This window comes from Nonomuraea sp. NPDC050022, assembly GCF_044460705.1.
GTDB lineage: Bacteria > Actinomycetota > Actinomycetes > Streptosporangiales > Streptosporangiaceae > Nonomuraea.
On record NZ_JBITKE010000002.1, the window covers coordinates 173014 to 230684 of the forward strand.

General features: G+C 70.7%; 53 protein-coding genes, 1 tRNA gene and 1 riboswitch. Of the genes, 15 read left to right on the top strand and 39 right to left on the bottom strand.

Annotated elements, in window-relative coordinates; genetic code table 11:
• Nucleotides 1-75: 75 nt before the first annotated feature.
• Both ACIBO2_RS07275 and ACIBO2_RS07280 read right to left on the bottom strand, forming a co-directional pair.
• A tRNA-Met gene (locus tag ACIBO2_RS07275) sits at nt 76-152 on the bottom strand.
• Between the two features lie 53 nt (nt 153-205).
• On the bottom strand, nt 206-1246 hold the full coding sequence (locus ACIBO2_RS07280) for an LLM class F420-dependent oxidoreductase (protein ID WP_397295841.1): 1041 nt from the start codon (nt 1244-1246) through the stop codon (nt 206-208).
• Nucleotides 1247-1338: 92 nt separating this feature from the next.
• On the opposite strand from ACIBO2_RS07280, the gene ACIBO2_RS07285 reads away from it, so the two are divergent.
• The gene (locus tag ACIBO2_RS07285) at nt 1339-2226 is read left to right on the top strand and encodes an endonuclease/exonuclease/phosphatase family protein (protein ID WP_358538267.1); all 888 of its coding nucleotides are present in this window, start codon (nt 1339-1341) and stop codon (nt 2224-2226) included.
• 193 nt (nt 2227-2419) lie between these two features.
• On the opposite strand, the gene ACIBO2_RS07290 is transcribed toward ACIBO2_RS07285, so the two are convergent.
• The 11 genes from ACIBO2_RS07290 to ACIBO2_RS07340 form a co-directional block, all read right to left on the bottom strand.
• Nucleotides 2420-2983, bottom strand: coding sequence for an NTP transferase domain-containing protein (locus ACIBO2_RS07290; protein WP_397295843.1), 564 nt, complete (start codon nt 2981-2983; stop codon nt 2420-2422).
• Nucleotides 2980-4071 carry an XdhC/CoxI family protein gene (locus tag ACIBO2_RS07295; RefSeq protein ID WP_358538271.1) on the bottom strand — a complete coding sequence of 364 codons (1092 nt, stop codon included), beginning with the start codon at nt 4069-4071 and terminating at the stop codon, nt 2980-2982. The genes ACIBO2_RS07290 and ACIBO2_RS07295 overlap by 4 nt, the downstream gene beginning before the upstream one ends.
• A complete protein-coding gene (locus tag ACIBO2_RS07300) occupies nt 4064-5134 on the bottom strand; it encodes a VWA domain-containing protein (protein ID WP_397295845.1) in 1071 nt (356 codons plus the stop codon). The genes ACIBO2_RS07295 and ACIBO2_RS07300 overlap by 8 nt, the downstream gene beginning before the upstream one ends.
• Nucleotides 5127-5990: a MoxR family ATPase gene (locus ACIBO2_RS07305; RefSeq protein WP_358538275.1), complete on the bottom strand. Its 864-nt coding sequence runs from the start codon at nt 5988-5990 to the stop codon at nt 5127-5129. Before ACIBO2_RS07305 ends, ACIBO2_RS07300 begins: the two co-directional genes overlap by 8 nt.
• A 68-nt stretch (nt 5991-6058) precedes the next feature.
• Nucleotides 6059-6529 carry a PH domain-containing protein gene (locus ACIBO2_RS07310; protein WP_397295847.1) on the bottom strand — a complete coding sequence of 157 codons (471 nt, stop codon included), beginning with the start codon at nt 6527-6529 and terminating at the stop codon, nt 6059-6061.
• 20 nt (nt 6530-6549) lie between these two features.
• On the bottom strand, nt 6550-7020 hold the full coding sequence (gene ribH, locus ACIBO2_RS07315) for a 6,7-dimethyl-8-ribityllumazine synthase (protein WP_358444964.1): 471 nt from the start codon (nt 7018-7020) through the stop codon (nt 6550-6552).
• On the bottom strand, nt 7017-8243 hold the full coding sequence (locus tag ACIBO2_RS07320) for a bifunctional 3,4-dihydroxy-2-butanone-4-phosphate synthase/GTP cyclohydrolase II (RefSeq protein ID WP_358538281.1): 1227 nt from the start codon (nt 8241-8243) through the stop codon (nt 7017-7019). Before ACIBO2_RS07320 ends, ribH begins: the two co-directional genes overlap by 4 nt.
• On the bottom strand, nt 8240-8899 hold the full coding sequence (gene pnuC / locus ACIBO2_RS07325; protein WP_358538283.1) for a nicotinamide riboside transporter PnuC: 660 nt from the start codon (nt 8897-8899) through the stop codon (nt 8240-8242). The genes ACIBO2_RS07320 and pnuC overlap by 4 nt, the downstream gene beginning before the upstream one ends.
• Nucleotides 8896-9486, bottom strand: coding sequence for a riboflavin synthase (locus tag ACIBO2_RS07330; RefSeq protein WP_397295850.1), 591 nt, complete (start codon nt 9484-9486; stop codon nt 8896-8898). The genes pnuC and ACIBO2_RS07330 overlap by 4 nt, the downstream gene beginning before the upstream one ends.
• Entirely contained in the window at nt 9486-10703 is a 1218-nt protein-coding gene (gene ribD / locus ACIBO2_RS07335; protein WP_397295853.1) for a bifunctional diaminohydroxyphosphoribosylaminopyrimidine deaminase/5-amino-6-(5-phosphoribosylamino)uracil reductase RibD, read from the bottom strand. The genes ACIBO2_RS07330 and ribD overlap by 1 nt, the downstream gene beginning before the upstream one ends.
• A 102-nt stretch (nt 10704-10805) precedes the next feature.
• Nucleotides 10806-10936: riboswitch (FMN riboswitch) on the bottom strand.
• A gap of 224 nt (nt 10937-11160) precedes the next feature.
• Nucleotides 11161-11970: an oxygenase MpaB family protein gene (locus tag ACIBO2_RS07340; RefSeq protein ID WP_358538290.1), complete on the bottom strand. Its 810-nt coding sequence runs from the start codon at nt 11968-11970 to the stop codon at nt 11161-11163.
• Nucleotides 11971-12239: 269 nt separating this feature from the next.
• Here ACIBO2_RS07340 and ACIBO2_RS07345 point away from each other — a divergent pair, with 269 nt between their 5' ends.
• From ACIBO2_RS07345 to ACIBO2_RS07365, 5 genes are read left to right on the top strand one after another with little or no spacing between them, the layout of a single operon-like run.
• Nucleotides 12240-13241, top strand: a complete 1002-nt coding sequence (locus ACIBO2_RS07345) for an ABC transporter permease (protein WP_363989122.1) — start codon at nt 12240-12242, stop codon at nt 13239-13241.
• Nucleotides 13242-13248: 7 nt separating this feature from the next.
• Nucleotides 13249-15033 (top strand): ABC transporter substrate-binding protein, encoded by a 1785-nt coding sequence (locus ACIBO2_RS07350; RefSeq protein ID WP_358538293.1) that lies wholly within the window; start codon nt 13249-13251, stop codon nt 15031-15033.
• 53 nt (nt 15034-15086) lie between these two features.
• Nucleotides 15087-16067, top strand: coding sequence for an ABC transporter permease (locus ACIBO2_RS07355; protein ID WP_358538295.1), 981 nt, complete (start codon nt 15087-15089; stop codon nt 16065-16067).
• The gene (locus ACIBO2_RS07360; protein WP_358538297.1) at nt 16067-17080 is read left to right on the top strand and encodes an ABC transporter ATP-binding protein; all 1014 of its coding nucleotides are present in this window, start codon (nt 16067-16069) and stop codon (nt 17078-17080) included. Before ACIBO2_RS07355 ends, ACIBO2_RS07360 begins: the two co-directional genes overlap by 1 nt.
• Nucleotides 17077-18108, top strand: coding sequence for a dipeptide ABC transporter ATP-binding protein (locus ACIBO2_RS07365; RefSeq protein ID WP_357945315.1), 1032 nt, complete (start codon nt 17077-17079; stop codon nt 18106-18108). Before ACIBO2_RS07360 ends, ACIBO2_RS07365 begins: the two co-directional genes overlap by 4 nt.
• 60 nt (nt 18109-18168) lie before the next feature.
• Here ACIBO2_RS07365 and rpe read toward each other — a convergent pair whose 3' ends face one another.
• Entirely contained in the window at nt 18169-18849 is a 681-nt protein-coding gene (gene rpe, locus ACIBO2_RS07370; RefSeq protein ID WP_358538299.1) for a ribulose-phosphate 3-epimerase, read from the bottom strand.
• 5 nt (nt 18850-18854) lie between these two features.
• Complete coding sequence (locus ACIBO2_RS07375; RefSeq protein WP_358538301.1) at nt 18855-19415, bottom strand: hypothetical protein; 561 nt, start codon at nt 19413-19415, stop codon at nt 18855-18857.
• 154 nt (nt 19416-19569) lie between these two features.
• Between ACIBO2_RS07375 and ACIBO2_RS07380 the strand changes: the two genes are divergently transcribed.
• Nucleotides 19570-19896, top strand: a complete 327-nt coding sequence (locus ACIBO2_RS07380; protein WP_358538303.1) for a hypothetical protein — start codon at nt 19570-19572, stop codon at nt 19894-19896.
• Nucleotides 19897-19920: 24 nt separating this feature from the next.
• Here the strand turns inward: ACIBO2_RS07380 and ACIBO2_RS07385 are convergent, their stop codons facing one another.
• On the bottom strand, nt 19921-21381 hold the full coding sequence (locus ACIBO2_RS07385) for an MFS transporter (protein ID WP_397295857.1): 1461 nt from the start codon (nt 21379-21381) through the stop codon (nt 19921-19923).
• A gap of 130 nt (nt 21382-21511) precedes the next feature.
• Nucleotides 21512-22450, bottom strand: a complete 939-nt coding sequence (locus ACIBO2_RS07390) for an aldo/keto reductase (RefSeq protein ID WP_358538308.1) — start codon at nt 22448-22450, stop codon at nt 21512-21514.
• Between the two features lie 91 nt (nt 22451-22541).
• Here ACIBO2_RS07390 and ACIBO2_RS07395 point away from each other — a divergent pair, with 91 nt between their 5' ends.
• Both ACIBO2_RS07395 and ACIBO2_RS07400 read left to right on the top strand, forming a co-directional pair.
• Entirely contained in the window at nt 22542-23198 is a 657-nt protein-coding gene (locus ACIBO2_RS07395) for a TetR/AcrR family transcriptional regulator (protein WP_397295859.1), read from the top strand.
• Between the two features lie 34 nt (nt 23199-23232).
• Nucleotides 23233-24195 (top strand): serine hydrolase domain-containing protein, encoded by a 963-nt coding sequence (locus ACIBO2_RS07400; RefSeq protein WP_358538314.1) that lies wholly within the window; start codon nt 23233-23235, stop codon nt 24193-24195.
• Nucleotides 24196-24252: 57 nt separating this feature from the next.
• On the opposite strand, the gene ACIBO2_RS07405 is transcribed toward ACIBO2_RS07400, so the two are convergent.
• The 22 genes from ACIBO2_RS07405 to pyrR form a co-directional block, all read right to left on the bottom strand.
• Nucleotides 24253-25662 (bottom strand): transcription antitermination factor NusB, encoded by a 1410-nt coding sequence (locus ACIBO2_RS07405; protein ID WP_358538316.1) that lies wholly within the window; start codon nt 25660-25662, stop codon nt 24253-24255.
• Nucleotides 25620-25859: a hypothetical protein gene (locus ACIBO2_RS07410; protein ID WP_358538319.1), complete on the bottom strand. Its 240-nt coding sequence runs from the start codon at nt 25857-25859 to the stop codon at nt 25620-25622. Before ACIBO2_RS07410 ends, ACIBO2_RS07405 begins: the two co-directional genes overlap by 43 nt.
• 127 nt (nt 25860-25986) lie before the next feature.
• On the bottom strand, nt 25987-26916 hold the full coding sequence (gene fmt, locus ACIBO2_RS07415) for a methionyl-tRNA formyltransferase (RefSeq protein ID WP_358538322.1): 930 nt from the start codon (nt 26914-26916) through the stop codon (nt 25987-25989).
• Between the two features lie 2 nt (nt 26917-26918).
• Nucleotides 26919-27467, bottom strand: coding sequence for a peptide deformylase (gene def, locus ACIBO2_RS07420; protein ID WP_358538324.1), 549 nt, complete (start codon nt 27465-27467; stop codon nt 26919-26921).
• A gap of 25 nt (nt 27468-27492) precedes the next feature.
• Entirely contained in the window at nt 27493-28827 is a 1335-nt protein-coding gene (locus tag ACIBO2_RS07425) for a hypothetical protein (protein WP_358538327.1), read from the bottom strand.
• A gap of 38 nt (nt 28828-28865) precedes the next feature.
• Nucleotides 28866-30368: a hypothetical protein gene (locus ACIBO2_RS07430; protein WP_358538330.1), complete on the bottom strand. Its 1503-nt coding sequence runs from the start codon at nt 30366-30368 to the stop codon at nt 28866-28868.
• Between the two features lie 49 nt (nt 30369-30417).
• Nucleotides 30418-32790 carry a primosomal protein N' gene (locus ACIBO2_RS07435; RefSeq protein ID WP_397295863.1) on the bottom strand — a complete coding sequence of 791 codons (2373 nt, stop codon included), beginning with the start codon at nt 32788-32790 and terminating at the stop codon, nt 30418-30420.
• A gap of 189 nt (nt 32791-32979) precedes the next feature.
• On the bottom strand, nt 32980-35574 hold the full coding sequence (locus ACIBO2_RS07440) for a LuxR C-terminal-related transcriptional regulator (protein ID WP_358538336.1): 2595 nt from the start codon (nt 35572-35574) through the stop codon (nt 32980-32982).
• 143 nt (nt 35575-35717) lie between these two features.
• Nucleotides 35718-36905 (bottom strand): methionine adenosyltransferase, encoded by a 1188-nt coding sequence (gene metK, locus ACIBO2_RS07445; protein WP_219532887.1) that lies wholly within the window; start codon nt 36903-36905, stop codon nt 35718-35720.
• A 119-nt stretch (nt 36906-37024) separates the two neighbouring features.
• Entirely contained in the window at nt 37025-37393 is a 369-nt protein-coding gene (locus ACIBO2_RS07450) for a hypothetical protein (RefSeq protein ID WP_358538338.1), read from the bottom strand.
• A gap of 27 nt (nt 37394-37420) precedes the next feature.
• The gene (coaBC, locus tag ACIBO2_RS07455) at nt 37421-38713 is read right to left on the bottom strand and encodes a bifunctional phosphopantothenoylcysteine decarboxylase/phosphopantothenate--cysteine ligase CoaBC (RefSeq protein ID WP_358538341.1); all 1293 of its coding nucleotides are present in this window, start codon (nt 38711-38713) and stop codon (nt 37421-37423) included.
• Between the two features lie 8 nt (nt 38714-38721).
• Entirely contained in the window at nt 38722-38991 is a 270-nt protein-coding gene (gene rpoZ, locus ACIBO2_RS07460; protein WP_214637710.1) for a DNA-directed RNA polymerase subunit omega, read from the bottom strand.
• 5 nt (nt 38992-38996) lie between these two features.
• Nucleotides 38997-39569: a guanylate kinase gene (gene gmk, locus ACIBO2_RS07465; protein WP_358538851.1), complete on the bottom strand. Its 573-nt coding sequence runs from the start codon at nt 39567-39569 to the stop codon at nt 38997-38999.
• 139 nt (nt 39570-39708) lie between these two features.
• Nucleotides 39709-40032 carry an integration host factor, actinobacterial type gene (mihF, locus tag ACIBO2_RS07470; protein WP_214637712.1) on the bottom strand — a complete coding sequence of 108 codons (324 nt, stop codon included), beginning with the start codon at nt 40030-40032 and terminating at the stop codon, nt 39709-39711.
• Nucleotides 40033-41003: 971 nt separating this feature from the next.
• Nucleotides 41004-41702 (bottom strand): orotidine-5'-phosphate decarboxylase, encoded by a 699-nt coding sequence (gene pyrF / locus ACIBO2_RS07475; RefSeq protein WP_357945259.1) that lies wholly within the window; start codon nt 41700-41702, stop codon nt 41004-41006.
• On the bottom strand, nt 41699-42664 hold the full coding sequence (locus tag ACIBO2_RS07480; RefSeq protein WP_358444884.1) for a dihydroorotate dehydrogenase: 966 nt from the start codon (nt 42662-42664) through the stop codon (nt 41699-41701). Before ACIBO2_RS07480 ends, pyrF begins: the two co-directional genes overlap by 4 nt.
• Before the next feature lie 140 nt (nt 42665-42804).
• Complete coding sequence (locus ACIBO2_RS07485) at nt 42805-43677, bottom strand: dihydroorotate dehydrogenase electron transfer subunit (protein WP_397296618.1); 873 nt, start codon at nt 43675-43677, stop codon at nt 42805-42807.
• A 40-nt stretch (nt 43678-43717) separates the two neighbouring features.
• Nucleotides 43718-47014 carry a carbamoyl-phosphate synthase large subunit gene (gene carB / locus ACIBO2_RS07490; RefSeq protein WP_358538346.1) on the bottom strand — a complete coding sequence of 1099 codons (3297 nt, stop codon included), beginning with the start codon at nt 47012-47014 and terminating at the stop codon, nt 43718-43720.
• Nucleotides 47001-48107 carry a glutamine-hydrolyzing carbamoyl-phosphate synthase small subunit gene (carA, locus tag ACIBO2_RS07495; protein WP_358538349.1) on the bottom strand — a complete coding sequence of 369 codons (1107 nt, stop codon included), beginning with the start codon at nt 48105-48107 and terminating at the stop codon, nt 47001-47003. The genes carB and carA overlap by 14 nt, the downstream gene beginning before the upstream one ends.
• Nucleotides 48104-49390 carry a dihydroorotase gene (locus ACIBO2_RS07500; protein WP_358538351.1) on the bottom strand — a complete coding sequence of 429 codons (1287 nt, stop codon included), beginning with the start codon at nt 49388-49390 and terminating at the stop codon, nt 48104-48106. The genes carA and ACIBO2_RS07500 overlap by 4 nt, the downstream gene beginning before the upstream one ends.
• Nucleotides 49387-50304, bottom strand: a complete 918-nt coding sequence (locus ACIBO2_RS07505) for an aspartate carbamoyltransferase catalytic subunit (protein ID WP_225298664.1) — start codon at nt 50302-50304, stop codon at nt 49387-49389. The genes ACIBO2_RS07500 and ACIBO2_RS07505 overlap by 4 nt, the downstream gene beginning before the upstream one ends.
• On the bottom strand, nt 50301-50873 hold the full coding sequence (pyrR, locus tag ACIBO2_RS07510) for a bifunctional pyr operon transcriptional regulator/uracil phosphoribosyltransferase PyrR (protein WP_358538354.1): 573 nt from the start codon (nt 50871-50873) through the stop codon (nt 50301-50303). Before pyrR ends, ACIBO2_RS07505 begins: the two co-directional genes overlap by 4 nt.
• A gap of 238 nt (nt 50874-51111) precedes the next feature.
• Here pyrR and ACIBO2_RS07515 point away from each other — a divergent pair, with 238 nt between their 5' ends.
• The 6 genes from ACIBO2_RS07515 (at nt 51112) to ACIBO2_RS07540 (ending at nt 57556) form a co-directional block, all read left to right on the top strand.
• Entirely contained in the window at nt 51112-52356 is a 1245-nt protein-coding gene (locus tag ACIBO2_RS07515; RefSeq protein ID WP_358538356.1) for an arginine deiminase, read from the top strand.
• 3 nt (nt 52357-52359) lie between these two features.
• Nucleotides 52360-53295: a carbamate kinase gene (gene arcC, locus ACIBO2_RS07520; protein WP_358538359.1), complete on the top strand. Its 936-nt coding sequence runs from the start codon at nt 52360-52362 to the stop codon at nt 53293-53295.
• Nucleotides 53296-53312: 17 nt separating this feature from the next.
• Complete coding sequence (locus ACIBO2_RS07525) at nt 53313-54737, top strand: amino acid permease (RefSeq protein WP_358538362.1); 1425 nt, start codon at nt 53313-53315, stop codon at nt 54735-54737.
• Nucleotides 54734-55600, top strand: a complete 867-nt coding sequence (locus tag ACIBO2_RS07530) for a universal stress protein (RefSeq protein WP_358538364.1) — start codon at nt 54734-54736, stop codon at nt 55598-55600. Before ACIBO2_RS07525 ends, ACIBO2_RS07530 begins: the two co-directional genes overlap by 4 nt.
• Nucleotides 55601-56038: 438 nt before the next feature.
• On the top strand, nt 56039-56533 hold the full coding sequence (locus tag ACIBO2_RS07535) for a transcriptional regulator (RefSeq protein ID WP_026214021.1): 495 nt from the start codon (nt 56039-56041) through the stop codon (nt 56531-56533).
• Between the two features lie 738 nt (nt 56534-57271).
• Nucleotides 57272-57556: a hypothetical protein gene (locus ACIBO2_RS07540; protein ID WP_358538367.1), complete on the top strand. Its 285-nt coding sequence runs from the start codon at nt 57272-57274 to the stop codon at nt 57554-57556.
• Nucleotides 57557-57671 lie beyond the last annotated feature (115 nt).

Sequence of the window (57671 nt, forward strand, 5' to 3'; positions counted from 1 at the left end):
GAGCGAAGCGAGGCCCATTGTGGCTGGACGCGCAAAAAGGGCCCTCCAGGATGATCCTGAAGGGCCTTTTCACCTTGGTAGCGGGGGCAGGATTTGAACCTACGACCTCTGGGTTATGAGCCCAGCGAGCTACCGAACTGCTCCACCCCGCGTCGCAAGAGAAAGACTATCGGATCCTGGGAGTGCTTCGGCCGCCCGCAAGGAATCAGGAGGCGATTTCCTTGATCCGCTCGATCAGCTTCACCCGGTCCTCGTGCGTCGCCCCGAACGGCGCGATGTTGAGCGTCGTCACCCCGGACTCCTTCATCGCCGCCACCCGGTCACGGACGAACCCGTCGCTCCCGATGAGCGACATGCTCTCCAGCAGCTCGTGCGGCACCAGCGCCGCCGCCTCCTCCTTCTTCCCGTCGAGGTACAGCTCCTGGATCGCCTCGGCCTCCTTCTCGTAGCCGTAGCGCCGCGCGAGGTCGTTGTAGAAGTTGCGGCCCTTGGCGCCCATGCCGCCGATGTACAGCGCCGCCATCGGCCGCCCGAACTCCAGCAGCCCCGCCACGTCGTCGCCGATCGCCAGCGACGCCTGCGCGATCACGTCCAGCTCACCCAGCTCGTCCTGGCGCTTGGCCCGCCCGGCGGCCAGCGACGGGCCCCACACGTCCGCTGCCTTCTCGGGTACGTAGAAGATCGGCTCCCAGCCTTCGGCGAGCTCGGCGGCCAGCTCGACGTTCTTGGGGCCGATGGCCGCGATCACGATGGGGATGCGGGGGCGTACCGGATGGTTGATGATCTTCAACGGCTTGCCGAGACCGGTCCCCTGGCCGGGCGGCAGCGGCAGCGTGTAGTGCTTGCCCTCGTACTCCAGCCGCTCGCGCCGCCACACCTGGCGGCAGATTTCGATGATCTCCCTCGTACGGGCCAGCGGCGCGGTGTACGGCACGCCGTGGAAGCCCTCGATCACCTGCGGCCCCGAGGCGCCGAGACCCAGCGTGAAGCGCCCGTCGGAGACGTAGTCCAGACCCGCGGCGGTCATCGCCAGCAGTGCCGGGGTGCGCGAGTAGATCGGCAGGATCCCGGAGGCGATCTCCAGCCGCTCGGTCCTGGCCGCGATATAGCCCATCTGGCTGACGGCGTCGAAGCTGTAGGCCTCGGCGACGAAGACGATGTCGAGACCCGCCTTCTCGTAGTCGGCCAACTCGGCGACCGACTCCTTGAAGCCGCCCGAGTAGTTCAGTGCCATACCGATGCGCATGCCGGGCTCCCGATGAACCGAATGTTGTTCCGTTGCGACGGCAACAGGTTAGCGCGCCGCGTCACCGGCGGCGAGCGGCTAGCCTGGGTCGAATGCTGAAGCGCGTCGTCATCGCCGTGTCCGCCGTGCTCGCCGTGGGACTGGCGGGGCATCAGCTGATCCCGGTGCTCGGCGGGTTCACCCCGGTGATGGAGAGCCTGCTGCCCTGGTTCGGCCTGATCGTACCGATGCTGCTGGTGGCGGCCGTCGTGGCACGCTCCAAGCTGGCCACGGCCGCGGCGCTCGTGCCCGGCGTGGTGTGGGCGTCCATGTTCGGCTCCACGCTGATGCGCACCCCGCCCGGTGGCCAGAGCGACCTGGCGGTCGGCACGGTCAACGTGGGCGTCACCAACAGCGCCTCGGGCGAGGCGGTGCGCCGCATCGCCGAAGACCTCGACCTGCTGGCGGCCCAGGAGCTGACCAGCGGCGGCCCGGCCGCCAAGCAGCTCAACAAGATGTTCAAGTACCACTATCCGGTGAGCACGGTCGGCCTGTGGAGCCGCTACCCGATCACCGAAACCAAGCCGCTCGACGTCGGCATGGGCTGGCCGCGCGCGCTGCGGGCCGTGGTGGCCACGCCCAAGGGCAAGGTCACCGTGTACGTCATGCACCTGGCCTCCGCCCGCCCCGGCCACACCGCCTCGCGCGATGAGTCCCTGGCCCACGCCCGCGAGCTCATCGACGCCGACCCGAGCAAGCGGATCCTGCTGCTCGGCGACCTCAACACCGCCACCACCGACCGGGGCATGCAGGGACTCACCCCGCCGCTGACGGACGCGCAGCTCACGGCGGGCGACGGCTTCGGGTTCACCTGGCCGTCGGAGTTCCCGATCACCAGGCCGGACCACATCCTGTTCAAGGGGATGACGGCGACCAAGGCGGGGGTGGCCCCGGCGACGGGCAGCGACCACCGCGCCGCGATCGCGTCACTGCGCCTCTAGCGCGCCGGGCGCCCGTCCCCCAGGTGGTTCGTCACACAACCGTCTCGATGCCGGTGACGGTCCCATCGTGGCTGGGGTCCTTCCATGGGATACCCCCTTCGGGGGAGAGGAAGAACGGATGCCAGGCGAACGTGCGCGGTCAGGTCTCTCCTTTTGGCGGGCTACCCCTTCGGGGAGGGGAAGACGTGCGCGGTCAGGTCTCCAGCAGCGACAGGTCCTCAGGGGTGTCGATGTCGGCCGGGTCGCCCAGGCCGTCGCACGGCACCTCCGTGACCAGCTCGGGATGCGCCTTCAGGAAGGGCCTGGCCCCCACATCCCCCATGGCCAGCGCGGCGACGGCGGCGAAGTGGCGGCGGGCGATCAGCACGGGGTTGCGGCGCCGGCCGCCATAGGTCGCCACGGCCACCTCGGCACCCGCGTCCACGAGGGCGCGTACCGCCGCGGGCCCGATGAACGGCTGGTCCACCAGCGCGATGACCACCGACTCGGCCTCCTCGGGCAGCGCGGCCAGCCCTACCCTCAGGGACGAGCCCATGCCCGTCGCCCAGTCCGGATTGCGCACGGTCACCGCCCGGCGCACCTGTACGGTCGCCGCCCCGAGCACGACCACCACCGGATGGCAGCCGCCATCCTCCAGCAGCCGCACCCCCCGGTCCACGAGCCGTTCGCCCTCGTACTCGACCAGCGCCTTCGGCGTGCCCAGCCGGGCGCCCTGCCCGGCGGCGAGCAGCAGCCCGGCCACTCGGGAGCCTTTCATGGCGTCTCCTGGTGGATGCGCCCCTCGGTGTGGGTCAGCGGCCGTCCCGAACCGCCCCAGCGCAGCTGGATCAGCTCGGCGGCGATCGACACCGCCGTCTCCTCAGGGGTCCGGGCGCCCAGGTCGAGGCCGATGGGCGATCTCAGCCGGGCCAGCTCGTCCTCCGTCAGGCCCGCCTCGCGCAGCCGGGCCAGCCGGTCGTCGTGGGTGCGGCGCGAGCCCATGGCGCCGACGTAGCCCGCGCCGGTGCGCAGCGCCACCTCCAGCAGTGGCACGTCGAACTTGGGGTCGTGGGTGAGCACGCAGATGACCGTGCGCTCGTCCACCTGTACCGAGGCCAGGTAGTCGTGCGGCCACTTGACCACCACCTCGTCGGCGTCCGGGAAGCGCTTGGGGGTGGCGAAGACGGGCCGCGCGTCGCAGACGGTCACGTGGTAGCCCAGGAACTTGCCCACCCGCGCCACCGCCGCGGCGAAGTCGATCGCGCCGAACACCAGCATCCGCGGCGGCGGCGCGAACGACTGCACGAACACCGCCAGGTCGTCCAGCCGCCGCTCGCCCTGCCCGCCGTAGTGCCTGATGCCCGTCGCGCCCTGGGCCAGCATGCCGCGGGCGTCGTCGTCGACGGCCTCGTCGAGCCGGTCCAGGCCGAGCGTGCCCGAGGAGCGGTCCGGCCAGATGACGCGCCGGGCGCCCATCCGCCCGGGGCCGGAGACGATCGTGGCGACCGCCACGGGCTCGTGCGCGTTCACGGACTCCGCGATGTCGCCGAGCTGGGGAAAGGTGTCGGCCGAGATGGGTTCGACGAGGATGTCGATGATGCCGCCGCAGGTCAGCCCGACGGCGAACGCGTCGTCGTCGCTCACGCCGTACCTCTGCAGGATGGGCGTGTCGATCTCGGTGGCCAGCTCGAACACCGCGCCCTCGACGCACCCGCCGGACACGCTGCCGACCACCTCGTCGCCGCGCACCGCCATGGCCGCGCCCGGCGCGCGGGGCGCGCTGCTGAACGTGCTCACCACTGTGGCGAGCCCGAACTGGTGCCCCGATCTCCACCAGCGCATGATCTCCGGCAGCACGTCACGCATGGGCGAGCCTCTCACTGAGTTCTTCGAAGGCGGCCAGGCTGTGCCCGGCCACCAGATCGTCCAGGTACGGCAGAGCGGCCCGCATGCCGCCGGTCAACGGCTGGTAGTCCGCGTACCCCTTGTGCGGGTTGACCCAGATGACCCGGTGCGCCTGCCGGGCCAGCCGGGCCATCTGCGTGCCGAGGAGTTCCGGGTCGCCCCGTTCCCAGCCGTCCGAGGCGATCACCACGATCGCCCCTCGCGCGCTGGCGCGGGTGAGGTATTGCCTCAGCTCCTCGCCCAGCCTGGTCCCGCCGCTCCAGTCGGGCACGGCCTTGGACACCTCGTTCAGCGCCGTGCCGGGGTCGCGGTGGCGCAGCTCGGCGGTGATCGGGGTGAGTCTGGTGCCGATGGAGTAGACCCTGGTGGCCCGCGGCTCGCTCCTGACCAGGGCGTGCGCGAAGCGCAGCAGCGTCTCGGCGTAGGGGGCCATGGAGCCGCTGACGTCCACGAGCAGCACGACGCGGCGCGGCCTGGTGGTGTGCCGCCGGCGGCGCAACCGCGCGACCTCGCCCTTCCTGAGCGCGTCACGGATCGTCCGCCGCTGGTCCAGAACGCCCCGGTGCGCGGCCTCGAACCGCCGCGAGCGCCGCTGCGCCCGCCGGCCACGCAGCATCGACAGCATCCGGTGCACCTCCGCCCGTTCGGCCTCGGTCAGCCGGGCCACGTCCCGGTTGCGCAGGATCTCGGTACGGCTGGCGGTGCCGGGCACGGCCTCGGCCTCGCCCTCCTGCGCGTCCTGTTCGGTGGCGGCGGTGTGGCGGGTGACGGTCGTGGTGCTGGTACGGCTGACCTTGGCGCTGCGGCCGCCGAAGTAGGCGGCGAAGCAGCGGTCGTACCGGGGCAGGTCATCGGGTGTGGCGCAGAGCGTGAAGCGGCCGGCCCAGTAGACGTCGGCCGGAGCTGCCACGTCGAGGTGGTCGAGGGCCAGCAGCAGGTTGCGGGTGCGCTCGTGGTCGGCGGCGACGCCCGCGGCGCGCAGTGTCCTGGCGAAGCCCGTCATGGTCGCGGCCAGCTCACGCATGGAGGAGCCCGTTGCCCAGGACGTTCTCGACGTCCTCGCGGTATTTCAGCGCGGCGCCCAGCGTGGCCGCGGCGCGGGCGGGGTCGAGCTCCTTGGCGCCCAGGGTGAGCAGCGCCTCGGTCCAGTCGAGCGTCTCGGCGACGCCCGGCGGCTTGACCAGCCCGGCCTGCCGCAGCCGCGCCGCCGCCTGGGCCACCTGGACGGCCAGGGTTTCGGTGCAGTCGGGCAGGCGGCGCAGCAGGATCGCCACCTCCCTGTCGAAGTCCGGGTGCTCCAGCCAGTGGTAGAGACAGCGGCGCTTGAGCGCGTCGTGCACCTCACGGGTCCGGTTGGAGGTGACGACCACGACCGGCGGCGTCTTGGCGCTGACCGTGCCCAGTTCGGGGATGGAGATGGTGAAGTCCGACAGCACTTCCAGCAGGAACGCCTCGAACTCGTCGTCGGCCCGGTCGATCTCGTCCACGAGCAGCACGCTGGGCTGCGTCTCGACGGCCTTGAGCAGCGGCCTGGCGATCAGGAACCGGCGGTCGTAGATCTCGCCTTCGAGACGGCCCACGTCGGTGATCCCGGCGGCCTCGGCGGCCTTGAGGTGGAGCAGCTGGCGGGCGAAGTCCCAGTCGTACAGCGCCTGGGCGGCGTCGAGCCCCTCGTAGCACTGCAGCCGGATCAGCGGCGCCTCCAGCAGCGCGGCCAGGGTCTTGGCCAGCTCGGTCTTGCCCACCCCCGCCTCCCCTTCGAGGAAGAGCGGCCGGCCCATCCTGAGCGCCAGGAACGCGGCCGTGGCCAGTCCCTCGTCGGCCAGGTAGGCGTGCCGGTCGAGCAGCTCGATGAGCTTGTCCGGAGACTGGATGTCCATTGCCGTGATTGTCCGCCGCAGCACGCCTTCAGGCTACGCGCCACTTGGTCCACGCGAGAATCCCGCGCCTAGCGCTCCTCCGCGTCCTGTCCGCCCTTCGCCTCTCCGCGCTCGTGGATCAGGGCGGCCAGCTCGGCCGTGGCGCGGTGGGCGCGGGCCTTCTCCGAGCCCTGGATGCCCATCGCGCCGATGGTGCGGCCGTCGGAGAAGTCCAGCTTGGGCCAGGGCTCGCCGACCAGCAGGGTCACGTCCAGGACCTCCGGCCAGCTGTAGCGGTGGGTACGGATGGCGTTGACGATCGTCAGCCCCGTCTCGTCGGCCTCGACCCGCACCCGGCCCAGCAGGTGCAGGACGAAGGCCACCAGGCAGCCGAACAGCACCAGCCCGATCCGGTCCACCAGCTGGAACGGCTCGGCGATGAGGACGGCCATCACCACCGAGCCGAGGACGATCACCGTCGCGGAGCCGTACGCGACGAATCTCCCCCGGCGGGGACGCCAGGTGATGGGCAGCGGCGGGGGAGTCATCGGCTCGGACACGAACGGAAACCTATCGCAGGTCAGTGGAGGGTCTTCAGGAGGAGGGCGGTCTCCAGCGCGGCGATGGCCGACTCATAGCCCTTGTCCTCCTTGCTGCCCGGCAGGCCCGAGCGGTCGAGTGCCTGGTCGAGCGTCTCGCAGGTGAGCACGCCGTTGCCGACCGGGGTCTCCTCGTCGAGCGAGATCCGGGTCAGGCCGGCGGTCACCGAGTCGCAGACGTACTCGAAATGCGCGGTCTCGCCCTTGATGACCGCGCCCAGCGCCACCACCGCGTCGCAGCGGCGGGCCAGCGCCTGGGCGATGACCGGGATCTCCAGCGACCCCGGCACCCGTACGACGGTGGCCGTGGCGCCGCTGTCCTCGCACGCCTGCAGGGCGCGGGCGAGGAGCTGGTCGGTGATCTTGGCGTGCCAGCCGGCGGCGACCACGCCGACCGTCAATCCCGCGGCGTCCGGTGCCGCGGCCGCCGCAGGACGTCCTTCCCCGCTCATGAAGCCTCCGAGATGTCGTGGCCGAGGCGGTCGCGCTTGGCCTTGAGGTAGCGCTCGTTGTAGGGGTTCATCGCCACCGGCATGGGCTCGCGGCCGAGCACCTTGATGCCGTAGCCGTCCATGCCCTTGAGCTTGGCCGGGTTGTTGGTGAGCAGCCGCACGGACTTGACGCCGAGGTCGGCCAGGATCTGCGCGGCGTTGGAGAACTCGCGGGCGTCGACCGGCAGGCCCAGCTCGATGTTGGCGTCGACGGTGTCGCTGCCGGCGTCCTGCAGGCTGTAGGCCCGGAGCTTGGCCAGCAGGCCGATGCCCCGGCCCTCATGGCCGCGCAGGTAGACCACGACGCCGCGGCCCTCCTGCGCGATGGCGGACATGGCGTGCTCGAGCTGCACGCCGCAGTCGCAGCGCAGCGAGCCGAACACGTCGCCGGTCAGGCATTCGGAGTGGGCACGGACCAGGATGTTCTCGCCCGGCTCGGCGCCGGACAGGTCGCCGTAGACGAGGGCGATGTGCTCGCCGCCGTCGAGCGCGCTGGCGTAGCCGTAGGCCCGCCACATCCCGTAAGCGTTGGGCACGTTCGTCTCGGCGACCCTGGTGACCATGCTCTCGGTCCTGCGCCGGTAGTCGACCAGCTGCTCGATGGAGATGAGCGCCAGATCGTGCTCGTCGGCGAAGACCCGCAGCTCGGGCAGCCGGGCCATGGTGCCGTCGTCGTTGACGATCTCGGCCAGGACGCCCGCGGGGCTGAGCCCGGCGAGCCTGGCCAGGTCGACGGCCGCCTCGGTGTGGCCGCGCCGGCTCAGCACGCCGCCCTCGTGGTAGCGCAGCGGGAAGATGTGGCCCGGCCGGACCAGCTCGTAGGGCTCGGTGGCGGAGTCGGCGAGCGTACGGATCGTCCTGGCGCGGTCGGCGGCGGAGATGCCGGTGGTCACGCCGTCGCGGGCGTCGACGCTGATCGTGTACGCGGTGCGCAGCCGCTCCCGGTTCTGGAACACCATGAGGGGCAGGCCCAACCGGTCCAGCTCCTTGCCCTCCATGGGCACGCAGATGACGCCGCTGGTGTGCCGGATGGTGAACGTGAGCAGCTCGGGAGTGGCCTTCGAGGCGGCGAAGATGATGTCGCCCTCGTTCTCCCGGTTCTCGTCGTCGACGACCAGGACGGGCTTGCCGTTACGGATGTCGTCGATCGCCCGTTCGACCGGGTCGAGAATGGTCTCGGTCATGATGCCACCGCCAAGTCCGCGGGAGCGCTCTGGTACTCCCTGAGCCATTTCACGAAGCCGTACAGCACGAGCACGAAGAACACCCCGTAGACGGCGCCGGAGACGACCAGCCCCGAGCTGAACGCCAGCGGCACGCCGACCAGGTCGACGGCCACCCAGATGATCCAGAAGTCAACCAGCGCCCGGCCCTGCGCCCAGGTGGCGACCGCACTGCCGACGAAGATGTAGGCGTCGGCGGCCACCAGGAACGCGCCCTTCGGCAGCGGCACGCTGGCCCCCCACGACAGGTGGGTGAAGAAGAACAGCAGGCCGACGAGGACTGTGCCCAGCACCATCACGCCGATGTAGGCGGTCCGCTCACGCGAAGTGGCCGGGCGTACGGTCAGCTGCTTGCCGCCTTCCGTGCCGCGCCGCCACGCCCACCAGCCGTAGACGGCCAGCGCCCCGAACATCACCTGCTTGAGGGCGTTGCCGGTGATGCCCGCGTTGATCGAGGCGACGAACAGCAGCACCGAGCCGGTGAGCTGCACCGGCCACGTCCACACCGACTTGCGTATCGCCAGCAGGACGGTGCTCAGCGCGGCGATGTTGCCGACCAGGTCCGTCCAGAGGACGTGCGTGCCGAATACCTCGAATCCGGCGTTGGCCCAGTTCACTGCTTGCCCACCAGCCTTTCCACGTACTTCGCGATCACGTCGACCTCGATGTTCACCATGTCGCCCACTTCGCGCTCGCCCATCGTGGTCAGCTTCAACGTGGTGGGGATGAGACTCACGCCGAAGCCGTCGTCGTCAACCGTGGTGACCGTCAGGCTGATTCCGTCGATGGCGATCGAACCCTTCTCCGCCACGTAACGGGCGAGGGAGTCGGGGAGGGAGAAGCGGAGGTTGTCCCAGTTCGCCCCGGGTTCCCGGGATCGCAGCACGGCCGTGCCATCGACATGGCCCTGCACGATGTGGCCGCCGAGACGCTGGTCGGCCCGTACGGCCCGCTCCAGGTTCACCGCGGAGCCCACGTCCAGGGCGCCGAGCGAACTGCGGTCGAGCGACTCCTTGATCACGTCCACGGTGAACATGTCGTCCTGGACGTCCACGACCGTCAGGCAGACGCCGTTGACGGCGATCGAGTCACCGTGGCGCGCGTCGGAGGTGACGATCGGGCCGCGGACGGACAGCCGCGCCGAGTCGCCCACCGCCTCGACGGCCACGACGTCACCCTTTTCCTCGATGATTCCGGTGAACATCAACTCTCCTTGCGTGGTGGTGCCAGCACCGGCCGCGCGGTCAGCCGCAGGTCCGGTCCGATGGGGGAAACGTCGTCGAAGGCCAGCCGGTGGGTGGCGGCGATGGTCGCCACGCCCGCCTCGCCGAGCGCGGCCGGCCCGGCGCCCAGGAGGGCCGGGGCGAGGTAGGCGATGACGCGGTCGATCAGGCCCTGGCGCAGGAACGCGCCCGCGAGCGTCGGGCCGCCTTCCAGGAACACACTGACGACCTCGCGCGCGGCCAGTTCGCGGAGGAGGGCGTGCAGGTCGAGGCCGCTGTCCTGGCGCGGCAGCCGGATCAGGTCGGCCTTGAGGCGGGTCTCGACGTCGTCGGCGACCGCGACGAGCGTGGGCGCCGCGCCGTCCAGCACCCTGGCGGCGGGCGGGGTACGCGCCTCGGAGTCGACCACGACGCGCAGCGGCACGCGTACGGCGGGCCGGGCTTCGCCGTCCGGGCTGGTCGGACGGCTCGCGTCGGACGGGTTGGTCGGATCGCTCGCTTCGGCCGGGCGGCTCGGGCGGGCGGTCAGGTGGGGGTCGTCGGCGAGGACCGTGCCGATGCCGGCGATGATCGCGCCGGACTCCGCGCGCAGCCGGTGGACGTCGGCTCGGGCCTCGGGGGAGGTGATCCACTGACTGGTGCCGTCGGGGGCGGCCGACCGGCCGTCGAGGGTGGCGGCGAACTTCCAGGTCACGTACGGCCTGCCGAGCCGGGCGTACGTGAGCCACTCGGCGTTGACCCGCTCAGCCTCCTCGGCCAGCAGCCCGGACTCCACGGCGACGCCGTGCGCGCGCAGCCGCGCGGCGCCTCCGGCGGCCTTGGGCGTGGGATCGGCGACCGCCACCACCACCCGCGCGACGCCCGCGTCGAGCAGCGCCAGGCTGCACGGCCCGGTCCGGCCGGTGTGGTCGCAGGGTTCGAGCGTCACGTACGCGGTGCCGCCGCGGGCCCGCTCCCCCGCCGCGCGCAGCGCGACGACCTCGGCGTGCGGGCCACCGGCGTAGGCGTGGAAGCCCTCACCGGCGACGTTCCCCGAGGCGTCGAGGACGACGCAGCCGACGACGGGGTTCGGGCTGGTGGCGCCCCGCCCGCACGCGGCCAGCTCGACAGCCCGCGCCATGTGCGCGGGGTCCGTGCGGGCATGCGCCTCGCGGGCGGCCCGCGCCGAATCCGCGGGGTCCTGAGCGGGTGTCTCCACCCCGGGCCTCCTACTCGCCAGTAGCTCCAAGCCACGGCGGGCCCCGGGGGGTATGGCGGTGCGCGTACGCACCACAGTGGCGCCCGGCTCAAGGCCGGACACCCGCGCGCTTCCTCCCATCCGGACTTTAACCGTCGGTCCCGGAATTTCACCGAGTCAACCGGCCGATGGCATCGGCCGGGTCGCGGACTGTAACCGCCGGTTCGGAATTTCACCGACCCCGGAGCACGCTAGCTCTCTTCTCACACCAGTCTGCCATGCCGACAAAAGCGGATGCGACCGCCCCCTATTATGCCAAACAAGCGCTCGCTTGGTCAACGTGAGCTGCAGGAGGGCTGACGGTGGGCGGCGGGAATGACGGAAGGTCAGGCGGGGGGCAGCCGAAGGGTTAGGCAGTGGGACGGCGGAAGGTCAGACGGCGGAACGTCGGGAGGCCAGGCGGCGAGACGGCCGCAGGTCAGGCGGCCATGAGGCGGCGGGCGAGACGGGCGGCCGGGCTGTAGCGGACCTGCGCCGGGATCAGCCCCAGCCCGGTGTGCAGCGCCTTCAGCGTGGTCGTCGCCCACAGGTCGCCGACCGGGGTGGCGGGCAGGCCGTACAGCCGCCTGGCCCAGCGCGGGAGCGTCGCGAACGCCAGCAGCGTCACCCCCGGCAGGACCGGCTTGAGCGGGGTGAGCAGCAGCGGGAGCGGCGCGGTGAGCGACAGGCGGAGCGGGTGCGCCGCCTCGGGGACGAAGCGCAGACCGGGACGTTCCCCCTCGATGTAGTCCCGCAACTCGCCCACGGTGCCGGGGACGGAGGCCGGGTCGAGGCCGACGACCTCGGCGGCCCGTCGCCATTCGGCCACGAAGGTGTCCGCCTCGGCGTCCGTCAGCTTGACGCCGCCCCGGCGCGCCACCGACAGGTAGGAGTCGACCTCCCCCACGTGCACCCAGCGCAGGGCGTCCGGGTCGTCGAGGTGGAAGCGCTCGCCCGTGTCCGGATCCCACGCGGTCAGTTTGGCGTGGATCCTGCGGACCCGGCGGCCGGCCCGCTCGACCTCCTCGTGCGTCCCGTACGTGCGGACCCGGACGAATTCCGTCGTCCGGGTGAAACGCGACCACGCCTCGTTCGGGTCCATCAGAGAGGAGTTCTGCAGCACACCGCGCATCGCCTTGGGGTGCAGCCCCTGCATAAGCAGCGCCCGCAAGCCGCCGACCAGCAGGATCGGCTCGCCCATCACCCGCCAGGTCACCGATTCGGGCCCGAAGAGCCCATGGTCCTCCATAAGCGGACAGTTACCCAGGTAACGCCTGCTTCATGTCACAGCATCATCTTGTTTATGCCTTGATTCCGTGATTAAGAAAACGTCACCACGACAGATCATGACATCGCATACATGACCAGGTCAACGGCATAGAAGGCACGACCGCATCGATATTTCACAACAAAACAATCAAACCTTGGCGAAGCATTGCCCTCACCCGATCTGGCCTGCAAATCTGCCATATGGCCTGAAACTTCCCGTTCTGGCACGTTCCTTGGGGGCCTTGTTAGATGACCACACCGACGTCCACCGCACCAGAGATCGACGCGACGTCCGTGACCGAAGCACCGGATGCGGTGGGCCGATCGCCCGGCCAGCTCATGTGGCTGCGCTTCCGGCGGGACCGCACCGGGGTCATCTCCGCCGCGATCGTGATCTTCTTCTTCCTGGTCGCCATCCTCGCGCCGGTCATCTCCCTGGTGTACGGCAAGGACCCGTACACCCTGTACGGCCAGGACCGGCCCGGACTGCTCAACGACTTCGGCTACGCGATGGCGCCCAACGGCGGGATCAGCTCGGAGTTCTGGTTCGGCATCGAGCCCAACCTGGGCCGTGACGTGTTCATGCAGCTCATCTACGGGATCAGGACCTCGCTGCTGATCGCGGTGGTGGCGACGATCCTCACCACCCTGATCGGCATCGTGGTCGGCATCATCGCCGGGTACGCTGGCGGCAAGACCGACTTCTTCATCGGCCGGGTCATCGACCTGATGCTGTCGTTCCCGCAGGTGCTGTTCATCATCGCGTTCACGCCGGTAGTGGACCAACTGCTGGTGCCCTCCAACGAGGAGACCCCGGTGTGGCTGCGGGCGGTCACGCTGACCATCCTGCTCACCGTCTTCGGCTGGGCCGGGCTGGCCAGGCTGCTGCGCGGCCAGGTGCTGTCGATGCGCGAGCGTGAGTTCGTGGAGGCCGCCAAGGTCACCGGCGCTTCCCCCGCCAGGATCGTGTTCAAGGAGCTGCTGCCCAACCTCTGGACCCCGATCCTCATCCAGTCGACGCTGCTGCTGCCCGCCCTGGTCACGGCCGAGGCGGCGCTGTCCTTCCTGGGGGTCGGGATGGGCGAGCAGGTCCCCGACTGGGGCCGGATGTTCCTGCGGGCCACGCAGGTCTACCAGAACGACATCACCTATCTCATCTTCCCCGGCGTCGCACTGCTGATCTTCGTCATCGCCTTCAACCTGCTCGGTGACTCGGTCCGCGACGCCTTCGACCCCAAGATCAAGCGCTAGGAGAGAAATGAATCACCGCAAACGGTCGGCTCTCGCGGTTGTCGCGGCGGCCTCGCTGGCGTTGGTCGGCGCCTGCGCGCCGGGCAACGCGGGCGCTCCGTCGAGCGCCCCCGCGAGCGCGGGCGCCTCGTCTGCGCCGGCGGCGGCCTACAAGCCCCCGACGATCACCCTGGGCACCGCGGAGGACTCCAAGGGCCCCGCCATCCCGCCGGAGGGCGTCGTCAAGGGCGGCACCGTCACCATGATCGACCGGGACGACTTCGCCCACTTCGACCCGGCCCAGATCTACGTGAACACCGACGCGAACTTCGGCCTGCTCATCAGCCGCGGCCTGACCGGCTACAAGCGGATCGCCAAGGGCGACTACAAGCTGGTCGGCGACCTGGCCACCGACGCGGGCACGCCGTCCGACGGCGGCAAGACCTGGACGTTCACCCTGAAGGACGGGGTGAAGTGGCAGGACGGCAGCCCGATCACCTCAGCCGACGTGAAGTGGTCCGTCGAGCGGATGTTCGCCCCCTTCGTCACGTTCGGGCCGAACTACATTCAGACGTGGCTCACCTCCGAGGACTACAAGAAGGCCTACCCCGGCCCGTACGGCGGCAAGGAACTCGACAACATCGAGACCCCTGACGACAAGACGGTCGTCTTCAAGTTCAACTCGCCGCACGCCGACGCCAACTACGCCTTCGCCATGGCGGGCTACAACATCGTGCCCAAGGCCAAGGACACCAAGGAGAAGTACGACAAGGAGCCCGTCTCCTCCGGTCCGTACATCATCAAGTCGCACGTCGTCGACAAGTCCCTCGAGCTGGCCCGCAACCCCAACTGGGACGCCGCCACCGACCCGATCCGCGGCGCGTACCCGGACGTGTGGAAGATGGAGTTCGGCCAGGAGGCCACTCAGGTGACCGACCGGTTCGTGGCCGACTCAGGACCCGACCAGACGGCGTTCACGTTCTACTCCAACACCCCGGCGGAGCGGCTGCAGCAGGTGCTGGGCGACGCCAGCCTGGCCGACCGCCGCATGATCAGCCCGTCGCCGTACGGCAACTACTACTACTTCAACCTCGACCGGGTGAAGGACCAGAAGATCCGTCAGGCGATCAACTACGCCTGGCCGGCCAAGCAGATCCAGCAGGCCCTGGGCGGCCCGCAGGCCGTGGCGCTGCCGACGACGATCCTCAACGAGAACACCACGGTCGGCTACAAGCCGTACGACCTGTTCGGGAAGACGGCCAAGCCCGAGGGCGACATCGAGAAGGCCAAGCAGCTGCTGGCCGAGTCGAGCAACCCGCACCCGACCATCGTCTACGCCTACAACAACCTGCCCACCCAGGAACCGGTCACCCTGGTGATCAAGAACGCCCTGGAGAAGGCCGGGATCAAGGTCGTGGCCAAGTCGCTGGACCGTAAGACGTACTACGACTCGATCAGCCAGACGAAGAACGAGTTCGACCTGTACTGGGGCGGCTGGGGCGCCGACTGGCCGTCCGGCTCCACCGTGATGCCGATCATCTTCGGCCCGGTCTCCGACGGCGGGCAGAACATGAGCCACCTCAACGACCCGACGGTCAAGGCCGAGATGAAGAAGATCTCGGAGAACCCGGACATCAACGCGGCCAACGAGGCCTGGATGAACCTCGACAAGCAGATCCAGGAGACCATCACCCCGCTGGTCGTGGCCGAGAACCGGATCGGCACCTTCCTGCACGGCTCCAAGGTGGGCGGCGCCGAGATCGATCCGCAGCAGTGGATCGTCTCCCCCAACACCATCTTCGTGAAGCAGTAGCACCGCCGCTCCGGGCGCCGTCGCGGCGCCCGGAGCACCCTTTTGGAGATCTCGTGCTTCGATTCCTGACCCGCCGCGTCATCGGCGCCGCGGTCATCCTCGTGATCATCTCGGGGGTGACCTTCTTCCTGTTCTTCGTGATCCCCGCCGACCCGGCCCGACTGGCGTGCGGCAAGGTCTGCCCGCCGGAGACGCTGGCGCAGGCCAGGCACAACCTGGGCCTCGACCAGCCAGTCGTGGTGCAGTTCGTGTCGTGGCTCGGGGGGATCTTCTTCGGCCGAAACTTCGAGGGCCTCGGCAACTGCCCCGCGCCCTGTCTCGGCTACTCCTTCGTCAACCGCGCCCCGGTCTTCGAGACCATCATCGACCGGCTGCCCGTCACCATCGCGCTGACGATCGGCGCCTCGGTGATCTTCCTGACGTTCGGCGTGGCCACCGGCATCCTCGCCGCGCTGCGCCAGGGCAAGCCGCTCGACAAGATCGCCAGCATCTCGTCGCTGGTCGGCGCCTCGATGCAGATCTACTTCGTCGGCACGCTGGCCATGTACTTCTTCGTCTACCAGGCGCACATCTTCCCGCAGCCCAAGTACATCCCGATCACCGAGGATCCGCTCGGCTGGTTCGGAGGGCTGCTCCTGCCCTGGATCGTGCTGGCGATCATCTTCACCGCCAACTACACCAGGATGACCCGCTCCACGATGGTGGAGAACCTGGCTGAGGACTACGTACGGACCGCCAGGGCCAAGGGCATGTCCGGCAGGAGCGTGGTGCTGCGCTTCGCCCTGCGCGGCACGCTGACCCCGATCATCACCATCTTCGGCGTGGACCTGGGCCAGCTCATCGGCGGCGCGATCATCACCGAGACCACGTTCGGGCTGCAGGGGATCGGCCGCCTGTCGGTCCGCGCGGTCGACAACTCCGACCTGCCCACACTGATGGCCACCGTCCTGGTGGCGGCGGGCGCGATCGTGGTGATGAACATCGTCGTCGACGCCCTGTACGCCGTCATCGATCCCCGCGTGAGGCTGAGCTGATGTTCCTTGAGGTCAACGAGCTCACCGTCGACTTCCACACCGAGGACGGCGTGGTCCACGCGGTGGACCGGCTCTCCTTCCAGGTGGAGCAGGGGACCACGCTCGGCATCGTGGGAGAGTCGGGCTCGGGCAAGTCGGTGACGAACCTGGCCGTGCTCGGCCTGCACAATCCGGAGACGGCGAAGATCTCCGGCAGCATCACCTTCGACGGCCAGGAGCTGATCGGCGCGTCCAGGTCCACGATGGAGAAGCTGCGCGGCGACCGGATCGCGATGATCTTCCAGGACCCGCTGACGTCGCTGTCGCCGTTCCACACGATCGGCGCGCAGATCGCCGAGGTGTATCGCAAGCACAAGGGCGTCTCGCGGTCGTCCGCGCGGGACCGGGCGATCGAGATGCTGGACCGGGTCGGCATCCCGCAGCCGAAGGTCCGCGTCGACGACTACCCGCACCAGTTCTCCGGGGGCATGCGCCAGCGCGCGATGATCGCCATGGCGCTGGTCTGCGACCCCGGGCTACTGATCGCCGACGAGCCGACGACAGCGCTCGACGTCACCGTACAGGCGCAGATCCTCGACCTGCTGAGCGAGTTGCAGGAGCAGTCGGGCACGGCGATCGTGCTGATCACCCACGACCTGGGCGTGGTGGCCAACACCGCGCACAACGTGCTGGTCATGTACGCCGGGCGGGCCGTGGAGCGGGGCACGATGCACGAGGTGCTGCGCGAGCCGCGCCATCCGTACACCTGGGGGCTGCTGGGCTCGATGCCCAGCCTGCGCCGCCCGGTGGACCTGCCGCTGGAGCCGGTGCGCGGCACCCCGCCCAGCCTGATCAACCTGCCGTCCGGCTGCGCGTTCCACCCGCGCTGCGACTACATGAAGCTGCTCGGCAAGGAAGTGTGCGCCGGTGACCGGCCCGAGCTGTCGCCCGAACACGGCCACGGCGACGCCTGCTTCCTGACGCTCAAACAGAAGGCGGAGCAGCGCCGGCGACCAGTTGAGGAGACGAAGTGACGGAGAAGCTGCTGGAGCTGTCCGGGGTGGTGAAGCACTTCCCCGTCAGAGGCGGCTTCCTGGTCAAGCACCAGGTCGGCGTGGTGCACGCGGTGGACGGCATCGACCTGACCGTGCACGCGGGCGAGACGCTCGGCCTGGTCGGCGAGTCGGGCTGCGGCAAGTCGACGACCGGACGGCTGGCGGCCCGGCTGCTGGAGCCGACCGGCGGCCGCATCACCTATGACGGCCGCGACATCACCCACGCGGGCCGCCGCGAGCTCAAGCCGATCAGGCCCGAGATCCAGATGGTCTTCCAGGACCCGTACTCCTCGCTGAACCCGCGGCACACGGTCGGCTCGATCATCCGCGGCCCGATGGACATCAACGACATCAACCCGCCCGGCGGCCGGGAGGCCCGCGCCAGGGAACTGCTGGAGATCGTCGGCCTGAACCCGGAGCACTACAACCGCTTCCCGCACGAGTTCTCCGGCGGCCAGCGGCAGCGCATCGGCGTCGCCAGGGCCCTGGCCCTGGAGCCCCGGCTGATCGTGGCCGACGAGCCGGTGTCCGCGCTGGACGTGTCGATCCAGGCCCAGGTGATCAACCTGCTGCAGCAGCTGCAGCGGGACATGGGGATCGCGTTCCTGTTCATCGCGCACGACCTGGCGGTGGTCCGGCACTTCTCGCAGCGGGTCGCGGTCATGTACCTGGGGAAGATCGTCGAGATCGCGGACCGGGAGTCGCTCTATGAGCGGCCGCGCCATCCGTACACGCACGCGCTTTTGTCGGCGGTGCCGGACGCGGACGTGGAAGGGCCGGCGCGGCAGCGGATCCGGCTGGCGGGGGACGTCCCGTCGCCGCTCAACCCGCCGTCGGGGTGCCGCTTCCGTACGCGGTGCTGGAAGGCGCAGGAGAAGTGCGCGGTGGAGGAGCCGCCGCTGACGCGGCTGTCGGGCAACCACGAGGGCCACCTGACCGCCTGCCACTTCCCCGAGGCCCCCACCACCCAAGGTGAGGACGTGGTGCTGGACCCGGCGCTGGCGTGATCATCCTGCTCTGACCGACCATCCGGCCCGCCGTGCTTCTCGCGGCGGGCCGGACGTCTTTCACAACCGTTTTTCTTGTACGGCCTGAGCTTGTTCGGCCTGGGACCGGAGGGCGTCGACCGCCGCCGCCGGGTCCGAGGCGCCATAGACGGCGCTGCCCGCCACGAAGACATCCGCGCCGGCCACCACGCAGCGCTCGATGGTGTCCGCGTCCACCCCTCCGTCCACCTGGAGCCAGATCTGCCCGCCGTGCCGCTCGATCAGGGCGCGGGCCCGGCGGATCTTGGGCAGCACCATGTCGAGGAACTTCTGCCCCCCGAACCCCGGCTCGACCGTCATCAGCAGAAGCATGTCGACCTCACCCAGCAGATCCTCGTAGGGTTCGATCGCCGTGGCCGGGTTGAACGCGATGGCCGCCCGCGCGCCCAGCGACCGGATCTCGCGCAGCGTGCGCACCGGTGACTTCGCCGCCTCCACGTGGATCGTGACGCTGCCCGCGCCCGCCTCGGCGTAGGGCGGGGCCCAGCGGTCGGGGTCCTCGATCATGAGGTGGCAGTCGAGCGGCATCGAGGTCGCCTTGCGCAGCGCCTCGACCACGGGCAGCCCGAGGGTCAGGTTGGGCACGAAGTGGTTGTCCATGACATCCACGTGCAGCCAGTCGGCATTGGTGACGGCCGCGGCTTCGTCGGCGAGCCTGGCGAAGTCGGCGGACAGGATGCTGGGCGAGATCTGTAGGGCCATGATGGTCAGAGTCTATTGAACGGCGCCCACACCCGCAGCGGTGCGGGTCCGTCGAGGTGCCCAGCCGCCCACGGCGAAAGCGCACCGACCCTCTTGAGGACGGCGCCCTCGATCCCGAGGCCGCCCTTCGCCAGTGCCACCCAGCCGCCCAGCCGCGGCCCGCCCAGTAACGCCCCGTCCACCGGTGACGGGGTCAAGTCCCGCACCAGGTCGGTGACAGCCTCCAGGACCCGCTCGAGTTCATCCCGCTGCCATGGCTGGGCGGGCAGCCGACCCGGAATCTCCTCGAATATCAGCGCGACCCAGTCACCATCGTCATACGCGTCCAGCAACCGTGGCACCGGCACCGTCCGGGGAAGCCACCGCGAGATCTCGATCTCCCTACGGTGAAAGGCCGCCACCGCCGGCGTCGCCAACGTACTCGCCGCCTTCACGAACGCGCCCCCGCCGCCCGCCAGACGCACGCGCGCGGCCAGGCCCTCGGAGAACCCGCCCGGCTGGCTGACCGCGCCGACCACCCGGTCACCGAGCAGCCGCTCGATCCCCGCCGCCACCTCTTCAGGCACGGCCGCCCAGGCGATCCTCCTACCGCCCGTAGCCCGCGGAAGCGCACCGGAACCGTCTTCCTGACTGCTCACACTCCGTGATCCTTCCTGCTCTGGCCACCTGGGAATTGCGGTTCCCGGCAGCACAGGATGAGCCGCAAGCTACGATGGCCACATGACCGCTCCCCAGCACCGCGCGCAACTTGCCGCCCGCGTCCAACGCCTCGAAGCGGCCGCTTTTACGCTCGGTTCCGACCTTGGGGATATCAAGGCCGCGGTGGACCAGCTCCCGCAGACGATCCGCCAGGAGATCCTCGAATACACGGAGCCCGTCTTCGGGGAAATCATGGCGGGCAATGCTTCGCTGGCCACGAAGGAGCAGCTGGACCAGCTGGAGCAGCGCCTGAATGACCTGAAAGACCTGACCGAAGCACGTTTTGGTCATGTTGACGCCAAACTGGACCAAATCCTGGTGGCTCTGGCGCAAACGCCTCCGCGCTGAGCCCTGGGAGCAAGGAAAGCGGTCTCAGCTTTTGGCCGTGGTGCCGTGGCGGAAGAGGGCGGCCACGAGCGCCGCCACCGCGAGGCTGGTCACCGCGCCCACGAGCACCGCCAGGTGCATGCCGTCGAGGACGCCGCCGACGTTCGCCTTGACGCCGGTGACCGTGCCGGCGCCGTAGATCGCGACAGCGGCCAGCACGGGAGTGCCGAGGGTCAGGGCGACCTGCTGGCTCATGGTGCTCAAACCGGTGGCCAGGCCCTGCTCCTCGTCAGGCAGGCCGGAGGTGGCGATGACCGTGTAGGAGACCAGGCCCATGGCGTGGCCGAAGAACGCGACCGCGACGGCGGCGAGGACGATGTAGATACCCGTGGCGCCTTCGCCCACGGCCAGCAGCCCCAGGAGGCCCAGACCCTGGACCGCCAGGGCGATGACGAGGGTCCGCTTGCCACCGATGGCGCCGATCACCCGGGGGGCGAGGAGCCCGCCCGCGATGGCCGCGATGCTGGACCCGCCGAACGCCAGGCCGGAGGCGAGCGGCTGGTAGTCGAGGACGTCCTGCAAGTAGAGCGTCATCTGGAAGACGACCGCGCTGGGCATGCTGATGACGATGATCCCGGCGAAGTTGCCCCAGCGGACAGTGGGCCGCTTGAGCACGCTGACCGGCGCCAGCGGGTGCGGGCTGCGTAGTTCGATGAACCAGAACGCGACCAGCAGGAGCGCGGCGAGGATCAGGCAGCCGATGACGATGGGGTCGCCCCAGCCGTTCCGCTCGGTCGCGGAGATGCCGTAGACCAGGCTCACCAGGCCGCCGGTGACCGTGACCGCGCCGGGAATGTCGAGGCGGCGGCGAATCCGCTCGCCGGTGTCGCTCAGCACGCGCGGGGCGATGAGCACGATGAGCGCGACGACCGGCAGGTTGATCAGGAAGGCCCAGCGCCAGCTCAGCAGCTCTGTCAGTACTCCCCCGAGCACCGACCCGAGCGCGAAGCCGCCGGTCAGCAGGGTGCCGTTGAGCCCGAGGGCGCGCCGGCGGAGCGGGCCTTCCGGGAAGGACGTGGTGAGCAGCGACATCGCGGCGGGTGTTGCCATCGCGGTGGCCAGCCCCTGCCCCATACGTCCGGCCAGGAGCATGCCCGGCGACTGCGCCAGGCCGCCGACCAGCGACGCCACGCCGAGGAGCAGCATTCCCGCCAGGAAGAGGTTGCGCCGGCCGAACAGGTCGGCGACGCGGCCGAACAGCAGGGTGAAGCCCGCGGCGGGCAGCATGAACCCCGTGACGATCCATTGCAGGCTGCTCAGCTCGAAGCCCAGCTCCGAGCCGATCGTCGGCACGGCGATGTTGAGTACCGAGAAGTCGACCGCGAGCATGAACTGGGCGCCGAGCAGGAGAACCAGGATCAACTTGTGCCGGGACGTCATCTGGTTCTCGATGGGTTCGTCCCGCGCCTGCCTGCTGGAATCGAGCGTGGAGTCGAGCTCCGTCATGGTGTTCCTCTCGCCTGGTGCTCTCTTACGTCGGAGGGCTCGATCACGGGTTCGTGAGGGTCGATCACGGCCCGTGAGCGAGCCAACAGCAACTAGAGGAACACCGGCGGGCCACGGCCGGTTGCGGGAATCAGCCCAGCGGGACGTCTGACGAGCGGGAGGGGATGGCGTCGAGCGTGTCGAGCATGGCGCCGTCGAAGGTGATCGCACCGGCGGCGATGTTCTCGTCGAGGTGCTCGATGCTGGCGGTGCCGGGGATGAGCAGCACGTGGGGCGCGTGGTGCAACAGCCAGGCGAGGCCGACCTGTACGGGCGTGCGGCCGAGGGACGTCGCGGCGGCGTGCACGGCCGCTTCGTCGGTCACCTTCGGCATCTGGGGGAAGGCGCCGCCGAGGGGGAAGAACGGTACCCAGGCGATGCCCTCGGTCCGGCACAGTTCGAGCACGGCTTCGTCGTCTCGGGTGACGAGGCTGTAGGCGTTCTGCACGCAGGCGATGCCGGCGGGGAGCGCTCGGCGCAGCCCGTCGAGGGTGACGCTGCCCAGCCCGATCGCGCCGATCTTGCCCTCGTCGCGCATCGCCGTCATCACGGCGAGCTGGTCGTCGATGTCGACCGCCTGATCGCCCGTGGCCCGCACGCCGGGACCGGAGTCGGGACGGCGCAGGTTCACGACCGGGATCTGCTCCAGGCCGAGGCTGAGGAGGTTGTCCTCGACGCTGGCGCGGAGTTCTTCGGGCCGCTGTGCGAGCCGCAGCGGGATCGGACCGTCTGGATCGGGGGTGGCGCCGACCTTGCTGACGACCATGACATCGTCCTCCGGCCGGATCGCCTCGCGAAGGAGCCCGTTGACGAAGCCGTTGCCGTAGAACTGGGCGGTGTCGATGTGGTCGACGCCGGAGTCGATCGCCCGGCGCAGGACCGCCAGGGCCGCGTCACGGTCGTCGTGCAGGCGGCTGAGCTGCATGGCGCCATATCCGATGCGGGACACGGTACGCCCGGCGAACTGAGCGGTGCCACCGGGCCGCGGAACCTTGACCGGCTCATCGGAAAGGGTGTTGCTGGAGGTCATGATAATCCCATCCAGGTAAGATGCCAGAGATAGCGGAGGAACCTCCGGTATCTCTGACCGACTATAGAGCAATATCGGAGGTACCTCCACTTTGACTTCGCCTGAACCGGTGTCCGCCGACACCTCTTTGAGTTCGCCCGAACCGGCGTCCGCCGACACCGCCGCAGAACAGCCGACCACGACACAGCGTCCGCTCCGCGCCCACGCCCAGCGCAACCGGGACAAGCTCATCGCCGTCGCCCGGACCGCCTTCGCGGCCGCCGACGACACCGTCCCGCTCGAAAGCATCGCCCGTGAGGCGGGCGTCGGGATCGGCACCCTCTATCGCCATTTCCCGACCCGCGAGGCGCTCGTGGAGGCGGTCTACGCAGCCGAACTCGACAACATCACCACGGGCGTCCCGGCCCTGCTCGAACAACTCCCGCCGCCGCTCGCGCTGCGCGCCTGGCTGGAGCGCTACGGGGCGTTCGCCGCGATGAAACGTGGCATGGCCGACGCACTGCGCGCCGGGCAGGCCTCAGGCCGCATCCCGACAGCCACCACCAGGGAACGCATCACCGCCGCGATCACGGCGATCCTCGCCAAGGGCGCCGAAACGGGCTCACTCCGTGCGGACGTCGACCCCGACGACGTCGCCACGATGCTCTTGGGCATCTTTCTCGCCACGGCGGCCCGCGACACCCCCGAGCAGACCGGCCGGCTCCTCGACCTGATCGTTGACGCCCTACTCCCCAATCCAGGCCGCTAGCGGGGGTGTCGCGGGCAGCCCGAAGGATCATTTCGTGTCCCAGACGTACCAACGCATGACAGCCCTCGTCTGCGAAGCCGGCTACCGCAGCGACGAACCGATCGTGGTCGGGATGCGGCAAGGCGGCGCGCCACCCGTACTCCTCGCCCAAGGGCTGTCAGTGACCGCCGCGACGCTCGCCTACGCGGCGTCGCTGTCGAAGCAGATGACCGCGGCCTGCGTGGCGTTGCTGGCCCAAGATGGCGTACTGGACATGGAATCGACCCTGTCACCGTGGCTGCCTCAGCTACCGGCGTGGGCCGGCACCATCCGCCTGCGGCACCTCGTCCATCACACAGCCGCCCTTCCCGCCGACTCCGAGATCGATGCCATCATCACCGGCGACGCCGACCGGACCACCCCGGGCATCATCCAAGCGCTCGCCCAGTTCCCGGACCTGGACCACCGGCCGGGGACCGAACACCGCTATTCCAACGCCGGATACGTCTGCCTGGCCGCGGTGGTGGAACGAGCGGCGGACACGCAGCTGCCCGACTTCGCCGAGCGCCACCTCTTCGTCCCGCTGGCGATGGCGGACACCCGGTACTGGCCCGGGCCTGACCCGACGCCTCCGGGCGCCGCGCCGCTTGCCCGCCTTCATCCCGCCCCGCTGTCCCTGGGTGACGGAGGGGTATGGACCACTCTCAGCGATCTGCTGCGCTGGGGCCAGGCGCTCAACGCCGATGAACTCGGCATCTCGGAGCTCATGCAGACTCCTGGACGCCTCGACGACGGAACGCCGATCGACTACGCCTGGGGCATCGGCGTCCGATCCCACGCCGGGCACCGCGTCTATCGGCACGGAGGAGGCTGGACCGGCCTGCGTGCCCTGCACGCCCGAGTACCCGACCTGGACCTGAGCGTGGCTCTCCTCGCGCTCAACGACGACACCGAACGCCGAGTCCCGCTCCTCAACGGCCTTCTCGATGCGGTGACCAATCCCAGCTTCCGGTCGTAGAACGAGCAGACCTGAGTCCCGGCGCCCATCACGCCGGGAAACGCGAACATGATCCGCTCAGAGCGGACGCTTGCGGAGGAGGGCGAGGAACATCGCGTCGGTGCCGTGGCGGTGCGGCCAGAACTGCGCGTGCGGGCCGTCGCCCAGCCCCTCGATCTCCGGCAGGTAGTCGCGCGCGTCGAGCTGCTCCACGTCGCCGCGCCGGCCGGCGACGTCACCGACGACGACCCGGGTCTCGGCCAGGTGCGGCGAACAGGTGACGTACGCGACCACCCCGCCGGGCCGTACGGCGTCGAGTGCGGCGTCGAGCAGACGTCGCTGCAACCGGCCCAGCTCGGCGATGTCCGCGGGATCCCGCCGCCACCTCGCCTCGGGGCGACGGCGCAGCGCTCCGAGCCCGGTGCAGGGCGCGTCCAGCATGATCCGGTCGAACGCACCCGGCCGCCAGGCCGGCTCGGTCCCATCGGCGGTGACCACGGCGGCGTCCCGGGTGGTCTGCCAGACCAGCCGCGCCCGGTGATACTGCACGTCGGCGGCCAGCAGCCGGGCCCCACCCGGATAGGCCACAGCCCGAACCCCGAGCCCAACAGGATCGGCGAGATCGCGGTCGTCGGAAGCCGCGACGCCTCCGCGGTCGGCAAAGTAGCGGTCGTCGGAGGCCGCTAGGTCGCCATAGGTGGCGATGGCGTCGAGGAGGCCCGCCTTGCCGCCCGGACCGGCGCACATGTCGAGCCACAGCTCGTCACGCCCGTCGAGCGGGACGCGGGTGAGAGCGAGCGCCACGAGCTGGCTGGCCTCGTCCTGGACGGCCGCGCGGGTCTCGGCGACCGCCGGGATCCTGCCCGGGTCGCCCTCCGGCAGGTAGGCGGCGTACGGCGAGTAGCGGCCCGGGTCGGCGCCGCTGTCGGTCAGCTCCTCGATCGAGCTGCGGCCGGGCCGGGCGACCAGTGTCACCAGCGGCCGCGCGTTGTCGGCGGCCAGCAGGTCGGCCACCTCGTCGGCCCGGCCGCCCAGGGCGTCGCGGAACGCGCTCACGATCCACCGCGGATGGCTGTAGGCGACCGACAGATGCCCGGCCGGGTCATGGGCCTCGTCGGGGGCCACGATCGGGACCCACTCCTCGATGGTCCGTGACCCGATCTTGCGCAGCACGGCGTTGACGAACTTGGCGGCGCCCGCCCCGATGCGCAGCCGTACGAGATCGACGGTCGTGCCGACGGCGGCGTGCGGGGGAACGCGCATCTTGAGCAGCTGGTGGGCGCCGAGCCGCAGGGCGTCGCGCACGTCGGAGTCGGGCGCCCGGTCGACGCACATCTCGATGATCGCGTCGTACGTCCCGAGCCCGCGCAGCGTCCCATAGGCCAGCTCGGTCGCCAGCGCCGCGTCACGCCCCTTCACCTCACGCTCGCGCAGCAGGCGCGGCATCAACAGGTTGGCGTACGCGTCACGCTCGTCGACGGCCCGCATGACGTCGAAGGCGGCATTGCGCGCCTGGTCACGCGCCGGACCCCGCGACCGGCCCCGGCCACCGCCACGACTCCCGCCCTGACCGCCCCGGCCACTACCTTGACCAGCCTGGCCACCGCCTCGGCTGCCGCCTTGACCACCCCGGCCACTGGCTTGACCGCCTTGGCCGCCTTGACCACCCCGGCCGCCGCTGCCATGTCCGGTCCCGGTAGGCCGTCCCTCGTTCTGGCGGCGTGGGCCCTGTCCCATGTCGTTTCTCACTCGACACCTGGTCTCACTCGGCACCTGGTCTCACTCGACACCTGGTCTCACTCGAACCTGGTCTCACTCGAACCTGCCGTCGCTCTCAGGACGCACACCGCGCGCCCACTCCCCCGCGCTCATCAGCCGCTTGCCCTGCGGCTGGAGCTCGCCCAGCTCGACCGGGTGGGTCGCGGTGCCGACCAGCACGGTGTTCTTGGTGGCGGCGATGGCGCCGGGCGGCAGCGGCTCGGCCGTGGGGGCGAGCCGGACCGGGCCGAGCTTCAGCCGGTGGCCGCGGAACTCGCTCCAGGCGCCCGGGTTGGGGGTGCAGGCGCGAATCAGGCGGTCGACGCGCATGGCGGGCGCGGACCAGTCGACCCGGGCGTCGGTCACGTTGATCTTGGGCGCGATGCTGACCCCGTCGGCCGGCTGGGGAACCGCCTGCAGCTTGCCGTCGGCCACCCCGTCGAGCGTGGCCGACAGCAGCTCGGCGCCCGAGACCGACAGGCGTTCGAGCAGCGCGCCGCTGGTGTCGTCGGGACGGATCTCCTCGGTGACGACACCGAAGACCGCCCCGGCGTCGAGCTCCTTGACGATCTGGAACGTCGAGGCGCCGGTGATCTCGTCACCGTGCAGAATCGCGTGCTGGACAGGCGCGGCGCCCCGCCAGGCGGGCAGGATCGAGAAGTGCAGGTTGATCCAGCCGAGCGGCGGCACGTCGAGCGCGGACTGCGGCAGCAGCGCCCCGTAGGCGACCACGGGGCAGCAGTCGGGCTCCAGCCCGCGCAGCCGGTCGAGGAACTCCGGGTCGCCGGCCTTGGCCGGGCGCAGCACCTCGATGCCCGCCTCCTCGGCCAGCTCGGCCACCGGCGACGGGTGCACCTTGCGACCGCGCCCCGACTGGGCGTCGGGCCGGGTGACCACCGCGACGACCTCGTGCCGCGGCGAGTCGATCAGTGCGCGTAGTGACGGCAGTGCCGTCTCGGGCGTGCCCGCGAAGACCAGGCGCATCGTCAGAGTGCCTTCCCGCCCGTGGTGTGCGGGGAGAACTTGACCATGGGGGCGGACAGCCCGCTCCACTCCGCCTCGCGGACGGCCTTCATCGCGAGCTTGCGCTGCTTGGAGTCCATCCGGTCGATGAACAGGATGCCGTCGAGGTGGTCGGTCTCGTGCTGGAAGCAGCGGGCCATCAGGTCGGTGCCCTCCAGCGTGACCGGCTCGCCGTACATGTCGAAGCCCTTGGCGACGGCGCGGATGGCCCGCGGCGTCGGGAACGACAGGCCGGGGAAGGACAGGCAGCCCTCCTCGCCCTCCTCGTCGATGTCGGCCGACAGATCGAGATCGGGGTTGATCAGATGGCCGAGCTGCTCGTCGACGTAGTAGGTGAACACCCGCAGCCCGACGCCGATCTGCGGGGCCGCGAGCCCGGCGCCGGGGGCGTCCATCATCGTGTCGGTGAGGTCTTTGACCAGCTTGCGGAGCTCCTTGTCGAAGTCGACGACCGGTGCCGCCGCGGTGGTCAGCACCGGGTCTCCGAACAGGCGGATCGACTGGATCGCCAAAGGGTCACTCCGTTTCGTCAGTGGGTCAGCCCAGTTTAGTGTGCGCCAGCGATCGGGCCTTCATCGCGGCTTTGCGGGCTGCCTTCACGACGGCCTTGTCGTCGTGCGCGGTGGCGAGCATGTCGAGCACCGCGATCGTGTCCGGGTGGCCCACGGCGGGCATCTGGCCGACGAGCCGGATCAGATCCTCACCCGGCTCGGGGTCCAGCCGGCCCGCGGCGGGGCCGGACAGGTGCATGAGGGCGGCCAGCGAGTCGACCGCGATCCAGGTGTGGTCGTCGGGGCTGAGCGTGGGGGCGTCGAGGTCGCGGATGTGCAGCCAGGACGCGGCGTAGCGGCGCATCAGCGGCAGCTCGAGCGCCTCGCGGACGGGAGCCTCGGCCTCGGGCCCCAGCTCCTCCAGGATGGCGCCCACGGCGCCGCGCTGCCCCGCGGTGCCCTCCGCCGCGATCTCGATGAGGTCGTGCGCGGCCTGCGCGGGCGGGCGGCGCTCCAGCCAACCGGCCACCGCGCTCTGCGTGGCGGCGCCCTTGACCAGGGCCTCGACCAGCTCGGCGGCGGTCAGGTCGGCGAACACCTCGACCTCGGCCGTCGTCGGCGCGTCATGCCCCTCGCGCAGCAGGTCCCTGCGTACGGCCCAGACGCCGAGCGGGGTGAGCGCGGTGCGGCCGGCCGCGGTCTGCTCGACCAGGCCGCAGTAGGCCAGCAACGCCAGCGCGTCGAGCAGCTCGGCGGGCAGCGAGGCGGCCAGTCTGCGCATCTCGATGGCGCCGGGCTCGCAGGCGACCTCGTGCGACTGCAGGATGCCCCGGGCGAGGTTGGCGATCGCGACGCCCGAACGTACGGAGTAGACCGTGGCCAGCATCTCCGCCAGGTGCTCGTCGACGACGGCCGACCCGGTCAGGCCCTCGTCGGCGCGGTCGAGCACGTCCATGACCACGCCGTCCCAGAACTCCAGCGTCGCCTCGACCGAGAGCCGCTCCGGCAGCGGCCCGCGCGAAGCGCGCCCGCCGGCGATCTGGAGCAGCCCGGTGTTGACGGCGACGATCCAGACGAGGCGGAGCCGGGCGGCGTCGAGGCCCAGCTCGGCCGCGGCGGCTTGGGCATCGGCCGCGACCGGCAGCCCTTCCGGGGTGACCTCGCGGGTGCCGGTCCAGTTCATGAGCCGGATGGCGTCGGCGACGAGCGGCACCGTGGGCACGATCCCGGCCAGCTCGGCGTCGGGCGCCAGCAGGACAGGTGGGAACGTCAACGCCTCTTGCTCCGCCACGGGAGTCTCCTCGGGTGGCCGTGGGGGCACGGCGGACTGCTCATCGATCAGCTTACGCAGCTCGGCGAGGTCGAAGACGTTGTTTGCCACCCCACGAAACTTACTGCACACGAGTCACATGAGCGTACTCAACGGATGGCTCGGGAGCGCGCTTTGAAGGCGGCCTTGCGGGCCGCCTTGGCCACCGTACCGTCGGGCAGCGAGCGTCCGAGCAGCTCCAGCACGTCTACGACGTCGGGGTGGTCCACGCGCCACATCTCTTCGATGAGGTGGGCGGGCGGGCCGGAGGCGGCCATGTTCTCGGCGAAGATCTCGGGGGCCTCTTCGGCGGCGGGCAGCGCCAGGGCGAGCATGTCGATGCTGACCCACAGCAGCTCCTCCTGGCTGAGCTGCGGGGCGGCCAGCCCTCGGGCGGTCAGCCAGTGGATGGCGTGCGGGCGCAGCTCCTGGTCCTCCAGGCAGGCGCGTACCTCGGGCTCCGCCTCGGCGCCCAGCCGGTCGACGATGGTCACCGCGATGCCGCGCGCCACGGCGGGGGCGCCGGAGGCGGCGGCGAGCAGCTCGGCCGCCGCCGTGACCGGGCTGCGGCCGGCCAGCCACCGGCTGATGTCCTCTTCGGCCAGCTCGGTGGGCATGCCGTCGAGCAGGCCCTCGATCAGCCCGGTCGCGTCGGCCTCGGCCAGGTCACCGGCCTGCGGGGCGTCGAGGCCGAGCGCCAGGTAGTGCTCGCGCAGCCCCCACACGGCCAGCGGGGTGAGCCCGGCGGCCTCGCCCTCGACCGCGACCATGCCGCACCAGGCCAGCCGGTCGAGCACCGCGCCCAGATCGGCGCCGCCCGCGTCCGCGACCTCCTCCAGGTAGTCGCCGATCACGGTGACGGGCACGGGCGCCCGCAGCCGGTAGAGCATGTCGAACAGGTCGTAGAGCTCCTCGTCGAGCTCGGCCGAGCCGGTGACCGTGCCGCGGGTGTCGCGTTCGACGATGTGGGCGACGATCTCGGCCCACGCCTGGAGCGGGTCGTCACCGACGTCGCGCCGCAGCTCCTCTTCCAGATCTTGGTACGGTCCGGCGTTTCCCGCCAGGAGCGGCACGTCCGCCAGCTCGGCCACGAGCGCGTCGGGCTCCGCCAGTCGTACGGCCGGCAGCGGCGCGCACCCTGGACAGTCGCAGGGCGCCTCCCCCAGATCGGGCAGCTCGCCCGAGGGGATCGCGACCGACTGCTCCAGCGACTCGGGACCGATGGAGCTGAACAGGCTCTTGGCCATGCCGAAGTTGGCCGTGTCGGCGAGCGCCACGGGCATCTTCGGCTCGATGCCGGCCAGCTCCTCGCGCATCGCCGCCGCGGTCTCCTCGCCGACCGCGCCGGCCTGCTGCAGGAAATCGACGAGGGTACGGGCGGCGGCAACCGTCTCCGGCGCGCTCTCCGGCGGTGCGATGACCTTGCGAGGGTAGATGGACAGCAGCAGCTCGTCGAAGGTCGCGGGAGTGAAGTCGCCCAGCTCGTTGACGTTGAGATAGTCGCTGGCGTAGTCGCAGAGCAAGCGGATTTCGTCCGCGTCCACCACGACGCCCCGCGCGCGCCCCCAGGCACGGAGGTCGTCGATGGCCTGGTTCACCCATTCGATCGACACAGGGGCACGCTAACGGCTGGCTTACAGATGAGCGAATCGGGGAAACCGCTTAAATCAGGTCGAGCGGGTCGACACTCACCCGTACGACATCAGGTGCCTTACGGGCCGCACGTACCCCACTGGCCCCTTTGAGCGCGGCGGCCAGCGCGCCGCCGCCGCCGCGCGGGACGCGGATCATGGCGCGTTCCCTGCCCGCCTCGTCCACCGGCACGGGGCCGAGCACCTGGGCGCCGTCGGGCAGGCGCGTCTCGTCGAGCATCTGCCGGACCGCGGCGGCGCTGCCCGTGAGCGTCGCCATCCGTACGGCGGGCGGGAAGCCCAGCTCGGCGCGTTCGGCCAGCTCACGCTCGGCGTGGGTGATCGGATCCCAGCGCAGCAGCGCCTGTACGACCGGCAGCGCGGCGTCGCCCAGCACCACCACCTCGGCGCCGGGCCGGAGCAGGGCGGCGGCGTTCGTCCAGCGGCGCAGCGCCTCCTCGGTGGCCCGCAGGTCCGGCCGGCCGAGCAGCGCCCACGCGTCCAGCAGCACGGCCGCCGCGTAGCCGCCCTCGGCCACCGGCTCGGCGCCGGGCGTGGCGACGACCAGGGCTCGGGTGGCGGGCACGGTGGCCAGCACGCCGTCGCGTCCGGAGGTGCGTACCGGGACCGAGGGGAAGGCCCGGCCCAGCTCCTCGGCGGTACGGCGGGCGCCCACGACGACGGCTCGCAGCCGGTGGCCACCGCAGTTCGGGCAGCGCCAGCCGGCGTCCACCCGGCCGCACCAGCGGCAGTAGGGGGCGGAGTGACCGCCTCGCAGGCCGAGCGGGCCATGACACGACGAGGGCCCCGCGGAACCGGGCTCGCTTTCGAGCCTCAGCCCGCCGTGCTTCGTCCCGCGGCCGGCCGTCGCCGCCATGGCCAGGCCGGGTATGTCGGCATACGGCTCGCTCGCCTCGGCTCCTGGAGCCGTGCTGAGGCGGGTGGGCGGGAGCGCGCAGCGGGCGGGGGCGCGGCAGTTCTGGCAGGCCAGTGCGGGCAGGTAGCCGCGCCGGGGCACCTGGACCAGCACCGGACCGGATTCCAGCCCTTGGCGCAGCGCGCGCCAGGCCAGGCTGGGCAGCCTGGCCTGGCGCGCGGCCTGGTCCTTGGCGAGCTCGGCGTCCTCTCCGGCGGGATGTACGCGGGGGGCGAGGCTTCTGATCGTGGTGCGTGCGGCGACGATCGGCCTGGCCCAGCGACTGGCGATGAGCTGCGTGGCCTCGGCGGTACGCGTGTAGCCACCGATCAGCATGGCCGCGCCCGTGCGATGGGCCCGCAGCGCGAGGACCTCGCGGGCGTGCGGGTAGGGGGCCAGCCGTTCGGCGTGAAGGTCGTCACCGTCGTCCCAGATGGCCACCAGACCGAGCGCGGCCACGGGGGCGAACACGGCGGCCCGGGTGCCCACGACCGCCCGTACCTGCCCTCTCAGGACGCGCAGCCAGCGCCGGTAGCGTTCGGCCGGGCCCAGGTCCGCGGTGAGCGCCACGTGCCGCCCGTCACCGAGCACCCGGGTGAGCTCGGCGTCGGCCAGCGCCACGTCCTTGCCGTCGGGCACCACGACGACCGCGCCCCGCCCGCCGTCGAGCGTCGCGCGGACCGCCTCGGCCACCGCCCCGGCCCAGCCCTTGGCCCCCGGCAGGGCCGACCATACGGCCCGGGGCGTCCGGCCGTTGCGCAGCGCGTCGAGGAACGACGGCCCCATCGGGTAGTCGTCCCAGGGGCCGGCGGGCGCGTTGTCGGCCGGGACGGGAGTGCCTCCGGTCGTGTCGGTGACCGGGCTGGTGGGCGTATCAGCCGCCGCGTCGCCGGGCTGGCCAGAAACCGGACCAGTCGCCGCGTCACCGGGCATACCGGGAACCGGACCAGTCGCCGCATCGCCAGACATACCGGGAACCGGACCAGTCGCCGCATCGCCAGGCGTACTGGGAACCGGTTCGGTTGGCGCGGCGGTCGTTTCGGCAGGTCTTGGGGGGTTCGCCTCGGCCCTGGCGTGGCGGGGCGGGATGGCCAGGCGCAGGACGTCGGCGAGCGTGCCCGCGTAGCGGTCGGCGACCGCCCTGGCCAGGCCCGCGATCTCCCCGGTCAGCACCCGCTCGCCCGACACGACCCGTTCGAGAGCGGTGAGCTTGCCCGTGTGGTCGCTCTCCTCGACCCGTTCGAGCACGAACCCGTCCACCAGCTGACCGGCGAACCGCACCCGCACCCGCACCCCCGGCTCGGCCGTCTCGTGCATCGTCACCGGCACCAGGTAGTCGAACGGCCGGTCGAGGTGCGGCAGCGGGTTGTCGACCGCCACCCGGGCCACCGGCCGCGAAGGAGCGGGAACCGGCGCCCCCTTACCGGGCTTGGACGGCTCCACCCTCCGCACGGCGTCGAGCGGCAGGAGGGCATTGGAGTCGGTCACGCATTACGTCTACCAGACCCGGACCACCCGTAACGCCGCACGCTTGTCGAACCCAAGCCCCCCGCCTGCCCGGTCCCCAAGCCCTATGCTGGTCCGGTCCCAGGCCCCACGAGTGCCCGGCCCCCAGGCCCCACGCCTGTCCGATCCCAGGCCCCACGGCCTGCTCGGTCCCCGAGCCGCAGACGGGGCTCAGCCTTGCTCGCGCTGCCGCCGCCCGATCACCCAGGCGGCGACCTGACTCCGCCCGGAGAATCCGAGTTTGGCGAGGATGTTCTCCATGTGAGAGTCCACCGTGCGCCGGGCGACGACCAGCCGCTGCGCGATCAGCCGGTTGGTCAGCCCGGCGGCGACCAGCTCGGCGACGTCCGCCTCGCGCGGGGTGAGCGGCGCCCAGAACGGTACGGCCGGGGCAGGAGGCGTGACGCCCGGGGCGAGCGCGTCGGCGATCGCTTCCTCCTCCGACATGGCCCGGCCCTCGGAGACGGCTTGGCCGTGCTGCCGGCCGAGGGTCTCACGTAGTACCTTCAGGTGGCTGTCGCGCTCGGCGGCGAGGATCGGCGCGCCGAGCAGGGGGCTCACCTCGTACCCCCACAGCCGTTGCGCCGCGCTCAGTAACCGGGCGGCGCGGGCGGGCCGGCCCTGGTCGGCGGCGAGCCGGCCGAGGAGCTCGACGCAGAGCGCCCGCCCGAACGTCATGTGCAGCGACACCTGCGTCCGCAGTGCCGTCCTGGCCAGGGTGTCCGCCTCCGCGTACTGTCCGGCCGTCCGCCGCGCCAGGGCGAGCGCGAGCTCCGTCCAGGCGGCGGTGGCGGCGTCGCCCGCTTCCCGGCCGAGCGCGCCGGCCTTGGCGAGAACCTCCTCCGCCTCACTGGTACGACCGGCGAGCAGCAGAGTGAGGCCCAGTTCGACGGTGGCGTCGAGCGGATGGACGCCACCGTCGGGCGACAGGCCGTCGACGCACCGGGTCAAATGGCCTTCGGCCGTGGGCAGGTCGCCCGCGCAGAGGCTCACCGTGCCGCGCGCCTTGGCGAGGTTGAGGGCGCCGCGCGGGCCCAGCCGGGCCGCGGGCGCCTCGGCCTCCTCCAGCGCCTTGCGGGCCACATCCAGGTCGCCGCTGGTGGCCGCCAGGTGGGCGAGCAGCAAAAGGGCGTCGAGCCGTACCGGATCGGGGCAGGAGGTGATGAGCAGCAGGCGTTCCAGGTAGCGGCGCCCGTACTGGGCCATGCCCCCGAACGTCCACAGCCTGCCCAGCCGCAGACCCATCCGCAGCCCGCGCTCGCGCGCGGCCGGGTCTGCGGCGAAGGACTCAAGCGCGGCCCGCAAATCGGCCCACTCATCCCTGACCCGGACAATCGCCTCACCCCTGTCACGGCCCGCCGAGTAACCCCGGTCACGACGCACTGCTTCGGCGAGCGTGTAGTAGTGCTCGCGGTGGCGTGCCCGCAGCCGTTCCCGATCGCCGGTGCCCGCCAGGCGGGCGGCGGCGAACTCGCGCGCGCTGTCGGGCATGCGGTACCTCGCCTGCGGCTCGTCCTGCTCCCTGGTCACGATCGCCTTCTCGACCAGCGCCGCCAGCGTGGCGCGAACCCGCGCGGGGGGCAGCGGGCCGCCTGCGCAGACCTTCTCGGCCGCCGCCCGCTCGAACGTCCCCGCGAACACGCTCAGCCGCTCCCACAGCAGGCGCTCCTCAGGCGAGCAGAGCTCGTGGCTCCACCCGATCACGGCCCGCGTGGTCGCGTCCCCGCCCCGGTGCGTACCCGCGTCCGGCGGACGCCTCCCCCAAGGGCCGCCCGCCTCCGCTGGATGGCTCCCCTGCGGCCCGCGCACGTCCGCTGAGTCGCTCCCCCGAGACCTCCGAGCGTCCGCTGAGGGCCTGAGCCGCCTGCCCGCATCTGCCACGTTCCTGGCCCGCCGCCCACCCACGTTCACGGGATATGTGGCCCGCCGCCCGTTGCCGTCCGACGCCACCGACTGCCCGTCCGAGTCCGGGCGACCGTCCGAGTCCGGGCGACCGAGCGAGTCCGAGCGGCCGCTCGGGTCAGGGTGCCGGTCCAGGTCCGGGCGGCCGAGCGGGTCCGGGCGGCCGAGCGGGCCGCCGTACGCGTCCATCCGCGCGAGCAGCTCGTCCACGGGCGACCGGCGGACGTGGGCGGCGGCCAGCTCGATCGCCAGTGGGATGCCCTCCAGGCGGCGGCAGAGCTCGGCGACGGAGGCCGCGTTCCGCTCGGTGAGCTCGAAGCCGGGATCAACACCGGGGTCGACGGCCGCGACCCGGTCGAGGAGAAGCGACACCGACTCGACGCGCGCCACGTCGGCGGGCGCCGACTCTCCACCTGGTACGGTCAGCGGCCGGACGATGACCGCGTGCCCGCCGGGGACGCGCAGCGCCTGCCGGCTCGTGGCCAGCACGTGCAGGCCGGGGGCGGCGCGCAGCAGCGACTGTACGAGGGCGGAGCAGGCGTCGGTCAGATGTTCGCAGGTGTCGAGCACCAGGAGCAGGCGGCGGCGCGACAATTGCGCGGTCAGGTCACCGGTGACGTCGAGGCTCTGGGCGATGACCTCTTCGAGGGACTCGGGGTCGGTGTGCCCGGCCAGCTCGACGAACCGGCTGCCGTCGGTGAAGGCCCGCCGCATGAGCTGCGCGGCCCGTACGGCCACGCGCGTCTTACCCACCCCGGCGATGCCGGTGACGGTGACGAGGCGGCTGCGCTGGAGCATCCGCCTGACGTCAGCGACCTCCTGACGGCGACCCACGAAGCTGGTCGCCGTGGCACGCCATGGCATGATCCATTCCCCAGTTTCCGGAAGATCCAAGGAGACCACGGTACGTCTCGACGGCCTCCCTCAGAGAACGGCCCCCGCCCGACCGGCCGTGAACACGCAGATGCCGCACCCCGAAGCCGGGGTGCGGCATCTGACGGGAACGGTCACAGACCGGCGGCGGACCTCAGGGTCTCGGCGCGGTCGGTCGACTCCCAGGAGAAGCCCTCACGGCCGAAGTGGCCGTAAGCGGCGGTCTCCGAGTAGATCGGGCGCAGCAGGTCGAGGTCGCGGATGATCGCGGCCGGGCGCAGGTCGAACACCTGGAGCACGGCGGCCTGGATCTTCTCGACCGGCAGCTTCTCGGTGCCGAAGCACTCGACGAACAGGCCGACCGGCTGGGCCTTGCCGATGGCGTAGGCGACCTGGACCTCGCAGCGGTCGGCGAGCCCGGCGGCCACGACGTTCTTGGCGACCCAGCGCATCGCGTAGGCGGCCGAGCGGTCGACCTTGGACGGGTCCTTGCCGGAGAAGGCGCCGCCACCGTGGCGGGCCATGCCGCCGTAGGTGTCGATGATGATCTTGCGGCCGGTGAGGCCGGCGTCGCCCATCGGGCCGCCGATCTCGAAGCGGCCGGTCGGGTTGACCAGCAGGCGGTAGCCCTCGATGTCGATGTCGAGGCCCGCGAGCACGGGGTCGACCACGTGCTCCTTGATGTCGGGCGTCAGCATCTCCTTGAGGTCGATCTCGGCGGCGTGCTGCGTGGAGACGACCACGGTGTCGAGACGGACCGGCTGGTCGCCGTCGTACTCGATGGTGACCTGGGTCTTGCCGTCGGGCCGCAGGTAGGGGACGGTGCCGGACTTGCGCACCTCGGACAGGCGCTGGGCCAGCCGGTGCGCGAGCGTGATCGGCAGCGGCATCAGCTCGGGCGTCTCGCGGCACGCGTAGCCGAACATCAGGCCCTGGTCGCCCGCGCCCTGGCGGTCGAGCTCGTCGATGTCGCCGTCGACCCGGTGCTCGTAGGCGTCGTCGACGCCCTGGGCGATGTCGGGCGACTGCGCCCCGATGGACACCGACACGCCACAGGAGGCGCCGTCGAAGCCCTTGTGGGAGGCGTCGTAGCCGATTTCCAGGATCTTCTCCCGGATGACGCCGGGAATGTCGACGTAGGTCTCGGTCGTGACCTCGCCTGCGACATGGACCTGGCCGGTAGTGATCATCGTCTCGACGGCGACCCGGCTCTTGGGGTCGTCCTTGAGCATGGTGTCGAGAATCGCGTCACTGATCTGGTCGGCGATCTTGTCCGGGTGGCCTTCGGTGACCGACTCGGAGGTGAACAGGCGACGTGACAACTCAGTGGCTCCTCATGCAGCGGCTGCTGACGGACGTGCGGGCTCCGGCGACTGTACACCCCGGCCAGTGCCTCGCCGAAGTCTAGCCCTACCCACGGGCATGTCGCGAAACGGGTCGTTCACAGGTCGGGCAGGGGGTCGGGGGGCAGCGTCTCCGGCGCGAAGATCTCCGCATCGGCGGCGGCGACCACGGCGGCGTACTCCTCCTCGAACTCGAACGCCATCACGCCCAGCTCGATCACCGGCCCGGAAGCCTGCATGATCGGGCCGAGCCTGGTGTGGCGGGGGAAGGTCGCGTGGACGGAGACCGGGCGGTCGCTCCGGAGCATCCGGGTGGCGAGGACGGAGATGGCCGTGTCGGTGACCACGATCAGGAAGTTGCCCGTGCCCGGCGGGCCCAGGGACAGCGCGGGGAATACGTAGCGGATCTCCCCCTGATCGCCGAGCAGCGTTCTGCATCGATCTCTGACAGTGGAACTCACCGGCATTCCCCGCCCCCTTTTGCCCCCTTTGTCTTAAGTATCGGCAGGCGTTCGGGGATGCCGCAACAGCTTGGCGACCTGATCCCAGACGGCGTCGGCGACGTCGTCCTTGGGACCCCGGGGGATCTCCACCGGCTCGCCGCCCGCGACCAGCACGGTCGCCGCGTTGTCGGGCGTGCCGAAGGCCAGGTCGGGGCCGACCTGGTTGACGACGAGCAGGTCGCAGCCCTTGCGGGCGAGCTTGGCCTGCCCGTTGGCGAGCACGTCGTCGGTCTCGGCCGCGAACCCGACGATCACCTCGGGATGACGAGCGGCGATCACCTCGGACTCCGGCCCGACGGCCGCCACCGAATCCGACCCGGCCGCCGCCTCGGGGGACGACTCTGCGGCGCGGCGGCGTTCGCCTAGTTCCGCCAGGATGTCGGGATTTTTCACTAGATAGAGGGGCTCGGGGTCGCCCTCGGTCTTCTTGATCTTGGAGTCCTGCCGCGCGGCGGGCCGGAAGTCGGCCACCGCCGCCGCCATCACCACCACGTCCGCGGCGGCCGAGGCGGTCAGCACCGCCTCGCGCAGTTCGGCCGCCGACTCCACCCGCACCACGGCGGCCCCGGCCGGATCGGGCAGGGACACGTTGGCGGCCACCAGCGTCACCTGGGCCCCACGGGCGACGGCCGTGCGGGCCAGGGCGTACCCCTGCAGCCCGGAGGACCGGTTACCCAGGTAGCGGACCGGATCGATGGCTTCGCGCGTGCCGCCGGCCGAGACGACGACCCGCCGCCCGGCCAGGTCGCGCGGCCGGCCGGCCAGTACGCGCAGGCAGATCTGGAAGATCTCGGCGGGATCGGGCAGACGCCCGGGCCCGGTGTCGGCGCCGGTGAGGCGCCCGACCGCGGGATCGATCACCACGGAGCCCCGCTCGCGCAGCGTCGAGACGTTGGCCCGGGTGGCGGGGTGCTGCCACATCTCGGTGTGCATCGCGGGCGCGAACACCACCGGGCAGCGCGCGGTCAGCAGCGTGTTGGTGAGCAGGTCGCCGGCCAGGCCGTGAGCGGCCTTGGCGAGCACGTCGGCGGTCGCGGGCGCCACCACGACGAGGTCGGCCCGCTGGCCGATCCGTACGTGGGGCACCTCGTGAACGTCTTCCCACACATCGGTCGTCACCGGGTTGCCGGACAGCGCCGCCCAGGTGGGCTCGCCCACGAACCGCAGGGCGTCGCGGGTCGGAACGACCCGCACCTCATGCCCGGACTCGGTGAACAGGCGCAACAGCTCACACGCCTTGTACGCGGCGATGCCCCCGCTGACGCCCAGGACGACCCTCTTCATTTAGCGGGTCAGACCGCGCCTTCGATGGGCTCGGCGTTGAGCAGGCCCTCGGCCACCTCGCGCAGCGCGATGGACAGCGGCTTCTCCTGCGCGTGCGTCTCGACCAACGGCCCGACGTATTCGAGCAGGCCCTCGCCGAGCTGGGAGTAGTAGGCGTTGATCTGGCGGGCGCGCTTGGCACCCATGATCACCAGGGAATACTTGCTGTCGACGATGTCGAGCAGCGCGTCGATCGGCGGGTTGGTGATGCCCTCTGCGACCGGGGCAATTCCTGCCACGATTGTCAGACCTCTCGGTTGGTGGTTTTGATGACCCCCTGAGGGTCAGTCATCAAGGCTATCAGCCGGCGGCACACCTCTTTGACACTTGTGTTCACCAGCGTGAGGTCGAATTCCTTCTCGGCCGCCATCTCGACGTGGCCGGCCTCAAGGCGGCGGGCGATGACGTCCTCCGGCTCGGTGCCACGGCCGCGCAGCCGCTTCTCCAGCTCCTCCCAGGAGGGCGGGGCCAGGAACACCAGCAGGGCCTCCGGCATGCTCTGCCGCACCTGCCTGGCGCCTTCGAGGTCGATCTCGAGCAGTGTGGGCATGCCCGCGGCGAGCCGGTCGAGCACCGGGGCGCGCGGCGTGCCGTACCTGTTGCCCGCGAACTCCGCCCACTCGAGCAGCTCCCCCGACTCCACGAGCCGGTCGAACTCCTCGCTGTCGGCGAAGAAGTAGTGGAGCCCGTGCACCTCGCCGGGCCGGGGTTTCCTGGTTGTCACCGAGACCGACAGCCACACCTCGGGGTGTGCCCGCCGAATCTCGGCGACGACCGTTGACTTACCGACGCCCGACGGTCCGGACAGGACCGTCAGGCGCCGCTCGCTCGAGGGGAGGAAGTCGCCGACCCTCGCTCCAGATCCGACTGCCTCATGGGCCCAAACACTGCCGGACCTGGACCTGTCGGTCACTTCCTACCCCCCGTTGAACCTGCGCTTTCGTGTGGAACCGAGATTAGCTCTCGTTGCCACCGAACTCGCGCTCGAGGGATGCCCTCTGGTTCGCACCGAGACCCCGCACGCGGCGGGACTCGGCGATGGCAAGCCGCTCCATGAGCTGCTTGGCGCGGACTTTGCCCACGCCTGGGAGCGATTCCAACAAGGCCGACACTTTCATCTTGCCGATGACGTCGTCGGTCTGCCCATCCTTGAGCACCTCAGCCAGAGAAACCGCGCCATGCTTGAGCCGGTTCTTGACCTCGGCACGCTCTTTACGGGCCTTGGCAGCCTTTTGCAGGGCTGCGGCGCGCTGCTCAGGGGTCAGGGGAGGAAGAGCCACGCCGGGTCACCTCGAATTTCTGTCGATGTACTCGGACGGGAAGGGAAACTAGCTGGTCATCGCCCCCTAAGCAACGTCAATGGCGGTTTCTCTCCTCACAAAATCCACTTCATCACTCTCCGTGTATGTAAAACTACAGAGTGCTGATCAAATCGCCTCCACTTCCCGCTTCTTCCTTACACACAGGAAGCGCCGTGGGGGTACGATGATGATCACCCACCCGTCAGGGAGCGGTGTCCGAAACGTGCGCGGGTTTACGTCCGAAACCCCGCCCGAGGTGGGCATCCGTATGCCCTGCGGGGGTGTCCTCACGATCGTGTACGGTCGGCGTGGGACGCCGTTCTGGGGTCGGCGTCCCTCCGGGGAGGCCCTCACCGTGCGTACACGGCCACCCGCCGTACGTGTGCTCATGGGAGCGGTCCCACCACGGCCGGGTGACAACGGTTGTGCTCCCGGCACATTCGCCCGACCGACCGGCCCGCCGTACGGTGAGCCGAGCCGCGCCTGGCTGGTCGGGGCCGCCGTACGGTGGGCCTGAGTTACACCGGCCGAGCGGCCAGCCGCATGGTGGGCTGGACCAGGCTTCGCTGATCGACCGCTTGCGGTGGTGCGCCGGACAACGACGCGCCGCCCAGTCGGCCCCGCGTCGGCGTGAGCGCGCGTCACGACGGAAGCGCACGGCGCCCAGGGCTGAGCCGCACATGGGCGCGGTGGGCCCGATGCGGGCGCGATGGCGCGAGGGCCCCACGTGGGCGCGATCGACTGCGCACGCACAGGGCGCGGCGGGCTGCGGACGGGCGCGATGGGCCCACATATGCGCGGTGGGCCGCAGACGCACACGGACGCGGATCCTGCCTGGCCGTGGCACTGGCGGCGGCCGGTTCGCCGCTGCGCACCGATGCCACGCCACGATGGGCCGCCCCCGAAGGCCCATCAGGAACACGGAACGGCCCTATGGGCCGCGAACCCCATCAGAAGGGGGTCGTGCGCCGCAAGGAGGATGCGATGGCGGCGGCTGTGGCGCCCGGGTCCGGGGAGGCGGTGATCGGGCGGCCGATGACCAGGAGGTCGGCGCCGTCCGCCAGCGCCTGCTCCGGCGTCGCCACCCGCGCCTGGTCCTGGCTGTCCGCCCCGGCGGGACGTACGCCGGGTGTGATGAGGGTGATCTCCGGCCCGACCTCCGAGCGCAGGTCGACGACCTCGTGCGGTGAGCACACCAGGGCCGTGGCGCCCGACTCGACCGACAGGACGGCCAGGCGGCGGACCGCGTCCGAGGCGGGGCCGGCGAGCCCGATGCGGCTCAGGTCGGCCTCCGACAGCGACGTCAGCACCGTGACCGCCGCGATCTGGGTGTCCGGGGCCGCCTCGACGGCCGCGCGGATCATCGCGGGGCCCCCGGCCGCGTGGACCGTGAGGATGGCCGGCCGCAGCCGGGCGACCGCCCTGGCCGCCGCCGCGACCGTGTTGGGGATGTCGTGCAGCTTGAGGTCCAGGAAGACCTGTACGCCGCTCGCCCCCCGGATCGAGGCGATCACGTCGGGGCCGTAGCGCAGATAGAGCTCCAGCCCGATCTTCACCGTGGTGACGTGCGGGGTCACCAGGGCGGCCCACCTGGCGGCGGTCTCCAGGTCGGGGGCGTCGAGGGCGACGGCGATGGGTGCGGGCGTCAAGGGGAGCTCTCCTCGGAGTCGACGAGCAGGTGCCGGGGGGCGCTCCCCGGCGGACGGTGGGCCAGGCCGACCGCGTCGGCCAGCCGCTGGAAGCCGCGTGCCCGCAGCAGGTCCTCAAGCTCTCGCTCGATGCGCAGGCACGCGTAGGGGTCGTGGAACAGCGCCGTCCCCACCCCGACCGCGCAGGCGCCCGCCAGGATGAGCTGGAAGGCATCCCTGCCGGTCGTCACGCCGCCGACGCCGATCAGCGGCACCCCGGGCAGGGCGGCGTGCACCTGCCACACGCACCGTACGGCAAGGGGCAGGATGGCCGGCCCCGACAGCCCGCCGGTCACGGCCGCGAGCGAGGGCCGCAGCGCCTCGGTGTCGATGGCCATGCCGAGCGGGTTGTTGATCATGGACAGCGCGTCGGCTCCGGCGTCCACGCAGGCGCGGGCGACCGCCACGATGTCGGCCACGTCGGGCGCCAGCTTGGCGACCACCGGGACGTCGTACCGCATGATGGAGCGCACCGACGCGATCACCTCGGCCGCGGCGCTGCCCTCGCGGGCGAAGACCCGGCCGCGGTCCTCGATGTTCGGGCAGGACAGGTTCACCTCCAGGGCGGTGACGCCGGGCGCGTCGGCCAGCCTGCGGGCCAGCGCCGAGTACTCGGCCACGGTGCCGCCGCCGATCGAGACGATGGTCCTGATGCCGCGCTGGGCCAGCCAGGGCAGCTCGCGTTCGAGGAAGGCGTCGATGCCGGGGCCCTGGAGGCCGACGGCGTTGAGCATGCCCGAGGGGGTCTCGGCCATCCGGGGGGTGGGGCGGCCGGCGCGCGGGGCCATGGTGATCGAGCTGGTGGTCAGGGCGCCCAGGCGGTGCAGGTCGAAGAACTGGGCCAGTTCGCGGCCCGAGGCGGCGCAGCCGGCGGCGGTGGTGATGGGGTTGGCGAGCTCCACATGCGCCAGAAAAGTCCGCATATCTACTGACACGTCAGCTCACCCGCCGCAGAGCAGCCGCAGACAACGCGGAGAAACAGCCACCGGATCGCGCGAGACGCGGGCGCGGCGCGGAAGCGAGACGCGGACGCGGCAGGGAAGCGGGACACGGGCAGTCGGTGTCAGCCCGCATGGCGAGCACCGCCCTGACCCCCGGGCGCCCCCAGCGCGTCGAACGGGATCGTCCCCACATCCTCGAACCGCACCCGCTCCCCCCGGAACACCGGCCCCTCGGCGCAGGCCCGCACCATCCGGGTCACGCCGTCGTCGCCGATGACCGGCAGCACGCACGTCATGCAGACCCCGATCCCGCAGGCCATCGCCTCTTCCACCGCCACCTGCACCGGGATGTCGAACTCCATCGCCACCGCCGTGACCGCCCGCAGCGTCTCCATGGGCGCGCACGCGTAGACCGCGTCCGCCCGCGTGTCGGCGATCACCGCGGGCAGCGCGTCGGTCACCCGGCCGCGCAGCCCGAGCGAGCCGTCCTCGGTGGTGAGCGTGGTGGTCTGGGCCATCCGCCTGGCCCGCATGGCGCCGAACACCCGGTCCGCGCTGGCGCCGCCCAGCACGAAGTCGACCCGGCAGCCGCGTTCGATGAGCTGGTCGGCCACCGGGAACAGCACGGCGGAGCCGTACTCGGAACCGACCAGCACGCAGTGGACCGGGTCGCGCGGCAGCGGGAAGGGCCGGCCGAGCGGCCCGACGAGGTCGATCGTGTCACGCGCCCGGCGCTCGGCCAGCCACGCGGTGCCCGGCCCGCGCACGGTGAAGACGAGCTCCACCGTGCCGCCGTAGTCGGGCTTGACGTCGTGGATGGAGAAGGCCCGCCGCGTCACCATGGACGTGTGGGCCCCGCCGACGGCGACGGACACGAAGTGGCCGGGCCGGTAGCGCTCGGCGATGCCGGGCGCCACCACGGTGAGGGCATGGTAGGCGTCGACCCGGCGCGTCGTCAGCACCGTGCCCGTCACCTGCACCGGAGTGCCGGCCAGTCCTCTTCACCTCCCGCGGGAGCCTGCCGTCGATCGAGCCTTACGCCCCTGCCGCCCGCAGCGCCCGCCCGTGCTCCTGGAGGGACCGTACGCCGACGTCGCCCCGCACGATGGCCTGGATGCCCGCGGCCGCGGCGGCGAGGCCGGCGACCGTGGTGATGCACGGGATGCCGCGCAGCACGGCGGCGGTACGGATGTCGTAGCCGTCGAGCCGCGGGCCCGACTGGCCCGGACTGCCGAACGGCGTGTTGACGATCAGGTCGATCTCGCCGTCGAGGATGTACTGGACACTTGTGGGCTCACCTCCGGCTCCGGGCCCCTCGCTCTGCTTTCGCACGATCTTGGCATGGACACCGTTGCGGCGCAGCACCTCAGCGGTCCCCTCGGTGGCCAGGATCTCGAACCCGAGGTCGGCGAGCGCCCGTACCGGGAAGATCATCGCACGCTTGTCCCGGTTGGCCACGGACACGAAGGCCCGGCCCTTGATGGGCAGTTCCCCGTAGGCCGCCGCCTGCGACTTGGCGAAGGCGACGCCGAAGGACTCGTCGATGCCCATGACCTCGCCCGTGGAGCGCATCTCGGGCCCGAGCACGATGTCGACGCCGCGGAAGCGGTTGAACGGCAGCACCGCCTCCTTCACCGCGATCGGCGCCTCCAGCGGCAGCGTGCCGCCGTCTCCCGTGGCGGGCAGCATGCCCTCCTCGCGCAGCGAGGCGATCGAGGCGCCCAGCATCACGCGGGCCGCCGCCTTGGCCAGCGGCACCGCCGTGGCCTTGGAGACGAACGGCACGGTACGGCTGGCGCGCGGGTTGGCCTCCAGGACGTACAGGACGCCGGCCGACATGGCGTACTGGACGTTCAGCAGCCCGCGGACCCCGACGCCGCGGGCGATGCCCTCGGTGGCGGCGCGGATGCGCTTGATGTCGTTGCTGCCGAGCGTGATCGGCGGCAGCGCGCACGCCGAGTCGCCGGAGTGGATCCCGGCCTCCTCGATGTGCTCCATGACGCCGCCCAGGTAGAGCTCCTCGCCGTCGAACAGGGCGTCCACGTCGATCTCGATGGCCTCGTCGAGGAACTTGTCGACCAGCACCGGATGGCCGCCCTCCTGGGCCGCCATGTAGGTGGTCAGCGTCGCGTCGTCGTAGACGATGGCCATGCCGGCCCCGCCGAGCACGTACGAGGGCCGGACGAGCACGGGGTAGCCGATCTCCTCGGCCACGCTCAGCGCCTCGGCGACGGTCGTCGCGGTGCCGTGCTTGGGCGCGGGCAGCTGCGCCTCGGCGAGCACCCGGCCGAACGCGCCGCGCTCCTCCGCCAGGTGGATCGACTCGGGCGAGGTGCCGACCACGGGCACGCCCGCGTCCTTGAGCGCCTGCGCCAGGCCGAGCGGCGTCTGCCCGCCGAGCTGCACGATCACGCCCGCGACCGGGCCCGTCTGCTGCTCGGCGTGGACGACCTCCAGCACGTCCTCCAGCGTGAGCGGCTCGAAGTAGAGCCGGTCGGAGGTGTCGTAGTCGGTCGAGACCGTCTCCGGGTTGCAGTTGACCATGACGGTCTCGAACCCGGCCCGCGACAGCTCGAAGGAGGCGTGCACGCAGGCGTAGTCGAACTCGATGCCCTGGCCGATGCGGTTCGGCCCGGAGCCGAGGATGATGACCTTCTCCCGCTCGCCGTACGGGACCTCGCTCTCCTCGTCGTAGGCCGAGTAGAGGTAGGGGGTCTTGGCGGCGAACTCGGCGGCGCAGGTGTCGACCGTGTTGTAGACCGGCCGCAGGCCGAGCGCGTGGCGCAGGTCACGTACGCGGGCCTCGTCGATGCCGCGGATCTCGCCGATCTGCGCGTCGCTGAAGCCGTGGCGCTTGGCCCGCTCCAGCACCTCGGCGGTCAGCTCGGTGGCCTCACCGAGGACCTGCGCCTCCTCGTCCAGCAGGAACAGCTGGTCGAGGAACCAGGGGTCGATGTGGGTGGCCTCGAAGAGCTCCTCGGCGGTGGCGCCGGCCCGGATGGCCTGCTGCACGGTGCGCAGCCGGCCGTCGTGCGGGACGCGGGACTCCTCGATGAGCTCGGCCTTCGGCCGCTGGGGGCCGGCCCAGGTGAAGGAGGAGTCCTTCTTCTCCAGCGAGCGCAGCGCCTTCTGCAGCGCCTCGGGGAAGGAGCGGCCGATGGCCATGGCCTCGCCCACCGACTTCATGTGCGTGGTGAGGGTCTGGTCGGCGCCCCTGAACTTCTCGAAGGCGAACCGCGGCACCTTGACCACGATGTAGTCGAGCGTGGGCTCGAAGGAGGCCGGGGTCTCCTTGGTGATGTCGTTGGGGATCTCGTCGAGGGTGTAGCCGATGGCCAGCTTGGCGGCGATCTTGGCGATCGGGAAGCCGGTGGCCTTCGAGGCCAGGGCGCTCGATCGGGACACGCGCGGGTTCATCTCGATGACGATCATGCGGCCGGTCGCCGGGTTGACCGCGAACTGGATGTTGCAGCCGCCGGTGTCGACGCCGACCTCGCGGATGACCGCGATCGCGACGTCGCGCATGTTCTGGTATTCGCGGTCGGTCAGCGTCAGCGCGGGGGCGACGGTGACGCTGTCGCCGGTGTGGACGCCCATCGGGTCGATGTTCTCGATGGAGCAGACGATGACCACGTTGTCATGCTTGTCGCGCATGACCTCGAGCTCGTACTCCTTCCAGCCGAGGATCGACTCCTCCAGGAGCACCTCGGTGGTCGGCGAGGCGTCCAGCCCGGCGCCGGCGATGCGCCGCAGGTCGGACTCGTCGTAGGCGAACCCGGACCCGACGCCGCCCATCGTGAAGGAGGGCCGCACGACCAGCGGGTAGCCCAGCTCGGCGACGGCGGCCAGGCACTCGTCCATCGTGTGGCAGACGACCGAGTTGGCCGACTCCGCGTTCAGGCCGTGCTCGCGGGCGACCTTGGCGACGATCTCCTTGAACTTCTCGCGGTTCTCCCCCGCCTGGATCGCGTCGAAGTCGGCGCCGATCAGCTCGACGTCGTAGCGCTCCAGCGCGCCCGACTCGTGCAGGGCGACGGCGGTGTTGAGGGCGGTCTGGCCGCCCAGGGTCGGCAAGAGCGCGTCGGGGCGCTCCTTGGCGATGATCTTCTCGACGTACTCGGGGGTGATCGGCTCGACGTAGGTGGCGTCGGCGAACTCGGGGTCGGTCATGATCGTCGCCGGGTTGCTGTTGACGAGGATCACGCGGAACCCCTCGTCGCGCAGCACGCGGCAGGCCTGGGTGCCGGAGTAGTCGAACTCGCACGCCTGACCGATCACGATCGGCCCCGAGCCGATCACCAGGACGGACCTGATGTCATCACGCTTGGGCACGGTTCATGACCTCACAGAACTCGTCGAAAAGGTAGGCGGCGTCGTGGGGACCTGCGGCGGCCTCCGGGTGGTACTGCACGCTGAAGGCGCGCCCGTCGAGCAGGCGCAGCCCTTCCACGCAGCGGTCGTTGAGGTTGACGTGGCTGACCTCGGCCCGGCCGTAGGGGGTCTCGAACGGCTCGCCGAGCGGCGCCTCGACCGCGAAGCCGTGGTTGTGGGCGGAGATCTCTACCTTGCCGGTCCGTACGTCCTGGACCGGCTGGTTCACCCCCCGGTGGCCGTAACGCAGCTTGTACGTGGACAGGCCCAGGGCCCGGCCGAACAGCTGGTTGCCGAAGCAGATCCCGAAGAAGGGCACCTTCGCCTCCAGCACCCCGCGCAGCGCGGAGACGTCCGCGGTGGCCGGGTCGCCGGGACCGTTGGAGAAGAACACCCCGTCCGGCTTCACCGCCATGATCTGCTCGAAGGTGGCGGTGGCCGGCAGCACGTGCACCTCGCAGCCGCGCTCGGCCATCCGGTGCGGGGTCATGCCCTTGATGCCCAGGTCCACGGCCGCGACGGTGAACCGCTTCTGGCCGACGGCCGGCACGACGTACGGCTCGGCCGTGGCCACCTCGGCGGCCAGGCTCGCGCCCGCCATGGCCGGCACCCGCCGTACGCGCTTGACGAGCTCATCGACCGGCTCGGACGGATCGGTGAAGATCCCGGCGCGCATGGCGCCGCGCTCGCGCAGGTGGCGGGTGAGCGCGCGGGTGCCCGGCATGGCGATGCCGACGACGCCCTGTTCCTTGAGGTAATCGTCGAGCGAGCGGTTGGCCCGCCAGTTGGAGACCACGCGGGACGGCTCGCGTACGACGTAGCCGGCGACCCAGACGCGGCCCGACTCGGGGTCCTCGTCGTTGACGCCGGTGTTGCCGATGTGCGGGGCCGTCATCGCGACGATCTGCCGGTGGTAGGACGGGTCGGTGAGGGTCTCCTGGTAGCCGGTCATGCCGGTGTTGAAGACCATCTCGCCGAACGTCTCGCCCGCGGCGCCATACGGGGTTCCGTGGAAGACGCGACCGTCCTCCAGAACGAGCAGCGCAGAAGTCACACCAGCTTCCCTTCAAGTACTGTCGGCTTGCCGCGCAGGAAGGTCGCCACGACCCGGCCGGGGAGCGTCATGCCCTCGTACGGCGTGTTGCGGCTCTTCGACGCGAAGGCGGACGGATCCACCTCTGTACGGACGGACGGGTCGTACAACGTGAGGTTGGCCGGCACGCCCACCTCGATCGGTTGCCCGTGCCCCGATAGGCGGCCGATACGCGCGGGCACGATCGACATGCGCTCGGCGACGCCGGCCCAGTCGAGCAGCCCGGTGTCGACCATGGCCTCCTGCACCACGCTGAGCGCGGTCTCCAGGCCGACCATGCCCATGGCCGCGGCCGACCACTCGGTCTCCTTGTCCTCGACCGGGTGGGGCGCGTGGTCGGTGGCGACGATGTCGATCGTGCCGTCGGCCAGCGCGGCGCGCAGCGCCTCGACGTCGGCGCGCGTGCGCAGCGGCGGGTTGACCTTGTAGATGGGGTTGTAGGCGCCGACCGGCGAGTCCTCGACGAGGTCGTCGGTGAGCAGCAGGTGGTGCGGGGTGACCTCGGCGGTGATGTTCCAGCCCTTGGACTTGGCCCAGCGCAGGATCTCCACCGAGCCGGCCGTGGAGACGTGGCAGACGTGCAGCCGGGAGCCGACGTGCGCGGCCAGCAGGCAGTCGCGGGCGATGATCGCCTCCTCGGCGACCGCCGGCCAGCCGGTCAGGCCGAGCCGGCCGGACACGACGCCCTCGTTCATCTGGGCGCCGCCGGTGAGCCTGGGCTCCTGGGCGTGCTGGGCGATCACGCCGTCGAAGGCCTTGACGTACTCCAGGGCGCGGCGCATCAGCACGGCGTCGTCGACGCACCTGCCGTCGTCGGAGAAGACGCGGACGCGGGCGGCGGAGTCGGCCATCGCGCCGAGCTCGGCCAGTTGCCTGCCCTCCAGGCCGACGGTGACCGCGCCGACCGGCTGGACGTCGCAGTGGGCGAACTCCCGGCCCAGCCGCCAGACCTGCTCGACCACGCCGGCGGTGTCGGCGACGGGCGAGGTGTTGGCCATGGCGTGCACGGCGGTGTAGCCGCCGCGGGCGGCCGACTGGGTGCCGGTCTGCACGGTCTCGGCGTCCTCGCGGCCGGGCTCGCGCAGGTGGGTGTGCAGGTCGACGAGGCCGGGCAGCACGATCGCGCCGCCGCCGTCGATCGCCGCCTCCCCCTCGATCCGCGGGGCGATCTCGGCGATCACCCCGTCCTCGATCCGGATGTCGACGGGCTCGCCGCCGACGATCCGTACGTTGCGAATGATCACGAAGTCTCTCCCCCGAGCAGCAGGTACAGGACGGCCATGCGGATGGTCACACCGTTGGCGACCTGCTCGACGATGGTCGAGCGCGGCGAGTCGGCCACCTCGGCGGCGATCTCCATGCCCCGGTTCATCGGCCCGGGGTGCATCACGATGGCCTCGTCGGGCATCTTGGCGAAGCGGTCGCGGTCGAGGCCGTAGCGGCGGGAGTATTCGCGCTCGCTCGGGAAGTAGGCGGCGTTCATCCGCTCCTTCTGCACCCGCAGCATCATCACCACGTCGGACTTGGGCAGCACCGCGTCGAGGTCGTAGGAGACCGCGCACGGCCAGGTGTCGATCGAGACCGGCAGCAGCGTGGGCGGCGCCACCAGCGTGACGTCGGCGCCGAGTGTGGCCAGGAGCAGCACGTTGGAGCGGGCGACCCTGCTGTGCAGGACGTCGCCGACGATCGTGACCTTGCGGCCGTCCAGGCCGCCCAGGCGGCGGCGCATGGAGAAGGCGTCGAGCAGCGCCTGCGTGGGGTGCTCGTGGGTGCCGTCGCCGGCGTTGACGACGCTGCCGTGCACCCAGTTGGCCAGGCGGTGCGGCGCACCGGAGGCGCCGTGGCGGATGACGACCGCGTCGGCGCCCATCGCCTCCAGCGTCAGCGCCGTGTCCTTCAGCGACTCGCCCTTGGAGACGCTGGAGCCCTTGGCGGAGAAGTTGATGACGTCGGCCGACAGTCGCTTGGCGGCCGCCTCGAAGGAGATGCGGGTGCGGGTGGAGTCCTCGAAGAACAGGTTGACCACCGTACGGCCGCGCAATGTCGGCAGCTTCTTGATGGAACGTTCCGAGACCCTCGCCAGCTCCTCGGCCGTGTCGAGGATGAGCAGGGCGTCGTCCTTGCCGAGGTCGCCCGCGGAGATGAGATGGCGGTTCACTTGGCCTCCTCCTTCATCAGCAGCACCGCGTCGCGCCCGTCGGTCTCCTGCAGGTAGACCTTCACCTTCTCGCTCTTGGCGGTCGGCAGGTTCTTGCCGACGTAGTCGGCGCGGATGGGCAGCTCGCGATGGCCGCGATCGACCAGCGTGGCCAGCTGTACGGCGGTCGGGCGGCCGAGGTCGTTGAGCGCGTCGAGCGCCGCGCGGACGGTGCGGCCGGAGTACAGGACGTCGTCCACCAGCACCACGATCCGGCCGTCGATGCCGTCGGGCGGCAGCTCGGTGTGACCGAGCGGCCGGGCGGGCCGGAGGCGGAGGTCGTCGCGGTACATCGTGATGTCGATCGAGCCGACGGGGATCTTGACGCCCTCGAAGCGCTCGATGCGGTCACCCAGCCGGCGGGCCAGAGTGACGCCGCGGGTCGGGATGCCGAGGAGGACGACGCCGTCGGCGCCCTTGGTTCGTTCGAGGATCTCGTGCGCGATACGGGTCAGCGCCCGGTGGATGTCCGGGCCCTCCAGAACAGCCCTCGACAAGGGTGTCAGGTCGGAGGTTGGGGATTCGGACACGGCAGAGCTCACCACCTTTCCCGCCTCACGGGACGGGTCTTAAAAGGGTGTTGGTCGTGACACACAGTACCAGGGGCTACCAGCCAGAACTCTTGCCACCTACTCCCCACGGCCGCCCACGGTTGGGTAATTTCCCCGCTCTTTCCGTGTCGGAACCGTCCACGCGGGGCACGTGACGGGACATCGCGGGCGGTGCCAGCGCGTTGACGTCCGCCTGCTTCGAGGGGATACAGGGACAATGACCTTCCATGTCGACTCCGAGGTGGGCAAGCTCTACCAGGTGCTGCTGCACAAGCCCGACCTGGCGCTCAAGCGGCTCACCCCGACCAACAAGGACGCGTTCCTCTTCGACGACGTGCTGTGGGTGCAGCGCGCGATGGAGGAGCACGAGGAGTTCCAGCAGGTGCTGCGGGATCGCGGCGTCAAGGTCCACATGCTGGCGGACCTGCTTCAGGAGACGGTCGAGATCCCCGAGGCGCGTAAGCACATCCTCGACGGGATCCTCGACGAGCGCTTCATGGGCCCCCTGGCCGTCGACGACATCCGCAACACCCTTGACTCCATGGACTCCAAGACCCTGCAGATGTACCTGACGGGGGGCATCACCAAACGCGAGATGGTCGAGGCGGGCTGTGACCCCAAGTCGATGTCCTACCACGCGGCCGGCGACGACGACTTCATCCTGCCGCCGCTGCCGAACCACCTGTTCACCCGCGACACCTCCTGCTGGGTGTACGACGGCGTCTCGATCAACGCGATGAAGAAGAAGGCGCGCATGCGCGAGACGGTGAACATGGAGGCCGTCTACGAGTTCCACCCGACCTTCGCCGACGGGTTCGGCCGGCCGCAGAAGGGCGGCTACAACGTGTGGCTGCCCGGCCAGTCGGTCGCCCCGGCCACGCTGGAGGGCGGCGACGTGCTGATCCTCGGGCGCGGCGTGGTGCTGATCGGGATGAGCGAGCGCACCCAGCCGCAGGCCATCGAGATGCTCGCGCAGCGGCTGTTCCAGGCCGGCTCCGCGCGGAAGATCATCGCGCTGAACATGCCGAAGGCCCGCGCGTTCATGCACCTCGACACCGTGATGACGATGGTGGACGTCGGCGTGTTCACCAAGTACGCGGGGCTGGGCATGCTGCCCTCGTACACGATCGAGCCGGGCGACACCGAAAAAGAGCTCAAGGTCACCGACCACCCGCCGGAGGACATGCACCGGGCCATGGCGCGGGCCCTGGACCTGGACGACATCAAGGTCCTCATCCCGACGCAGGACGTCTACGCCGCCGAACGGGAGCAGTGGGACGACGGCTGCAACGCGCTGGCCATCGAACCGGGCGTCGTCATCGCCTACGAGCGCAACACCACGACCAACAACTTCCTGCGCGGCCACGGCATCGAGGTCATCACCATCCGGGGCAGCGAGCTCGGCAGAGGACGCGGCGGGCCGCGCTGCATGAGCTGCCCACTCGAGCGGGACGGCTTCTGATCGATGAGGGTCATCGTCGCCCTGGGGGGCAACGCGGTGCTCCGGCGCAGCCAGCGGGCGGACGTGGAGCCGCAGATCGCCAACGTCGCCAACGCGGCCAAGACGCTGGCCAAGCTCGCGGAGAAGCACGAGCTGATCATCACCCACGGGAACGGGCCGCAGGTGGGCCTGCTGGCGCTGGAGAGCGCCAACGACCCCCGCCTGACCAAGCCCTACCCGTTCGACACGCTCGGCGCCGAGACGCAGGGCATGATCGGCTACTGGATGCTGCAGGCCCTGCAGAACGCGCTGCCCGGGCGGCAGGTCCTGGCCATGGTGACGCAAACGCTCGTGTCGGCGGTCGATCCGGCCTTCGACAACCCGACCAAGTTCGTCGGTCCCGTCTACGACCAGGACGAGGCCACGAAGCTGGCCAAGGAGTACGGCTGGACGGTCGCCGCCGACGGCCACGACTGGCGGCGCGTCGTCCCCTCCCCCACCCCGCAACGCGTGGTGGAGACGCGGCTGATCAGCAAGATGGTCCGCGAGGGGGTCGTGGTGATCTGCGCGGGCGGGGGCGGCATCCCGGTCATCCGCGACGAGCACGGCCGCCTGTCCGGTGTCGAGGCGGTCATCGACAAGGACTCCACGGCGTCGATGCTGGCCGAGGCGCTCGAATGCGACGCCTTCCTCATCCTGACCGACGTGCCGCGCGTACTGAAGGACTTCGGCACGCCGCACCAGAGCGAACTCGCGAACACCACCCCGCACGAACTACGCGCCCTCGACTTCCCGGCGGGCTCCATGGGGCCGAAAGTGGAAGCGGTCTGCCGTTTCGTGGAGACCACCGGCGACATGGCGGCCATCGGCGAGCTCGGGCAGGCGGAGCAGATCCTGGAAGGCACCGCCGGCACGATCGTCACGCCGAATGCCCGCTGGCCGCTGACCAGCACGCTCTAGGGCTCTAGGAGGTTTCGATGGCACTCGCCCAACGGCTCTTCCGCATCAAGCCCACCGACCAGATCGTGGCCGAGGGCGGCCACGGCGAGGGCGGTGAGCTGCGCCGAACGATGTCGCTGTGGCAGCTCACGCTGTTCAGCGTCGGCGCCACGCTCGGCACCGGCATCTTCGTCATCCTCGGCCAGGCCGTGCCGAAGGCGGGTCCCGCCGTCGTGCTGGCCTTCGTGCTGGCCGCGATCACGGCGCTGTTCTCCGCGCTGTCGTACGCGGAGCTGGCCGGCACGATCCCGGTGTCCGGCTCGTCCTACTCCTACGCGTACGCGACGCTGGGCGAGATCGTCGCCTGGATCTGCGGCTGGTGCCTCATGCTGGAGTACGCGGTGTCGGTCGCGGCGGTGTCGGTCGGCTGGGGCGAATACCTCAACTCCTTCCTGAAAAGCCTGTTCGGCTGGGAGCTGCCCGCGTCGATCACCCGCTCCCCCGGCCAGGACGGCGGCGTGATCAACGTCACCGCGATCCTCATCGTGCTGCTGGCCACCTGGCTGCTGCTGCGCGGGGCGTCGGAGAGCGCCACGGCCAACGCCGTGTTCGTGCTCATCAAGGTCGCCGTGCTGGTCTTCTTCTGCGTGGTGGCCTTCACCGCGTTCAGGGCCGGGCACTTCTCGCCGTTCGCGCCCATGGGCGTGGCGGGCGTCACGGCCGCCGCCTCGCAGGTGTTCTTCTCCTACATCGGCTTCGACGCGGCCTCCACCGCCGGCGAGGAGGCCAAGAACCCCAAGCGCGACCTGCCCCTGGCGATCATCCTGTCGCTGGCCATCGTCACGGTCGTCTACGTCCTGGTGGCCGTGGCCGCGATCGGCGCCATGCCGTGGACCGACTTCGACCCCGAACGCACCGAAGCCAGCCTCTCCTACATCGTCGACCTCGCCACCGGCGCCACCTGGCCGGGCCTGATCGTCTCCTTCGGCGCCGTGGTGGCCATCGCCAGCGTCGTCCTGACCGTCATCTACGGCCAGACCCGCATCCTGTTCGCCATGTCCCGCGACGGGCTCATCCCGCACATCTTCCAGAAGGTGAACCCGCGCCGCCAGGTCCCCGTCGCCAACACGCTCATCGTGGCGGCGTTCATCTCCGTACTGGCCGGGCTGGTGCCGCTGGGCCAGCTCGCCGAGGCCACGAGCATCGGGACGCTGTTCGCCTTCGCCATCGTCAACATCGGTGTGCTCGTGCTCCGCTACCGCAGCCCCGAGCTGCCACGCAGCTTCCGCACGCCGCTCTTCCCCGCCACGCCCATCCTCGGCACGATCTTCTGCGTCATCGTGATGGCCGGTCTGGCGGGCGTCACCTGGCAGGCGTTCGGCCTCTGGATGCTGGCGGGCCTGATCTGTTACTTCCTGTACGGCTATCGCCACTCGCGGTTGAACACCGAGGTGCCCCAATGAAGCTCGAAAGCGTACTGGCCGGATTCATCCCCGAGCCGAGAGGACGTGACGCGCTGGCGCTGGCCATGCTCCTGGCCGGGCAGGTCAAGGGGCAGCTGACGGTGGCGTACGTGCAGCCGCCCGTGTGGACCACCCCGGGGCCCGCGCGCGCCGACCTGACCGAGTGGCGCAAGTATCTGCAGGAACAGGCGGAGGCCACGCTCGGGCAGGCCCGGGCGCTCACCGGCGACAAGGCCGACTACGTCGTCCACACCAACAAAGGCAGCGGGCGCGGGCTGGTGGACCTGGCCCGCAAACGCGCGGCCGACGTCGTCGTGATCGGCTCCGCGCCGGGCGGCGGCAGGGGCCGCATCTCCGTCGGCAGCACCGCCGACCAGTTGCTGCACTCCTCGACGGTGCCGGTCATGCTGGTCCCGCGCGGCTACGCGGACGCGCCGGCCGCGGCCGTCGAGCGGATCACGGTCGCCTACCGCCGTAGCCCCTGCTCCGACGCCGCGGTGCACGAGGCCGCCAAGGCCGCGGTCATCCTCGACGTGCCGCTGCGGCTGGTCACCATGCTGATCCGCGGCGCCCGCCGCGCCAAGATCGAGGAGGACATGCTCACGCGCCTGCGGGACCAGGTGGCGGACGACCTCCAGGCGGCGGCCACCGGGCAGCGGCGGCACATCCGGGCGGAGTTCGAGATCCTGGAGGGCCGCGACGTGGCACAGGCCATGGGCCAGACGTCGTGGTCGCCGGGCGAACTGCTCATCTGCGCCTCCAGCAACGCGGGGCCGTTGCGGCGGGTGTTCCTCGGGGACACGTCGCTCAAAATCGTCCGTGCGGCCACGTGTCCAGTCATGATCCTAACCCGTCAATCCTGACCCCTGCGCCACACCACCGGCCCCACTGACCGTCCCCGCCGGCCCTCTGCGCGCTCTTGGATGGCCCTCGCCAGCCCTTCTCAGTGCCTCTCACCTCGGTCTCCACGCGATCACTGACATGGTTTAGAGGTGATTTCCACCATGCATGTCACCGGACAAACAGTGACGAAGTATTGTTACTCATGGGACAAGAGGGGCTATTAAGTCGTTCCATCCCGGATCGGATTCGGCATCTTTTTTCCAATCAGCTTGACCTTCGGCGTCCGCCCCTTTACCGTCACTGTGCGTAACCACACTGCGCGGCGTTATGGGGTAAACCCAGAGCCATGGCTACCGATGGTGCCTAACAAGGCACACACCCCCCGGTGGCCGGGGCATTCGCCGCAAGGGAGCACAATCTACTGAGAGCGCTACATACGAGAGCCGGGGGGCCACACGATGCCGTCTGAGTACGCAAAGTCGCTGGGTGCACGACTCCGTGCCATCCGCACCCAGCAGGGCCTGTCCCTGCACGGAGTCGAAGAGAAGTCGCGTGGCAGGTGGAAAGCCGTGGTCGTGGGCTCGTACGAGCGTGGCGACCGTGCTGTAACGGTTCAGAAACTTGCCGAGCTTGCCGACTTCTACGGGGTGCCCGTCTCCGAGCTGCTGCCCGGCGGTGCCGCGCCGAGCCCGCTCGGCCCGACACCGAAGCTTGTCATCGACCTGGAACGTCTTGCGACGCTGCCCAAGGAGAAGGCCGGGGCACTCGCCCGCTACGCGGCCACCATCCAGAGCCAGCGTGGCGACTACAACGGGAAGGTCCTGTCGATCCGCCAGGAGGACCTGCGCTCCCTGGCCGTGATCTACGACAAGTCGCCGAGCGAGCTGACGGAGGAGCTCATCAGCTGGGGCGTCCTCGACGCGGAGGCCCGCCGCGCCGTCGAGTCCTTCTGACCGCTCCTGTTTTTCGGGGCGCGCCATGTGACGGGCGCGTCCCGCTTTTCGTCTTAGTGTCTCGCGTACGGCGGCACGGTGAACCTCCGTACGGGAGCACGACGAACCTTCGTGCGGGAGCCTGAGGACGGGCTGTCCGGGCACGCACGGGAACCCGCCACCCGCCGGCCAGGCTGAGGACCCCGGTAGGGCGGTCCTTTCCGCATACCTCCAGGCCCGTGGTCCTGCCGCACCGATCCCTCACGCGGATCCCGCCGCACACCTCCGGCACTCGTAGGCCCTACGCGACCCCATAGGCCCTTCGCGACGCACGCTGCCAAGCGCCGTGCCTGTCGAGACTATTCGCAACCCCCGAAGGCCCTTCGCGATCCCGTAGACCCCTTTCGCGAGTTCACCGCCGCGGGGCCAGCGACACGTCCCCGCACAAGCCCGCCGAACACCCCCTCCGCACACCCACGCCCATCCGGGCGCGTTCACAGCGCGGGCCCATCGGCACCCCCCACCGCCCGCGCCCGCACGCCCACGCCCATCCGGGCACATTCACAGCGCAGGCCCAGCGGCACCTCCGCCGCCCACACGCCGCACTCTCACCCTGCCCGCACGCCCACACACTCAGGCCCGGCCACGCAGGTCCAGCGGAGTCTGGCCGTCCAGGTACCCACCGCGTTCGCCCAGATGGGGCCCGGGAAACGGCGCGTTCGCCTAGCGATATCGAACGCCAGTTCGTATAATGGACCAATGCATCTCGACATGAAAGGCCTACCAGGGTTGTGGCGGCCGCCGATCGTCGAACATGCCGCGACGACGTTCTCGACCGCCGGCCGCGGCGGCGAGGCGCGTTATCTGCTGGCTTGGGGCGATACGGAAGGAGAGCGGTGGGGATTCCTGCTATGGCCCCCGCAGACGCTGAACACCGACGGCGGCACCGAGCACATGGGCCAGGCCCAGTGGGTGCGCTGGCAGGACATCCGGCCGGTGACCGGCGAGGACTACAGCACCGTCCCGCTGTGCGATCCAATGTGAACCACCTCCTGACGCGCCACTGAGAACGTGCGGGCAGACCGGACGGGGCTCGTACGCCGAGCAGGTCGGGCCCCGCAGAGCGAGCATGTTGAGGCGCGTGGAGCGGATCTGAGCA

Bases quoted from the DNA above. Each gene is read 5' to 3' on its own strand.
- ACIBO2_RS07340 (WP_358538290.1), bottom strand. From the start codon at position 11,970: ATGGAGGACCATGGGCTCTTCGGGCCCGAATCGGTGACCTGGCGGGTG.
- ACIBO2_RS07385 (WP_397295857.1), bottom strand. From the start codon at position 21,381: ATGACGGAGCTCGACTCCACGCTCGATTCCAGCAGGCAGGCGCGGGAC.
- ACIBO2_RS07300 (WP_397295845.1), bottom strand. From the start codon at position 5,134: ATGCGTGAGCTGGCCGCGACCATGACGGGCTTCGCCAGGACACTGCGC.
- ACIBO2_RS07345 (WP_363989122.1), top strand. From the start codon at position 12,240: ATGACCACACCGACGTCCACCGCACCAGAGATCGACGCGACGTCCGTG.
- ACIBO2_RS07410 (WP_358538319.1), bottom strand. From the start codon at position 25,859: ATGGCAGCGGCGGCCGGGGTGGTCAAGGCGGCCAAGGCGGTCAAGCCA.
- ribH (WP_358444964.1), bottom strand. From the start codon at position 7,020: ATGAGCGGGGAAGGACGTCCTGCGGCGGCCGCGGCACCGGACGCCGCG.
- ACIBO2_RS07525 (WP_358538362.1), top strand. From the start codon at position 53,313: ATGGCACTCGCCCAACGGCTCTTCCGCATCAAGCCCACCGACCAGATC.
- ACIBO2_RS07285 (WP_358538267.1), top strand. From the start codon at position 1,339: ATGCTGAAGCGCGTCGTCATCGCCGTGTCCGCCGTGCTCGCCGTGGGA.
- ACIBO2_RS07440 (WP_358538336.1), bottom strand. From the start codon at position 35,574: ATGCCATGGCGTGCCACGGCGACCAGCTTCGTGGGTCGCCGTCAGGAG.
- ACIBO2_RS07515 (WP_358538356.1), top strand. From the start codon at position 51,112: ATGACCTTCCATGTCGACTCCGAGGTGGGCAAGCTCTACCAGGTGCTG.
- ACIBO2_RS07450 (WP_358538338.1), bottom strand. From the start codon at position 37,393: ATGCCGGTGAGTTCCACTGTCAGAGATCGATGCAGAACGCTGCTCGGC.
- ACIBO2_RS07535 (WP_026214021.1), top strand. From the start codon at position 56,039: ATGCCGTCTGAGTACGCAAAGTCGCTGGGTGCACGACTCCGTGCCATC.
- rpe (WP_358538299.1), bottom strand. From the start codon at position 18,849: ATGGCCCTACAGATCTCGCCCAGCATCCTGTCCGCCGACTTCGCCAGG.
- ACIBO2_RS07380 (WP_358538303.1), top strand. From the start codon at position 19,570: ATGACCGCTCCCCAGCACCGCGCGCAACTTGCCGCCCGCGTCCAACGC.
- ACIBO2_RS07305 (WP_358538275.1), bottom strand. From the start codon at position 5,990: ATGGACATCCAGTCTCCGGACAAGCTCATCGAGCTGCTCGACCGGCAC.
- ACIBO2_RS07290 (WP_397295843.1), bottom strand. From the start codon at position 2,983: ATGAAAGGCTCCCGAGTGGCCGGGCTGCTGCTCGCCGCCGGGCAGGGC.
- ACIBO2_RS07320 (WP_358538281.1), bottom strand. From the start codon at position 8,243: ATGACCGAGACCATTCTCGACCCGGTCGAACGGGCGATCGACGACATC.
- ACIBO2_RS07360 (WP_358538297.1), top strand. From the start codon at position 16,067: ATGTTCCTTGAGGTCAACGAGCTCACCGTCGACTTCCACACCGAGGAC.
- ACIBO2_RS07330 (WP_397295850.1), bottom strand. From the start codon at position 9,486: ATGTTCACCGGAATCATCGAGGAAAAGGGTGACGTCGTGGCCGTCGAG.
- ACIBO2_RS07530 (WP_358538364.1), top strand. From the start codon at position 54,734: ATGAAGCTCGAAAGCGTACTGGCCGGATTCATCCCCGAGCCGAGAGGA.
- ACIBO2_RS07540 (WP_358538367.1), top strand. From the start codon at position 57,272: ATGCATCTCGACATGAAAGGCCTACCAGGGTTGTGGCGGCCGCCGATC.
- ACIBO2_RS07295 (WP_358538271.1), bottom strand. From the start codon at position 4,071: ATGCGTGACGTGCTGCCGGAGATCATGCGCTGGTGGAGATCGGGGCAC.
- coaBC (WP_358538341.1), bottom strand. From the start codon at position 38,713: ATGAAGAGGGTCGTCCTGGGCGTCAGCGGGGGCATCGCCGCGTACAAG.
- ACIBO2_RS07390 (WP_358538308.1), bottom strand. From the start codon at position 22,450: ATGACCTCCAGCAACACCCTTTCCGATGAGCCGGTCAAGGTTCCGCGG.
- ACIBO2_RS07480 (WP_358444884.1), bottom strand. From the start codon at position 42,664: ATGCGGACTTTTCTGGCGCATGTGGAGCTCGCCAACCCCATCACCACC.
- fmt (WP_358538322.1), bottom strand. From the start codon at position 26,916: ATGCGCCTGGTCTTCGCGGGCACGCCCGAGACGGCACTGCCGTCACTA.
- ACIBO2_RS07350 (WP_358538293.1), top strand. From the start codon at position 13,249: ATGAATCACCGCAAACGGTCGGCTCTCGCGGTTGTCGCGGCGGCCTCG.
- arcC (WP_358538359.1), top strand. From the start codon at position 52,360: ATGAGGGTCATCGTCGCCCTGGGGGGCAACGCGGTGCTCCGGCGCAGC.
- ACIBO2_RS07280 (WP_397295841.1), bottom strand. From the start codon at position 1,246: ATGCGCATCGGTATGGCACTGAACTACTCGGGCGGCTTCAAGGAGTCG.
- ACIBO2_RS07405 (WP_358538316.1), bottom strand. From the start codon at position 25,662: ATGCGGGCCGTCGACGAGCGTGACGCGTACGCCAACCTGTTGATGCCG.